At 37.5% G+C, this 44,774-nt stretch carries 40 protein-coding genes and 1 pseudogene; 23 read left to right on the forward strand and 18 right to left on the reverse strand.

From position 1 onward, the window contains the following. Positions 1-98 precede the first annotated feature (98 nt). A complete protein-coding gene (locus tag J7E67_RS18045) occupies positions 99-1,181 on the reverse strand; it encodes a branched-chain amino acid aminotransferase (RefSeq protein ID WP_214717584.1) in 1,083 nt (360 codons plus the stop codon). A gap of 366 nt (positions 1,182-1,547) precedes the next feature. On the opposite strand from J7E67_RS18045, the gene J7E67_RS18050 reads away from it, so the two are divergent. Next, positions 1,548-1,982, forward strand: coding sequence for an SRPBCC family protein (locus tag J7E67_RS18050; RefSeq protein WP_214717582.1), 435 nt, complete (start codon positions 1,548-1,550; stop codon positions 1,980-1,982). 62 nt (positions 1,983-2,044) lie between these two features. Here J7E67_RS18050 and J7E67_RS18055 read toward each other — a convergent pair whose 3' ends face one another. Then, a complete protein-coding gene (locus J7E67_RS18055; protein ID WP_214717580.1) occupies positions 2,045-2,209 on the reverse strand; it encodes a hypothetical protein in 165 nt (54 codons plus the stop codon). A 241-nt stretch (positions 2,210-2,450) separates the two neighbouring features. Here J7E67_RS18055 and J7E67_RS18060 point away from each other — a divergent pair, with 241 nt between their 5' ends. From J7E67_RS18060 to J7E67_RS18070, 3 genes are all read left to right on the forward strand, one after another. Beyond that, positions 2,451-2,831 (forward strand): hypothetical protein, encoded by a 381-nt coding sequence (locus J7E67_RS18060; protein ID WP_214717578.1) that lies wholly within the window; start codon positions 2,451-2,453, stop codon positions 2,829-2,831. Positions 2,832-3,016: 185 nt separating this feature from the next. Further along, entirely contained in the window at positions 3,017-3,376 is a 360-nt protein-coding gene (locus J7E67_RS18065; protein WP_214717576.1) for a P-II family nitrogen regulator, read from the forward strand. A 4-nt stretch (positions 3,377-3,380) separates the two neighbouring features. Next, positions 3,381-4,691: an ammonium transporter gene (locus J7E67_RS18070; protein ID WP_214717574.1), complete on the forward strand. Its 1,311-nt coding sequence runs from the start codon at positions 3,381-3,383 to the stop codon at positions 4,689-4,691. A 248-nt stretch (positions 4,692-4,939) separates the two neighbouring features. Here J7E67_RS18070 and J7E67_RS18075 read toward each other — a convergent pair whose 3' ends face one another. The 4 genes from J7E67_RS18075 to J7E67_RS18090 all read right to left on the reverse strand — a co-directional run bounded on the left by J7E67_RS18075 (position 4,940) and on the right by J7E67_RS18090 (position 8,911). Then, positions 4,940-5,932: a metal-dependent hydrolase gene (locus tag J7E67_RS18075; RefSeq protein WP_214717572.1), complete on the reverse strand. Its 993-nt coding sequence runs from the start codon at positions 5,930-5,932 to the stop codon at positions 4,940-4,942. Positions 5,933-5,989: 57 nt separating this feature from the next. After that, positions 5,990-6,136, reverse strand: coding sequence for a hypothetical protein (locus tag J7E67_RS18080; protein WP_214717570.1), 147 nt, complete (start codon positions 6,134-6,136; stop codon positions 5,990-5,992). Between the two features lie 212 nt (positions 6,137-6,348). Then, positions 6,349-7,959 (reverse strand): ATP-binding protein, encoded by a 1,611-nt coding sequence (locus J7E67_RS18085; RefSeq protein WP_214717569.1) that lies wholly within the window; start codon positions 7,957-7,959, stop codon positions 6,349-6,351. 169 nt (positions 7,960-8,128) lie between these two features. Continuing rightward, a complete protein-coding gene (locus J7E67_RS18090; protein ID WP_214732553.1) occupies positions 8,129-8,911 on the reverse strand; it encodes a GNAT family N-acetyltransferase in 783 nt (260 codons plus the stop codon). Positions 8,912-9,367: 456 nt separating this feature from the next. Here J7E67_RS18090 and J7E67_RS31395 point away from each other — a divergent pair, with 456 nt between their 5' ends. Beyond that, positions 9,368-9,571: an alpha/beta hydrolase family protein gene (locus J7E67_RS31395; protein ID WP_251026844.1), complete on the forward strand. Its 204-nt coding sequence runs from the start codon at positions 9,368-9,370 to the stop codon at positions 9,569-9,571. A gap of 14 nt (positions 9,572-9,585) precedes the next feature. Continuing rightward, positions 9,586-10,239: an alpha/beta hydrolase family protein gene (locus J7E67_RS18095; protein WP_251026845.1), complete on the forward strand. Its 654-nt coding sequence runs from the start codon at positions 9,586-9,588 to the stop codon at positions 10,237-10,239. A gap of 72 nt (positions 10,240-10,311) precedes the next feature. On the opposite strand, the gene J7E67_RS18100 is transcribed toward J7E67_RS18095, so the two are convergent. Beyond that, positions 10,312-12,021, reverse strand: coding sequence for a PucR family transcriptional regulator (locus J7E67_RS18100; protein WP_214717565.1), 1,710 nt, complete (start codon positions 12,019-12,021; stop codon positions 10,312-10,314). Positions 12,022-12,285: 264 nt separating this feature from the next. Here J7E67_RS18100 and J7E67_RS18105 point away from each other — a divergent pair, with 264 nt between their 5' ends. The 9 genes from J7E67_RS18105 (at position 12,286) to J7E67_RS18145 (ending at position 23,594) form a co-directional block, all read left to right on the forward strand. Further along, the gene (locus J7E67_RS18105) at positions 12,286-13,170 is read left to right on the forward strand and encodes an oxamate carbamoyltransferase subunit AllH family protein (protein WP_251026846.1); all 885 of its coding nucleotides are present in this window, start codon (positions 12,286-12,288) and stop codon (positions 13,168-13,170) included. Next, entirely contained in the window at positions 13,167-14,711 is a 1,545-nt protein-coding gene (gene fdrA / locus J7E67_RS18110; RefSeq protein ID WP_214717563.1) for an acyl-CoA synthetase FdrA, read from the forward strand. Before J7E67_RS18105 ends, fdrA begins: the two co-directional genes overlap by 4 nt. Before the next feature lie 3 nt (positions 14,712-14,714). Continuing rightward, positions 14,715-16,142: a YlbE family protein gene (locus J7E67_RS18115; RefSeq protein WP_214717561.1), complete on the forward strand. Its 1,428-nt coding sequence runs from the start codon at positions 14,715-14,717 to the stop codon at positions 16,140-16,142. A gap of 96 nt (positions 16,143-16,238) precedes the next feature. After that, the gene (locus J7E67_RS18120; protein ID WP_214717676.1) at positions 16,239-17,414 is read left to right on the forward strand and encodes an ankyrin repeat domain-containing protein; all 1,176 of its coding nucleotides are present in this window, start codon (positions 16,239-16,241) and stop codon (positions 17,412-17,414) included. An 11-nt stretch (positions 17,415-17,425) separates the two neighbouring features. Further along, positions 17,426-18,400 (forward strand): carbamate kinase, encoded by a 975-nt coding sequence (gene arcC / locus J7E67_RS18125; protein WP_214717560.1) that lies wholly within the window; start codon positions 17,426-17,428, stop codon positions 18,398-18,400. A 39-nt stretch (positions 18,401-18,439) separates the two neighbouring features. Beyond that, positions 18,440-18,859 carry a hypothetical protein gene (locus tag J7E67_RS18130; protein WP_214717559.1) on the forward strand — a complete coding sequence of 140 codons (420 nt, stop codon included), beginning with the start codon at positions 18,440-18,442 and terminating at the stop codon, positions 18,857-18,859. 271 nt (positions 18,860-19,130) lie between these two features. Beyond that, the gene (locus J7E67_RS18135) at positions 19,131-20,600 is read left to right on the forward strand and encodes an amidohydrolase family protein (RefSeq protein WP_214732554.1); all 1,470 of its coding nucleotides are present in this window, start codon (positions 19,131-19,133) and stop codon (positions 20,598-20,600) included. A 126-nt stretch (positions 20,601-20,726) separates the two neighbouring features. Next, the gene (locus tag J7E67_RS18140; protein ID WP_214717555.1) at positions 20,727-22,292 is read left to right on the forward strand and encodes a glutathione ABC transporter substrate-binding protein; all 1,566 of its coding nucleotides are present in this window, start codon (positions 20,727-20,729) and stop codon (positions 22,290-22,292) included. Positions 22,293-22,370: 78 nt separating this feature from the next. Continuing rightward, complete coding sequence (locus J7E67_RS18145) at positions 22,371-23,594, forward strand: amidohydrolase (RefSeq protein WP_214717553.1); 1,224 nt, start codon at positions 22,371-22,373, stop codon at positions 23,592-23,594. 28 nt (positions 23,595-23,622) lie between these two features. Here the strand turns inward: J7E67_RS18145 and J7E67_RS18150 are convergent, their stop codons facing one another. The 8 genes from J7E67_RS18150 to J7E67_RS18185 form a co-directional block, all read right to left on the reverse strand. Further along, the gene (locus J7E67_RS18150; protein WP_214717552.1) at positions 23,623-23,982 is read right to left on the reverse strand and encodes a hypothetical protein; all 360 of its coding nucleotides are present in this window, start codon (positions 23,980-23,982) and stop codon (positions 23,623-23,625) included. Between the two features lie 44 nt (positions 23,983-24,026). Then, positions 24,027-25,334, reverse strand: coding sequence for an SLC5/6 family protein (locus J7E67_RS18155; RefSeq protein ID WP_214717551.1), 1,308 nt, complete (start codon positions 25,332-25,334; stop codon positions 24,027-24,029). Continuing rightward, on the reverse strand, positions 25,331-26,023 hold the full coding sequence (locus J7E67_RS18160; RefSeq protein WP_214717550.1) for a response regulator transcription factor: 693 nt from the start codon (positions 26,021-26,023) through the stop codon (positions 25,331-25,333). The genes J7E67_RS18155 and J7E67_RS18160 overlap by 4 nt, the downstream gene beginning before the upstream one ends. A gap of 13 nt (positions 26,024-26,036) precedes the next feature. Beyond that, positions 26,037-26,777, reverse strand: a complete 741-nt coding sequence (locus J7E67_RS18165; protein ID WP_214717549.1) for a sensor histidine kinase — start codon at positions 26,775-26,777, stop codon at positions 26,037-26,039. A 97-nt stretch (positions 26,778-26,874) separates the two neighbouring features. Continuing rightward, positions 26,875-27,870 carry an ABC transporter ATP-binding protein gene (locus J7E67_RS18170; protein ID WP_251026847.1) on the reverse strand — a complete coding sequence of 332 codons (996 nt, stop codon included), beginning with the start codon at positions 27,868-27,870 and terminating at the stop codon, positions 26,875-26,877. Then, positions 27,870-28,892, reverse strand: a complete 1,023-nt coding sequence (locus tag J7E67_RS18175) for an ABC transporter ATP-binding protein (protein WP_214717548.1) — start codon at positions 28,890-28,892, stop codon at positions 27,870-27,872. Before J7E67_RS18175 ends, J7E67_RS18170 begins: the two co-directional genes overlap by 1 nt. Positions 28,893-28,905: 13 nt before the next feature. After that, the gene (nikB, locus tag J7E67_RS18180; protein ID WP_214732555.1) at positions 28,906-29,826 is read right to left on the reverse strand and encodes a nickel ABC transporter permease; all 921 of its coding nucleotides are present in this window, start codon (positions 29,824-29,826) and stop codon (positions 28,906-28,908) included. 22 nt (positions 29,827-29,848) lie between these two features. Beyond that, the gene (locus tag J7E67_RS18185; RefSeq protein ID WP_214717544.1) at positions 29,849-30,751 is read right to left on the reverse strand and encodes an ABC transporter permease; all 903 of its coding nucleotides are present in this window, start codon (positions 30,749-30,751) and stop codon (positions 29,849-29,851) included. A gap of 294 nt (positions 30,752-31,045) precedes the next feature. On the opposite strand from J7E67_RS18185, the gene J7E67_RS18190 reads away from it, so the two are divergent. From J7E67_RS18190 to fabF, 6 genes and pseudogenes are all read left to right on the forward strand, one after another. Next, positions 31,046-32,623: a glutathione ABC transporter substrate-binding protein gene (locus J7E67_RS18190; protein WP_214717542.1), complete on the forward strand. Its 1,578-nt coding sequence runs from the start codon at positions 31,046-31,048 to the stop codon at positions 32,621-32,623. A 95-nt stretch (positions 32,624-32,718) separates the two neighbouring features. Further along, entirely contained in the window at positions 32,719-33,957 is a 1,239-nt protein-coding gene (locus J7E67_RS18195) for an amidohydrolase family protein (RefSeq protein ID WP_214717540.1), read from the forward strand. 21 nt (positions 33,958-33,978) lie between these two features. Continuing rightward, positions 33,979-35,199: an amidohydrolase gene (locus tag J7E67_RS18200; RefSeq protein WP_214717538.1), complete on the forward strand. Its 1,221-nt coding sequence runs from the start codon at positions 33,979-33,981 to the stop codon at positions 35,197-35,199. A gap of 488 nt (positions 35,200-35,687) precedes the next feature. Next, on the forward strand, positions 35,688-36,881 hold the full coding sequence (locus J7E67_RS18205; RefSeq protein WP_214717536.1) for a nucleoside transporter C-terminal domain-containing protein: 1,194 nt from the start codon (positions 35,688-35,690) through the stop codon (positions 36,879-36,881). Positions 36,882-37,020: 139 nt separating this feature from the next. Next, positions 37,021-37,463 (forward strand): annotated as a pseudogene (locus J7E67_RS32150) (macro domain-containing protein). A 1,208-nt stretch (positions 37,464-38,671) separates the two neighbouring features. Further along, positions 38,672-39,913, forward strand: coding sequence for a beta-ketoacyl-ACP synthase II (gene fabF, locus J7E67_RS18215; RefSeq protein ID WP_214717534.1), 1,242 nt, complete (start codon positions 38,672-38,674; stop codon positions 39,911-39,913). Positions 39,914-40,218: 305 nt separating this feature from the next. On the opposite strand, the gene rlmN is transcribed toward fabF, so the two are convergent. Both rlmN and J7E67_RS18225 read right to left on the reverse strand, forming a co-directional pair. Beyond that, positions 40,219-41,286, reverse strand: coding sequence for a dual-specificity RNA methyltransferase RlmN (gene rlmN, locus J7E67_RS18220; RefSeq protein ID WP_214717532.1), 1,068 nt, complete (start codon positions 41,284-41,286; stop codon positions 40,219-40,221). 72 nt (positions 41,287-41,358) lie between these two features. Continuing rightward, on the reverse strand, positions 41,359-42,309 hold the full coding sequence (locus J7E67_RS18225) for a TRM11 family SAM-dependent methyltransferase (protein ID WP_214717530.1): 951 nt from the start codon (positions 42,307-42,309) through the stop codon (positions 41,359-41,361). A gap of 187 nt (positions 42,310-42,496) precedes the next feature. Between J7E67_RS18225 and J7E67_RS18230 the strand changes: the two genes are divergently transcribed. Beyond that, positions 42,497-42,949: an NUDIX hydrolase gene (locus J7E67_RS18230; RefSeq protein WP_214717528.1), complete on the forward strand. Its 453-nt coding sequence runs from the start codon at positions 42,497-42,499 to the stop codon at positions 42,947-42,949. 85 nt (positions 42,950-43,034) lie between these two features. Here J7E67_RS18230 and J7E67_RS18235 read toward each other — a convergent pair whose 3' ends face one another. After that, a complete protein-coding gene (locus J7E67_RS18235; protein ID WP_214717526.1) occupies positions 43,035-43,430 on the reverse strand; it encodes a hypothetical protein in 396 nt (131 codons plus the stop codon). 342 nt (positions 43,431-43,772) lie between these two features. Here J7E67_RS18235 and J7E67_RS18240 point away from each other — a divergent pair, with 342 nt between their 5' ends. Next, entirely contained in the window at positions 43,773-44,633 is an 861-nt protein-coding gene (locus J7E67_RS18240) for an alpha/beta hydrolase (RefSeq protein ID WP_214717524.1), read from the forward strand. Positions 44,634-44,774: the final 141 nt, after the last annotated feature.

The following is a 44,774-nucleotide window of genomic DNA, read 5'->3' on the forward strand; positions in this document are numbered from 1 at the left end:
AAAAAACGGTGTGGCGGTAACTAGAGGAATCGACTAATGTCCGTGAAGGGGTAAATTCAGTAGACAAAAAAGAACCGGGCTGTGCCCGGTTTTTATTTTTAAACTTCCACCTGGGCAACTTTCACTGTCCAGTTAAATGGATCTTCTTTTTTTCCAAGTTGGATTCCGGTCATTTCATCATAGAGGCGCTGAGAAAGTTCGCCGATTTGACCGTCATTTATTGTAATCGCTTGGTCATTCCAAGTTAATTCGCCAACAGGGGAAATAACAGCAGCTGTTCCTGCACCAAAAACTTCTTCAAGCTCGCCGCGCGCATGTGCTGCAAAAACCTCTTCAATTGAAATTTTCTCTTCGCGTACAGGAATATTCCAATATTTTAGTAATTCAATAACCGAATCACGGGTGACACCTGGTAAAATGCTGCCATTTAATCGTGGTGTTACCACTTCACCATTGATTTTGAAGAAGATATTCATGCTGCCAACTTCTTCGACATATTTCTTCTCTTTTGCATCAAGCCAGAGGATTTGAGCAAAACCATTTTCATCAGCCTTTTCCTGTGCCTTCAAGCTAGCCGCATAATTTCCAGCAGTCTTCACATGGCCTACTCCGCCAATAACCGCCCGAACATACTGTTCTTCCACATAAATCCTCACAGGACTTAATTGGTCACCATAATATGCTCCCGATGGAGAGAGAATGACTAGCAATTTATATTGTTTCGCAGGACGAACACCAAGATAAGGTTCGGTTGAGAAAATAAACGGACGAACGTATAGAGAAGTCCCTTCTCCATTAGGAATCCAATCCTTTTCAGTTAAAATCAATTGTTTAATGGCATTTAATAAGAAATCCTCATCAATTTGGGGAATGCACAGTCTTTCGCATGAATCATTCAATCGCCTCATGTTTTTTTCAGGGCGGAAGAGCTGGATCGTTCCATCTGCTGTCTTATAAGCTTTCATCCCCTCAAAGATTGCTTGTCCATAGTGAAAAACCATCGCAGAAGGATCGAGTGTTAATGGCTCGTATGGAGTAATTCTCGGGTCATACCATCCGGTTTCATGTTGATAATCCATAACAAACATATAATCGCTAAAATACTTACCAAAACCAAGTGAAGCAAAATCAGGCTTTTCTTTTAAAACTTCTCTTTGAACAAATCCAACTTCTTGTTTCATGGTTACACCTCTAGTCGATTCTCTACTTTACATTGTTGAAAAGTAGGCTGTTTTAAATTTTTGAAAGCAAAGTTTTCCAAATGGGGAAGCCGAATTGAAATTAACAGTATTATCTAACTATACCACTTAAGTAGTACAAACTTCCATCCTCTAAGATTATGATGAACAAAATCTTGCGTAATGAAACCTATTTAAAATGGGCACGACTAAAGGGAAAATGATTGTGGTAATATTTAACTATATGTAAACTAGAGGAGAATTAGCTAGCCCATACCGAGGGATGGAAATACTTACTTCGTACGTTGCTTAAAAATTATGTAGAAAAACAACAGTCCTAAATTTTTATAAATAGGGGAGGTCAAACATGTGGTTGATGTTTTTACAGAAATAATTATCGAACGCCCAGTTGGGCAGGTCTCAAAATATGCATCCAATCCTGACAACGCCCCAGAATGGTATGTAAATATTCAATCGGCCGAATGGAAAACTGAAAAACCATTAACATTGGGTTCAAAAGTGGCCTTTAAAGCACGATTTCTTGGAAGAGAGCTTGCTTATATCTATGAAATTACTGAGTTTATTCCAGAAAATAAACTAGTTATGAAAACCGCACAGGGACCTTTTCCAATGGAGACGACCTATACTTGGGAAGCTTTAGATGTTAATCAAACACGAATGACCTTAAGGAACAAAGGAAATCCAAGCGGTTTCTCAAAAGTGTTTGCACCGTTTATGACTCCAATGATGAAGCGAGCAAACATGAAAGATTTAAAAAAGATTAAGGATATTCTGGAATCCTAATAGAGTATTAATGGATGCTAAAAAAGAAAAACGCCACAATTGGGCGTTTAAAAAATTAATAGTTACTGTTCATTGTTTTCAGCTGTATTAGTAAACGCATTGGGGTCGACCGTGTTTGCTCCGTAATCTGGAACATTGCTCGCATGCTCTTTGTGATACTCGGATCCCGAACCTTGTTGATTAGGATTCGATTTCCCTTTTTGCTGGCTATTTTGTTGATTTGGCATGATATTCACCTCCTAAACATAAAAAGTAGTATACGTAGTATCGATTTAATTATTCAAAGTAGAAACAACAATTAAAAGATGATAAAAGAGGAGTGAAGCGATCAAGCATCATTCCCTTTATTGTTTTTACTGGTTTTTCAATCGCTTTTGGTCTAAGCTATTCTTGTTCGCTCCAATATTTATTGAAACTTAATCCGCTTTTTTTCGTATACATAAACAAAGCTTAAAAGGAGATGTTGTAATGTTTCTAGCTGAACTTCAGCCAGAGGAGAGGAAGGCGTTTCTTGAACTTGCTGCTCTGATCGCCAAAATTGATGGAAATATATCTATATTTGAAAATTCCATACTTAATAGATACCAGAAGGAAATGGGGCTTGAGTCTTATAAAATAGAGGGTCTCGGTATTGATGAAATCCTTACAGTATTCAAGAATGAACGCTCTAAAAATATTGTCTTAACAGAACTTTTTCAACTTATTTTTTCGGACGGAGTCTTTCATGATCAAGAAAGCGAAACAGTTCAGCTAATAAAGTCCAACTTCGGCTTCGATTCAAGTGAGTTTGCAAATTTCAAGGATTGGATCGTTAAGATAAAAGAATTATCGGAATCGAAGCGGAAATGAAATAAAAAAATTTATTAATATTGAAAAAGAAGGATGCCGGTAATGTAACCGCATCCTTCTTTTTTATAAACCCGAATCTTTTTAGAATTTTCCGATTTCCATAAATTAATATTGACGAAGAATACTAACTTGTTATATATTTTAACATATTGATGTTAGGAAATATAACATGAGGGGCTGTTTCTTTGAAAAAGATTGAAGCAATCATTCGACCGGAGAGGCTCACAGAGACGATTAAGGGTTTAAAAAAAATAGGAATTACAGGTTTTACTGTTTCTCAGGTGGTTGGAAGAGGGAAACAAAAAGATACGCAAGGTGTGTATCGCGGAAAAAATTATCAAGTAACTCTCCATCCAAAAGTAAAAATGGAAATTGTCCTTTCGGACTATTTGATAGAGTCGACGATCCAGACCATTGTTCATTCTGCCCAGACCGGTGAAGATGGAGATGGTAAAATATATATTTATCCAATTCTGGAAGCTTATAACATTCGAACTGGGACATTTGACTATGATATCGATGATTTAGCAGATGATAAGGGGTGATCTTATGGAGTTAATGTATATAAATACCGTGTGGGTCGTCCTTGCTGCAGCCATGGTTTTGTTTATGGAAGGTGGATTTAGTTTACTGGAAGCTGGATTTGTCCGAACGAAAAATGCGGTTAATGTTACGATGAAAATTTTTGTTGACTTAACGATTGGAGCTTTAGCGTTTTGGATCATTGGATTTGGGGTAATGTTTGGAAAAGATGCCTTTGGTTTCATAGGGACCAGCCTGTTTGGAAGTCCTGAGAAAATTGTACTTTCTATCGAATTGCCAAGTGTTGCTTTTGTTCTTTTTCAAATGGGGTTTGCTGTGGCATGTGTCTCAATTATTTCGGGTGCAGTAGCAGAACGGATGAATTTTAAAGCCTATGTAGTCACTGCTGCGCTCATTTGTATGATTATTTATCCTCTTTCTGGACATTGGATTTGGAACAGCGAAGGATGGCTAGCGAAGTTAGGAATGAAGGATTTTGCTGGTTCAGCCGCTATTCATGCACTTGGTGGGTTTACTGCTTTGGCTATGGCAAAGCTATTGGGACCGAGAAAAGGAAGGTTTAATTCGGATGGCAGCGTTAATGTTTTTGCCCCAAGTAACATTCCTTTAGCATCAGCGGGAGCTTTTATTTTGTGGTTCGGTTGGTTTGCTTTTAATGCAGGAAGTACATTAGATGCTTCTAGCTCAGCGCTAGCGCCTATTGCTATTAATACAATGTTAGCTGGAGCAAGCGGCGGGTCAGCAGCTCTCTTTTTGACGATGCGAAAGTTCGGCAAAGCCGATCCGAGTATGACGATAAATGGTGTATTAGCTGGTTTGGTAGCCATAACGGCTGGATGTGCTTATGTTTCTGAATGGAGCGCAATCCTGATTGGAGCGTTAAGTGGTTTGCTCGTTATTTATGCTACTCTGTTAGTCGATTATTTAAAGGTGGATGATCCAGTGGGGGCTGTGGCTGTTCATGGTTTCGGCGGGGTTTTTGGAACGATTGCTGTTGGATTGCTTGATCGGTCCCAAGGATTTTTAACGACTGGTGATTTCTCTCTATTAAAGGTGCAATTATTGGGTGCGGTAGTGGTCATTGTCTGGGGGCTAATTGCTGGAACTTTTATTGCAAAGGTATGCTCAAAGACAGTTGGTTACCGAGCAACAGAACGGGAAGAAGACGAGGGCTTAGATATGTCATATCATGGTATTCCTGCTTACAATGAATTAGAGCGTTTTACCGATATCCCAACTAGCCTATTTAATTTTGAAGAAACAACAGGTATCACAGTTGCTGCTCCTGCTATTAGGAAGGAAAAGGAAGTAATATAGTTAGCTAGGAATCCCATCACGGAGGGATTCCTTATTTTATGCAACGTTCTTGTTTCGTTGACCTCCGAACCGTTCAGGTACTATTTGTAGTATTGGTTGCTCAAATCGTCTTATAAAGTAGAAACGCTAACTTTAGTATCACATAATCATTAATATTTCTCGGATTGTATCCGGTCTGCTTATCTAACTTATTCAGCTTAATAAAAGATGACCACGGTATTTGAACCGGGGTCATTTTTTATAAACTTTTATTTGATTGATGAAGAGGAATTCATTAAGCTTCGTAACACTTTTTTGTATTGTTTTAAAGAGCTTATCTTGCCTATATAACTATTCTTCCTTTTGAAGTCAGAGGAAATATACATGATGGCAAGGGAAGGGAAGAATTTTTTGGTACGAAAACGAAGGTCCTTCCAATAAACAAAGTAGCCGTTTTTTCTAACAGCAACAAAAGGATAAGCGAACGATGTACCAGCAAGAAAGTCTGAAACGGACTCGTCATTTGTACTATCAGAAACCAATACCGGAAAGTCAATTTTTTTGGGAAGAGTATGTTCTATGTCGAGCCTATTATCTGAATAAACTCCAAATAAAAAATCCTCTCTCGTCTCAATAATAATATCCCATTTAAATAGGGTGATACGCGGGATTAGTTTTATACGGTCAGCTTTTATAAAATGTTGCTGGAGGTGCCTTTTGGTTAATAATGCTGACAGAGTTCGAACAGCCAGGTATAAAAATATGAATACATAAATGATTAAAAAGGTAATCCTTTCCTGGTAGAAAAAGAGTAAACCAAAACCTATAAAATGGAGTGTTAAAATGTAAGGATCCAATAATGGGATAGCGTCAAAGGCAATCCATTTTTGGGAAAAAGGCAACAGGATTTGTGTTCCGTGGACATTGAATAAATCAAAAATGACATGAAGAATCACTGCCAAGAACGTCCATAAAAAGAGATGAAGAAATCCTGAAGCGGGGAAGAATGGGTAAAGTAAGCCTGAAACCAGTAATCCCCATAAAGGAAAAGCTGGCAGGGAATGTGACAGGCCTCTGTGATTTCTGAAATAGCTACCTTTTCCTTTTAATCTATAAATGATATCAAAATCAGGAGCATTTGAACCTATTACCACCCCTATCATGACAGCCTGTGATAGGGTCGGATTAGATGATACGGCAGGATCGATTTGAGCAAGAGCACCAATGCCAAACCCTATGACAATATGCGAAAAAGTATCCACTCTATCACTCCTTTACTTTATTAATATATTGGGAAAAAATCGTACAACCAATCAGGCCTATTTTTGTATCTTTGGTTCATCGATAACGGCTCGATAATGCCAAAGTAAATTGGAAAAGATTTTATCCCAGCTTTGTGTTAGGGCATAATTTCTCCCTTCTAACCCCAATTGCTTTCTCGGGCTATCATTTTCTACTCCCTCCAAATTATAAACTCCCCTTTATTGTATTAAATAAAGGAAACCTTTCTTCTTAAGATTCTGTTAATAAAATGTAAAGATTCTGTATTGTAAAAAAACCAAGGTGATTATTAAGATTTTTACATTTTTGTAAAACTATTGTATAACCTGATTAGTTCTCCCTTTTATATATCAAAAATAAATGCGGTCCCCTATTTTAAGGGGCCGCATTTATTTTCTTAGTTGTAAACAGGAAGTTCTATAAAAAATTCTGTGCCATTTTCATTACTGCTGGCATGCATCGTCCCTCTATGATTTTCCACAATCTTTCGAGATACCGATAACCCTAAACCAGTCCCCGTATCTTTGGTGGAAAAGAACGGCTCAAAAATATGAGCTAGGGTAGTAGCGTCGATTCCTTTTCCATTATCACTAAAAATAAATTGAACATGAGAGTTAACTAATCTAGTGGAAATGTTAATTTTTAAAGGGGAATTCCCTTTAGCTTGGAGCGAATTTTGGAATAAATTAATAAAGACCTGTAATAACTCCCCGCGATTACAAAGGATTGACAGATATTTAGTGGCCGGAAGAATCTCTACATTTAAATCGGCATTGTAAAGTAATGATTCACTTTTTAGGAATTCCCACAGGTAATCAATTAAAAACTTGTGAATTTGGATAACTTCTAACTCTTTATCTGAAGGCTTAGTGATCCTTAAAAAATCAGAAATAATTTTATTTGCACGATCAATTTCTGGTATTAATAAACCAGAAAAGATGTGGGCTATATTATCATCTACGTCACTGCCGAGAATTTGTAAATATCCCCTGACTGTGGTTAAGGGATTTCTAATTTCATGGGCGATTCCAGCTGCAATTTGACCAGCAAGGGCTTGTTTTTCGGACTCTTTTATTTTTTCGTCTAATAAATACCTTTCGGTTATATCCCTGTATTGGCCAAATGTGCCAATCATTTTTTCACCTTCATAGATTGGCTGTGCATCAAATAGACATACCACTAAGTCACCGTTTTTATTTTTAAATTTCAGTTCCACATTTTCCTGTTTTTCTTGATACACTAGTACTCGTTTAAAATAATCTCCAGTCAAAATAGAATGATAGATGGACTTCCCAATAACATAACTTCTACTTTCGTTGAAAATTTGCTGAGCAAAATCATTAAACTCAACTATAATGCCTTTTTCATCTGTGATGATGATTCCATTGTTGGCTCTGCTTAACATGATTTGATTTAAAATATTAAGTGTCCTATTTTGTTTTCTAAGCAGTAGTTCTCTTTCAATAGAATCCACCACCTGAGATAACATCGTTAAAAATAAGGGATTGCAAAAATTGACTGGCATCATGATCGAAACACTACCTAGTAAACTATCTTCATCTGTATAATGAAACGGTGCACCGTAACAAGCGATTTCAGAAAGGAAGGTATGATAATGGTCTTTACCTATCAATTGGACAGGGTGTCGTTGCTGTAAGGTTAAGCTAATTACATTTGTCCCTGTATCTTCCTGGGTAAAAAGACTGCCTAATTTTATGCCAAATTCTTCAACTGTAGATTTGATGGTTTCGTCCCCAACCATATCTAATAAGTACCCTTTAGAGTCAGAGACACTAATCAATATAGGCGTTCCTTTTAATGCATCCAAAAGCTTATTTGAGAAATAACTGACAACTGACAATATCTCGCTGTAAGCTTTTCTTTTCACATCTAGTTCTTGGTTTGTCATAAACCTTTTTGGACTAGCTATTTCATTTGGATCCATGCCGCTTTCTTTACACATTTTCTTTGATTGAGTTATATAAAATGGTTCTCTTTCACTCGTCATTTTGCCACCTCAAGGTTTGTGAAAATAAAACATTGTTATGTTAATAATAATTTACTTGTTGTTCTTGAGGCTATAACAATAATACTTTAATAAGTAATAATTAAGCCAATTGTGTTTGTATTGGTGTCAGGCACTATCTACATACTTCGAAATATTTGAAATGGAAAAATCAGCGATGCATGGTCCACATTCCTATTTCTTTAAAGCCAAGTCGCTTATAAATTCGTCCAGCTTCAGGGTTATCGTAAAATAGACAAAGAGTTTTCCCTTCGTCTAGGACATCCTGAAATAGATTTTGCATGATGGAAGTGGCGAGACCATTACGTCGATATTCCTTCCTGGTGCAAACCCCAACAATCATTGCCGAGATTGAATTTTCCGCTGCGGTTGAAACGCAAGAAGTGAGTACACCATTTTCCTCTGTAAAATAGGTTCTTGATGTATTGGCTTCCAATGACTGTACTAATACGTCCCGGGCGTCACTTCGAACATGAAATTCCTCAATGGTTTGGCGGAGTTGTAAAATTTGATCTACATCCTCAAGACTAGCCTTTTTATATACAACCTCATCGGGAGACAGGCATTCATCCGTCCTGCATTCAGCAAAGTAAGTAACTTGCTTCTTACCAAGCTGAAGATCATCGAAAGCTTCGAATTTCGCTACGATATCGGATTTGCCGGATAGGAGAATGGGCTGGCTGTAGTTTTTCATAATCGATACAAAACCGCTTGTATCGAATTCTCCCTTTGCATAAGGGATAAAGGATTGATGAAACCTTAGGAGAACAGCCTTAATCGTGCTCTGTTCATCAAACTCGGCCCAAATTTCTTGAGACTCAGAAGTGTATCCAAAGGCTTCAATATCCCCTATGATAAATAGATTAATAGACGGTTCCTCACTTAAAAAAGCGAGAACCTGCTCATGATCTTGGTCTGTAAGCTTTCTAATCATATCAGATTCCCCCTTTCTCTCCAAAAGGGTAAACAAATAGTTGGAAAATTTCAAGTGTTTTTACAAATTTATAAGGTTAACATCGAGAGTGATTTGTATAGATTGAATAGGAACTATTCCCCTATTTGAGATAATAGGGAAATAGGGAATCATAGGGGATTTAAATAAATCCCCACAAGCTGTCAAAAAACTTTCGGATAGTTTACCTTTATTACTTCCACATTCTTACTTTGTAGGAAACTCTAATAACTTAATTGTTTACCAATACCAAAAATATAGGGTGTTAATTAGGCATGTTGTACAATTCAATATGTGCAAAATATGTCGTAAATTAGAGTAGGGAATATCCCGATTTAAGTTAATGGCTCCATTTGGTTTTGTTAGACTAGAAAACAATAACTTTATCTACAAATGAACAATTTGAATTTACTTTAATGAAGGACGTGTAGTTTACAAATGAAGAAAACAGTTATTTATAAGAATAATGATTGTTTTTCCATAAAGGCTGATTTTTATGGGAATAGCAATGATAATGCACCGGTTATAATTTATATTCATGGTGGTGGGCTTGTTTGGGGAACAAGAGAAGAAATAAGTGAAGAGATGATAAAACTCTATAATGATAATGGGTTTGCATTGTTTTCTATGACTATAGGCTAGCACCTGAGACAAAATTGCCAGATATTCTAGAAGATGTTCAAGATGCACTCCAGTGGTTAAAATCAGAAGGGCCACAGGAATTTTCCATTGATCCAAAAAGAATAGCTGTTGTAGGTAGTTCTGCAGGTGGTTTTTTGGCGCTTTGTACGGGTTCATTTACTCATAAGCCACGTGCAATTGTCTCTTTTTATGGATATGGAGATATCATTGGTAAATGGGCAACAAATCCAAGCAGTTTCTATTTACAAAAGGATAATGTCCCTAAAGAACTTGCTAGAAGGCTTATCTCCGACCAAGTGATTACAGAGGCATCGATTGAGCAGCGGTTTCTCTATTATGTTTATGCTAGACAGCAAGGGGTATGGATCCAAGAGATTACGGGGATAAATCCAAAAATACAGAAGGATGCACTCTTAAAGTTTTGCCCAAAGAAAAATATCACTAGGGATTATCCACCAACCTTACTGTTACACGGGACAAAGGATGAGGATGTTCCCTATGAACAATCAGTATTTATGAGAGGTGCACTTATAAAAGAAAAGGTTGAAACCAGGTTAATCACAATTCCAAATGGAGAGCATGTGTTTGATAAGGATTTTGATAATCCTGTTATCCAAGGTGCATTTAAACAAGTGATTGAATTCCTTCAATATCATTTATCGGAATAAGGTCTTATGGATTTCTTTCCCCATAAAATAGACGGGTCCCGTGGTTTCATAGAGAACGGGACCCAATCTGATTTAAGAATTGATTGGAAGTTTTTTATTTAAGAGTCTAAATATCTTTAAAGCTAATTGTATTTGCAGCAATTCCTCCGAGTTTTTTAAATCGGTATTTAAGATTTCCTTGATTTTCTCGATTCGATAAATAAGCGTATTTCTGTGTAAAAACATCGCTTTTGCTGTTTCGCTAATATTTAGGTTTTTTAGAAAATAGTTCTCTAACGTAATGATATAACTCGTCCCATGTAAATGGTCATGTTCATAGATTTTCCCAAGGCTTTTCATGAAAAAGTCTTCTAATTCTATGTCTTTAATATTACTGTCCAAGAAGTGATAGATAGAATGATCTTCGTAATGAGATACTCCCCCGCTGGTATTAAATTTCTGCATGAGTCGAATAGATTCATTTGCTTCAGAAAAGCTTTTGTGAAGGGAATGAATGGTTTCGTACTGCCGGCCAATTCCAATTAAAAAGGTAGTGTTATTAATGTCCTTTTCTAATGCATTATAAATTTTATTCCCGTATTGTTTTACCTCATTTACCGATAGAGGAGGCTTATTGTCACTTTGACCAATCATAATAATTATACGATTGTTTCTATGAAAGCAAGTAACCACAGCATTTGAATAATTCGAAAGACTATAGACTAAGTCCACGCATTTTCTGGATTTGTTCTCTAACTGAACCTTCCTAGCTACCATATCATCATAACTGTCATGTTCCTCTGATTCTAAATTAATGACTATACAGTAGTAAATATAACTTGGATTTAATCCATGCATTTCACTAAAGGTGTGGATTGTTTCGACGGATGTTATTTTTCCAGTCAGCAAATCATCAAAGAAGTCTTGCTTAATTTTTAATTTTACCTCCTCGATGTCCTTTGCTTTTATCCGTTCCAGTGCCATGTTAGTTGACGCTTGTTCTAAAATAATAAAGTCAAACTCCGTTAAATCCTGGACAGTCTGCCATACAACAATATATCCATAAATATTACTTGCCACTGCGACAGGAAGGATACGGCATTTTATTTCCATTCCTTCTAAGTAATATATTCGTTGAATGCTCTTTTTCATTTCGCTTACATCTTTCGGAACAGAATTAATAAAATCTTTATTGAAAATAGGTCGATTTTTAACTAGATTAAAGCAGTATGAAAGTGGGACTTTATTGTTCTGGTGTTCCGAATAGTGAAGCAACTTCCAATCCTCGTCTACAAAAATAATCGGATTATTAATAGAACCTGATAACATGGATGAAATCCTTTCTATCCCTCCACCTTCAAGTGTAATTCGGAAAAATAAATTATGCATATCTAAGGTTTTTCTATTTAATAAATCATAACGACCAGATGCTTTCTCATTAATAATAGAAATGACCCTTGATAAGGTATATTCAAAAGGTAACTCAAGTAGTGGAAACCCCATCTTATTTGCATGATCAATCATTCTTTGCGGTAGTTTTTCAAAGTATCGTTTCATTTTGATAACTAGTCCTGCACAATTTATGGCAGAAAGCTCATTAATGATTTTAATTTGCAAATCCTCATTATCTTTAAATATATAACCTGTTGATAATAGAAGTTCATTCGGTGAAAGCCAGTCAAATGCCTCAGGATTTTCAATTATGTTTACAATTGAGATTTCATTATTAATTCCATGTTCTCCAGCAACAATTTTCAAGCCATCAATAGCTTGTATCTCAAATAAATCCTTAACAGTCAACAAATTTACCACTCCTTTGTTGAAAATTTATCACAATTAATTGTATAACATGCACAAATGATATCATTTTTTTTGGTTTGCTTAAACGATGATGTTTTTATGCAATCTATCTAAAATAATCATGTAAGGATCAGAACTTGTCAACTATATTCAAAGTTTTAGCAGGGTTCAATCTACATGATGATAAAAAAGTTAACTTTTACTTACAAATATTCAACTTGAGAGGGGCTGCATGAACAGACGTACCAGTTCAATGAGGTGTCACAGTTGGGGAATGCACTGTCTGGTGATCTTGGGTTTATTGAGAGAATGAATATTTCGAGTTTAACCGGTTTTGTTCATAGCACATTTAGAAAGACAATTAATATTCATTGTTTTGAAAATGGTGAATTATATACGATTGCAAGCACCCAAATTGATAATGGGCCTAACACACTTGTCATTAATCTGGCCAGCTTTGAAGGACTGAATATCCACGTTAATGATCAAGTGTTTGTGAAAAATAATACGCTGTTCATTTCAAATAAACTCGCCATATCAATTGGGGAAATTGAAAGATGGGAAAGTATTTTACCTGAATACCCATCTGATTTACAAAAAGTGAATCGCAATTTGATAATGATGAAGGAATACATTGATTTCCACGGTAAAGCCGGAGGAATGAAAAAGAAATTATTTGCCCAAAGTCCCTATGAAACAGAAATGTCTAGGTTGCTCGAAGAACGAACTAATTTATTAATAAACGAATTGTCAAACAATCGATTGGCGAATGCAGTGTGTCATGCTGTTTCGTTAGTAGGTCTTGGTCCCGGATTGACACCATCGGGAGATGACTTTTTAGTTGGTTTATTTACGATCATGAATTTGAGGAAAAGTCCTTTCTACCTGCAACAATCGTTTAGAGATGAAGTGGTGATGAGAGCAAACAGTTTAACGAATGAAATAAGCTATATGACATTGAAAAAAGCATCTATTGGTAAAGTGAGAGAGTCAATCATTCATTTAGTCCATTCCATACTTAATGGAAAAGAAGATGAATTATATCTCCCTTTAAATAAAGTACTAAACATCGGTTCTTCATCAGGAACAGATATAGCCACAGGGCTCATCTGTGGGTTGGAAGCCAATCTTAGAGTAGGAGGTCAATTATGACTGTAGAAGCTATTGTAAAGCCGAACACATATTTCGATTCTGTTTCATTAATGTCACTTTCAACAAAAGCAAACCAAATTGAAGGTGTAGAACAGGCTATTATCGCAATGGGAACTGAAATGAATAAAGAAGTAATGAGAAATGTTGGATTGATGACTTCAGAAGTGGAAGAGGCAAAATCAAACGATTTAATTATTGTTGTAAATGCAGCGACAGAGGCGCTTTGCGAAAACGCTTTCGTAATGATTGATGAATTATTTACAAAAAAAGATACATCCAAAGGTAAAAGCGAACTCAAATATTCAACAATTGCTTCAGCAGCCCAAAGCATCCCTGAAGCAAATTTAGCAGTAATTGCGGTGAACGGAGCATATGCAACGAGAGAAGCAAAAAAAGCTCTAGAAAATAATCTCCATGTGATGCTATTTAGCGATAATGTCAGCATTGAAGATGAGATTGAATTAAAAACGTTGGCACATGAAAAAGGACTACTAATGATGGGTCCAGATTGTGGAACAGCAATTATTGGTAATGTGGCTTTGTGTTTTGCCAACGCTGTAAGAAAAGGCAGTATTGGGATTGTTGGTGCTTCGGGAACCGGAAGCCAAGAAGTAAGTGTCCGCATTCATGAATTCGGCGGCGGAATTTCACAGATGATTGGAACAGGCGGCAGAGATTTAAAAGAGGAAATAGGAGGAATCATGATGCTTGATGGAATCAAGGCTCTGGAAGATGATGAGGCAACTAAAGTGATAGTCCTTATTTCTAAGCCACCTGCACCAAGTGTTGAAGAGAAAGTGTTAGATCAAATTAAAAGATGTAAAAAACCTGTTGTTGTTTGGTTTGTTGGTGGAAATGAAGAGAAAGTAATTCAAGCAGGCGGTCAATTTGCGAAGATGTCAAAGGAAGCTGCTCTTAAAGCAGTTCTATTGGCAGGTGTTGATGAAAGCAAACTTAATAAACGTGCTTTAAATATTCCACTTATTGAAGAGGTACGCACGAAGTTAACACCAGATCAAAAATATATCCGGGGACTATTTAGTGGCGGGACTCTTTGTGATGAAGCAATGCATGCAGCCATGGAAAAGTTCGATAATGTCTATAGTAATATCCAAAGAGATCCAGAATACCGCTTAAAAGATAGAAATAAAAGTCAGGCACATACATTTATTGATTTTGGTGATGATGAATTCACACAAGGCAAGCCACATCCAATGATTGATCCTTCCACAAGAATATCGAGGTTTATCCAAGAAGCGAAGGATCCATCTGTTGGTGTTATTGTCATGGACTTTGTTTTGGGATATGGCGCACACGAGGATCCTGTTGGAGCAATGCTTCCTGCAATTATAGAAGCAAAACAAGCAGCAGAAGATGAAGGAAGACATCTGGAAATTATCGGATATGTTCTAGGGACAGAGTTAGATCTGCAAAACCTGGAAGAACAAATCGATAAACTACTCGCTGCAGGTGTGACGCATGCTAGCAGTAGTCAGAATGCAGGACTATTGGCAAGAGAATTTGTTGTGAAGGGAGAATAACCCATGAGTAAAATTAATGAACTTTTTAATCAAAAACTTAATGTTATTAACGTCGGAATTGAATCCTTTAAAAATGATTTATTAACTCAAAATGCAGAAGTGATTCATCTAGAGTGGATGCCACCAGGTAGAGGCAATCCTGATCTCATTGCTGCACTTGATAAGCTTGAAGATCCTGTAATTATTGAAAAAATTGAAGCTGCAAATAAGTTAGCGGTTGAGAGAATTATTAACTCACAACCGGTATTAGTTGGTTTTGAAAAAGCAATTGATTGTGTTCCAGGAATGACGAAAACGACGATTTTGCATGCAGGCCCTCCTATTACATGGGATAAGATGAACGGTCCGATGAGGGGTGCGGTCACAGGAGCTATTGTCTTTGAAGGTTTGGCAAAAGATATAGAGGAAGCCTCAAAGCTTGCAGCATCCGGTGAAATTACATTCTCTCCATGTCATGAGAACAACTGTGTTGGCTCCATGGCGGGTGTTACGTCTGCTTCAATGTTTATGCATATTGTTGAGAATAAGACCTATGGAAACATTGCTTATACAAACTTAAGTGAGCAACTATCGAAAATCCTCCGAATGGGCGCAAATGATCAAAGTGTTATTGATCGTTTAAATTGGATGCGTGATGTATTTGGTCCCATCCTGAGTGCAGCGATGAAATTAAATCCGAACGGAATTGACTTGCGTCTAATGCTTGCACAAGCACTTCATATGGGTGATGAGTGTCATAACCGTAATGTTGCGGGTACCACATTACTGATTCAAGCATTGACACCTTATATTATCCAAACAGATTTCACGATTGAACAAAAACGTGAGGTATTTGAGTTTGTTGCAAGCAGTGATTATTTCTCGGGCCCAACTTGGATGGCACTTGCAAAATGTGCTCTTGATGCAGCACATGGCATCGAAAACAGTACTATCGTAACCACCATGGCACGTAATGGTACTGAATTCGGGATCCGTGTAAGTGGAATTGCGGGAAATACATGGTTTACGGGCCCTGCACAAAAAGTAATCGGACCAATGTTTGCAGGATACAAGCCTGAAGACTCAGGGCTAGATATAGGGGATAGTGCAATTACTGAAACGTACGGCATTGGTGGATTTGCAATGGCAACGGCTCCAGCAATTGTCGCCCTTGTAGGTGGGACCATTGAAGACGCGATCGGCTACTCAACAAAAATGAAGGAAATTACCACTATAGAAAATCCAAATGTAACGATTCCGATGCTTAATTTCATGGGTATACCATCTGGAATTGATGTTCGGAAGGTAGTTCAAACGGGAATTATGCCAATCATCAATACGGCAATAGCCCATAAGGAAGCTGGAATTGGAATGATTGGTGCGGGAATTACCCATCCACCAGTTGAAACTTTTGAAAAGGCATTACTTGCTTTAAGTGAAAACATTAACTAAGAGGTTCCGCTCCTAACAAGTTTAGGACCAGAACTATTATTAGCATTTATCTACTTCTTGTTGGAAATATAGCTAAAGGAGAGAATCAAATTGGAAATGAATTCTTTGAACGCAGAACTTATTCATGTAAGTGAACAGGGAGATTTAGCGGCTGTAAATCAGCTTTTAAATAAGGGAGCTAGCATTGATTTTAAAGATGCTGACGGTCGAACCGCCTTAATGGCAGCTACACAAAGAAATCAAATTTCGGTAGTTAAACTGTTATTAGAAGCAGGCAGCGATGTAAATACAAGAGATATTACCCAACTAACACCATTTATCTGTTCAGGAGCAAATGGATTTCATGAAATATTAAGTTTAATGCTCCAGTTTGGAGCAGATTTAAAAAGTGTTAACCGATTTGGTGGTACGGCATTGTTACCTTCTAGTGAGAAAGGCTACCTGAAGACTGTACAAGTCTGTTTAGATGCCGGAGTACCAGTAAACCATGTGAACAATTTAGGCTGGTCCGCACTCCTAGAGTCAGTGATTCTAGGAAATGGCGGTCGCTTATATTCTGATATTATTCATGAACTTGTTGAAGCAGGCGCAGATATGAATCTTCCAGACAGAGACGGGAAGTCGTCTCTTCAGCATGCAAAAGAATTGAAACAACAAAAAGTTGTGAGCATTTTGAACAAAGATTATGTAGAAACAAATGAATGGGTTCAAAAGGCAAAAATGCTAGCAAGAGCTAATAAGTACGAAGAGGCAATCTCAGAAATTGAGAAAGGCCTTGGATATGATAATGAAAACTTAGACTTAATTTATTACAAAGGGTATTTCTTGCAAGAATTAAAAAAATACGATGAAGCGCTTCAGGAGTACAACAAAGCATTAACTCAAAACCCAAGAGATTTAGACTTCTACTTTTATACAGCTAATTGTCTAAGATTAATGAGGAAATCAGATGAAGCGCTATCTAAATATGATAAAGCCTGTTCATTAAACCCGAACGGTACTTTTTATCGTTATCATAAATCAAATTACTTAAGAGAACTAGGCAGACACGAAGAAGCCGTTATCGAAATGGATAAACTGCTTGCTCTGAAGCCAAATCGCTATGACTTTTCCTTTCATAAGGCAAATAGCCTAAGATCTCTTGGTAAACATAGTGAAGCAATTGAAGCAATTGAGAATGCGATTGCGAATGATCTGACGAACCCATTATATCAATTGCATAAGAAACAATCTCTTGAGTTACTTAGCAAGCAAGAAAATAAACAAAACTAGGGGTAAAACTGATGGAAAATTTAGTGATTGTAGCAATTGGAGGAAACTCATTAGTTCGAGAAAAGGGCCGTGACACGGTTCAAGACCAATATGAAGCAGTATGTGAAACGGCAATTAATATCGCCGATATGGTGGAAGAAGGTTTCAACGTTGTTGTCACCCATGGTAATGGCCCTCAAGTAGGTTTTGGTCTACGGAGATCGGAAATTGCGAATGAAGAAGTTGGAATGCCAATAGTTCCACTTGTCAATTGTGGAGCAGACACTCAAGGGGGGATAGGCTACCAAATTCAGCAGGCCTTAACAAATGAATTTTCAAATAGAGGGCTCAACAAGAAGGTTGCTACTGTTATTACACAAGTAGAAGTAAGTATCGATGATCCTAATTTCAAAAATCCAACGAAGCCAGTAGGATCCTTTTTCACGCTAGAACAAGCTGAAGAGATGAAAAAAGAACATCCAGATTGGACTTTTATCGAAGATTCTGGCCGTGGCTATCGAAGAGTAGTCCCTTCACCTAAACCAATAGATATTGTTGAAAAAGAGGCTATTAAAACATTGATTAATGCAGGTTTTGTTGTAATCGCTGTCGGCGGTGGGGGCATTCCAGTAATTAAAAAGGGAAATAACACCTATGAGGGTATCGATGCTGTCATTGATAAGGATTTTGCTACGAGTCTACTAGCAGAACAAGTTAAAGCAGAAACCTTAATTATTACAACAGGAGTTTCTAGAGTTTGTATCAATTTTGGCAGACCAAATCAAAAGGCGCTTGAAAAAATTACAATCGAAGAAACGAAACAATATATCCTTGAAAACCATTTTGCTCTGGGAAGTATGCTTCCTAAAATTGAGGCAAGTTTAAGCTTTTTAGAAAAAAATGGATCAAGGGTTATAATTACCAACCCTGAGAGCTTAAAAGAAGCGATTAATGAACAGGCAGGAACTCATATTGTGAGGGATAATCATAGAGGCATTATTAAATAATCCCCTAAGGAAGGTAAAATAAATTAGAGGTGTAACTAAATGGAACTAAAGTTAAAGTTATGGCAAAAGGGTGACTGGGCTGCATACTTTGGTTTACTTGCTAACAATTTAACAAATCTATTAACAATGATATCATTATTACTTTTTGTAGTTGGTTTTCCTGAAGAAATTGTATATGGAAGAATTGTCCCAGGTTTTGGTCTTGGAATCTTCTTGGCAAGCTGCTGTTACTTTGTCTTTGGATATTTTTTAGCTAAAAAGACAGGTAGAACTGACATAACAGCTTTACCGTCTGGCCCTAGTGCTCCTTCTATATTTACGGTTACTTTTTTAGTAATCGGGTATTATCCATTCAGGTGCAGTCGGATTTGCTTAGCCTGCATTAATGCCATTCTTCTATTCTTATCTCATGGTAGGAGGAGTATTTATCATATAATATATGATGGATTATATGGCTAAAGCAAAAGATGACAATAATACGACAACGGTTGAAGAATCAGCCTAATTTTATTGATTAGAAATAGCTAAAGTTTACACGATACCTAAAAAAATTTCGTCCACGTATAAGTTGGACGAATTTTTTTTACTAATTTTATTTGAGCACTAAGAAGTAGAAATATTATAAAAAGGGGTAATAATTTCGAATATATAAAATAGTAATTTTTTTTATAATAATACTTATGGAAGTCTAAACAAGCTTACTTCTGCCTAATGAAAGGAGTTAATAGAATTGAAAACCAAATTAAAGGGAAGGTACGTTATTGGTTACGATGGAGAAGACCACGTCTTAATTGAAAACGCGGAAGTCGTTTTTGAAAATGATAAGATAATCTTTGTCGGTAAAAATTATCTTGGCGCAGTGAACAAGGTAATCGATATGGGGAACGCCGTCATTAGTCCGGGGTTTATCGATTTAAATGCATTAGGTGATATTGACCACGATATTTTACATTTAGAGGCAAGGACAAACAGACAGAATAACCTGCTTTGGTCTGAACAATATATAAAAAACGGACACCATGAAGTCATGACAGCTAAAGAAGAAAATTTTAAATCCCTTTATGCCTATTCACAACTGATTCTCCATGGGGTTACTACTGCGATGCCAATTACATCGGTACTTTATAAAGAATGGGCAGAAACGTATGAGGAGCTTGCTGCTGCAGCAAACCATGCTGGAAGTTTGGGATTAAGAATCTATCTTGGGCCAAGCTACCAATCTGGAATCAGGGTCGTAAAACCTGATGGTACTATCCAACTGTACTGGGATGAAGAAGCAGGAAAAGCAGGATTAAAAGATGCTGTAAGGTTTGTAGAAGAATTTGACGGAGCTTATGATGGATTAGTTAAGGGGATGCTGGCACCCGAACGAATTGAGTGTCAAACGTCAGAAAGTTTGACACAAACAAAATACTATAGTGATAAATTAGGAGTGCCTATTAAACTTCATGCAGCACAAGGAACCTATGAATATCATACCATCGTTGAAAAGCACGGAGTAACTCCTATTCGCTATTTATATGACCTTGGTTTTTTAGGGTCAAAAACAGGAATTCCGCATGCTCACTTTATTGCTGGATATAGTGAAGCACAATCTGGTGATGGTGATGATATAGCACTTCTGAAAGAAACAAATACAACGGTCATTCATTGTCCTTTAATCATTGGCAGGCATGCTTCGGCATTAGAATCATTTGCTAAATATAAACGGGCGGGTATTAATTTAGCGCTAGGAACAGATACCTTTCCTCAAGATATGTTTCAAAACATTCGAACAGGCAGCATGTTTTCCCGATTCATTGAAAAGGATGTAGAGGGTTCAACATACGCCGATTTCTTCCGGGCGGCCACACTTGGGGCAGCTACATTCCTGGGGAGAAATGACCTTGGCCGTTTAGCTGTTGGGGCGAAAGCAGATATTATTGCAATTGACTTAAATGGATATCATCTAGGAGTTCTCGACGATCCCATCCGAACTATGATTGTGAGCGGAACAGGAAGAGACGTGAAACTATCCATTATCAACGGAAGGATTGTAATGAAGGACCAAAAAATACCTAATTTTGATTTAGAAGAAATGAAAACCAAGGGACAACAATATTTTAACAAAATGAGAAAAGGATATTTAGAAAGAGATTATCAGCAATTGACAGAAAGAGAATTATTTCCTCCGTCTTTCAAAATAGTGGATTCTATCTGAAATTATCAAAAGTAGTAAAGATATTGAAAAATAAAGTAGAAATTTTTGAAATAAAATTATCTGAATATTTTTTATAATTGGATAAACGGAAGTAAAGATTATAAAAATATTCAGGGGGTGGATTCCATGGTGAAAAAGTGGGGGTTAGGAAGATTTTTTCTGATAATGTTGATCGTGTTTGTCATTACAGGCTGCTCGACGAGTAAAGATGTCAGCACAAAAAGCAATGGTAAAAACACAGAATCTAAGGACGGGGGTACATTAGTGATTGCCCGATTGTCGGACGCTGAAAACTTAGATCAGCATTTTATGTCAACAATCAATGCAGCAAGTGTGACCCATCGCAAAATCTATGAGGGTTTAGTTGGTCGTGATAATAATGCTGAAATCCAACCATTGCTGGCGGAAAAGTGGGAGCAACTAGATGATACGACATGGGAGTTTAAATTACGGGAAGGTGTTAAATTTCACGATGGATCAGCTTTTAATGCCAATGCTGTAAAAGCTACATTTGATCGACTGTTAGATCCAAAGGTGGCATCACCCAGAGCTGTTGTTTTTAAAATGGTAAAAGAAGTAAAGATAATAGATGACTACACCGTTCAGTTTATTTTAACTGAGCCGTTTGCTCCATTACTCTCTATTTTGGCTAGTCATGAAGGCGGGATTATTAGTCCAAAAACTATCGAGAAATACGGGAAAAGCATTATTAAAGAACCAAATGGGACAGGTCCATTTGTTTTCAAATCATGGACACCTGGGCAAGAAATTGTATTAACAAAAAACAATAGTTATTGGGGAGATAAGGCGAAGGTCGATAAAGTCGTCTTTAAGGTTGTACCTGAGGAAACAACCAGAATCTCCATGCTAGAAACAGGTGAAGCTCAAATAGCTGAACCCCTTTCTGTACCAATGATGGATACAGTAAAGGCTTCACAAGCAATCGATGTTTACCATAGTGAAGGATATGGAACAGAGTATATCGGCTTTAATGTTCAAAAGAAGCCATTTAATGATGAAAGGGTTCGAAAGGCCATCGCCCATGCGGTTGAAATGGATTCCATTATTAAAGGTGTCTATAATAATGTGGGAAAAAAGGCAAATTCCTTATTAGGCTCAAAGGTTTTCGGTTACCATCCTGATATGGAATCGTATAAATATAACTTAAATGAAGCAAAGAGATTACTAGCTGAAGCAGGTTATCCAAATGGTTTTGAAGTTACACTTAAAACGATGGATAGCAAAGAAAGAGTGAACATGGCAGAAGTACTGCAATCACAGTTAAAAGGGATCGGTGTCAAAATTAAAATACAGGTGTTGGAGTACGGTACGTTTGTTGACCAAGTAAACAAGGGTGACTCTGAGATGTTTATCCTTAGCTGGAGAAATGCTACCGGTGATGCTGATTATAATCAGTATAACCTTTTCCATACAAGCTCACAGGGAGGAGCGGGAAATACCTTCTTTTACAGTAATAAAGAAGTCGATAGTTTAATAGAAGCTGCACGCAGTGAAAAAGACCAAGAAAAACGAAAAGAATTATATGCACAGTCACAAGAAATAGAAATGAAAGAGGCAGTTTATATCCCTGTTCGAGTTATTGAAAATTTAGCGGCTGTTGGAAAAGATGTAAAAGGTTTTTCTATTAGTCCATCAGGCTATTTAGAAATAAATGATGTGTCAATTAAATAAGACACAGCTTAAAAGAGGGATATCCATTTTGGGTAACCTCTTTTATCGTGGTGATTAACAATGAAAGGATGAATAGAAATGAATAGCAAGTATTGGTTAAAGCATGCGCGTATTGAAACAGGGTACAATGAAGAAAATGGAAGAGTTGTAGGAACTATGACTGAGATGTGTAATCTGTTAATAGAGGATGGGAAAATTTCAAAAATAATAAAACCTTCTGAGCCATTTGAAGTTGTGTTACCTCTAATAGATGCAAAAGGAATGCTTTTGCTTCCTTCTTTCATCGAAAAGCATGTTCACCTTGATAAAACCTATATGGGTGATAATTGGCGGGCTTGTATCCCGGCTTCAGGCGTAATTGAACGCTGTGATATTGAAAAGAATATTCTAGCTTCTATTTCATCTAGCACACAAAAACGTGCTGAAGCCTTGCTTGAAGTATTACTATCATACGGATCCACTCATGTCAGAACGCATGTTGATATATATCCTGAGGTGAAATTGCAAAATTTAGAAGGAGTTCAGCACGCTCTAGAATCTTATTCCAATAAAATAAGCTCTGAAATTGTTGCGTTTGCCCAGCATGGCTTGCTCCGTCCAGGAACAGTACAGCTTGTAAGGGAAGCTTTGAGAAATGGGGCAGGGATTGTCGGAGCTGTCGATCCAGCAACGGTCGACAATAATATTGAAGCATCATTGGTACAGTTAATGGATTTAGCAGTTGAAGGTAATGCCGATATTGATTTGCATTTACATGATCCTGGTCACTTAGGTACTTTCACAATGAAACGTCTTGCCTATTTAACGAAGCAAGCAGGCTTGGAAGGGAGAGTAGCAATCAGTCATGCCTTTGGACTTGGAGATGTATCAAGAGAAGAAGCCGTAGAAATGGCAGAGTTATTAAGGGATGCAGGTATTTCGATTGTGACGAGCCTCCCAATTGGTAGAAACATTCCTCCAGTAAGCCTGCTATCAGAATATGGTGTTAATGTGGCCATAGGAAACGATAATATTTTTGATTCGTGGTGGCCGACTGGAAATGGAGACGTTCTTGAAAGGGTTGGCCGACTAATTGAACGGTGTCGTTGGACAGATGAAGTTTCTCTTTCTCGAGCATTAAAATATATTACTGGTGGTTTGACGCCTTTAGACAGAGAAGGCAGAAAGCAATGGCCTAAAGAAGGGGATGCAGCCAATATGATTTTAGTAGAAGCAAGTTGTTCTGCCGAAGTCGTTGCTAGACGTTCAAACCGTAAGGCAGTTTTTTATCAGGGTAACTTGGTTTCAGGCTCCATTAGCTAGATATTAATTTTAAAGGAGGATGAGGACATCATCCTCCTTTTGTTATATTTGCCAAATCCTTATCTGTTCTACTGGCGTGTAACAGGTTGTTCAAATAAATAAATAGTAAATATAGGACGACTGAAACGATTATCCCAGTAAACCATGAAATATTATAAATCGGCTCAAGGATATCAATAAATCTACCAATCAAGCTAGTACACCCAGCGAATAGAGTGGTAAGCAGTGCAGGCCAGTTTACTCCGTTTGAGAAACGGCCCTTACAATTTGGAAAATATAATTCTTGTAAATTGATTTCTCTTTTCTTGATAACATGACTGGCCTTTATTGGTGCTCGAATACCTTGTAACATCAGAAAACGCTTAGTATTTGTGCCACCCATCATCATGGATGACTTGCTTATCTCCCAATGTTGCTTACCTCCAATCTTCCTTAATGCTTTATCCTAATAGATACTGTTTGGAAAATAAAAACCAATAAACAAATCAAACCAGAAATTATGAAGCTGATCCAAATGATCGTTAAGTTATCATTCAGGGGAATAAATATATAGCCCCCCAAGGCACCAATCAATGAGGAAAAGGGGATGATTGCAGGAATCGATTTGTTACTTAGAATAATAAATAACATCGGTACAATGATGGCAGCGTAAATATTCCCAGAGAAAAACAATAATTGTAGCGGAGTAGGTTTAAAAATACTCACGATTATTAGTAAACATATACAAATACTTCCTGAAAAAATATAAGTGAATTTCCATCTTTCATGGTCAGATAAAGGACGAAATATTTCAATAATATTTTTTACAACCAAGGTAGTCGTCGCATGTAGTTCTGCACTAATTGCTGACGAAATCGCACTAAAGCAAAATAAAACAAATAAAACAATTAGCATGGTTGATTGTATTTTATCAACAAGTTCAAACAGCAACGAATAAATATCTTTATAGCTTCTGCCAAACATAATAATCATTAGCAGGGAGGTTAGAGCTAGTGGGATTGTGGCCCATATTACTCCAGCTAGAGTAAAGGTCATTTGAACTTTTTCCTTTTTGATGATAAATAATCTCTGCCATGTTGCTCGATCAATTAAGACCTGTCCAAAGCCAATCAAAATCGCTGTGAAAATAAACCAAATCGAATCTGTATTTTTATAGAATAAAATATAAGGATGAAAAAGTTTAATCCCTTCATAAACAGGATGGACACCTTCCTGAATATAAAAATAAACAGGAATGACTAAAACAGCGCCGAAGATCAATGAGACATTAACACCTGATAACTGGTGCAGCCGCTGCATTCCACCAACACCGCCTACAAAAAAACAAAAGCCTAAAAACAATAGCATTCCTATAAAAACAGGCATAGGGAACAGGATATGAATGAGGATTCCCGCTCCCATTGCTTGGATAAATAAGGAGTGCAGGCTGGTAATGAGAAGAATTGTAATGACATACCAGTAGCCGCTTGGTGATAATTTTTTTCTCAGTACATCTCCAATCGTTTGCTCATCGGGAAATTTTTCTCTAATGACTTTGGCTAAAAATCCAAACAATATGAGTGCTAAAGCCCCCATTAAAGAATAGCCAATTCCACCAGTTAATCCGTATTTAATTAATGTTTCTGGAGAAGAGAGGATCGTATTGCCTGTTATCCACCTCGCTAATAGACTAACAACCCCAAAGCTTATCCCCAATTTAATCGCACCGCTTATATATAATTGATAAGAACTTCTATTCAACGGTATGTCTCCTTTAAGCGATAGTCACTCGGTGATTGTCCAGTCAATTTCCGAAAGATTTGGCTAAAGTAATGCTGGCTATTAAATCCACATCTTTCTGAAATCGTGCTAATGCTTAAATCAGGATTATTAATTAACATTTTTTGAGCTTCCTTTAAACGATAATCATTTAAATATTCAGAGAAGCCCATCCCTACTTCTTCGTGAAATTTTCTGCTTAAATAGGCAGGGTTAATGTGAACCTTTGAAGCTAAATAATTTAATGTTAATTTTTCACTATATTCCTGATGTATAATTTGTAAGGCGTTTACGATTTGTTCCGTATATCGTCCCAATCGCTCATACCTGCTTAATACATTCAAAAGCTCTTCTTCAATGACAGGCTTCGTAATATAATCAACAACCCCAATTCTTATCGAGATTTGAGCATATTCAAAATTCTGAAAAGCCGTAACCATGATAATATCCATTGAATAATTTCGTGTGAGTTCCATCGCTAATTCCAAACCTGATTTACCTGGGAGCTGGATATCAAGAAATGCAAGAAAGATTTCATGTTGTTTGATGATTTGAATGGCTTGTGAAGCATCTAGAGCCTTAAAAAACTTCCAGTTTGGAAACTTTTTTTGAATTAAATATTCGAGCAGTTCTAATTCAAGTGGTTCATCATCTACTAAAAGAATATTCATTTGGATGCACCTCCTATCCTAGTACAAATGGGAAAACAGCTAAAACACTGGTACCATCTTCTGAAGGTATTAATTTTACTGAAGTCTGATCTCCTGGAAAGAGAAGATCAAGCCTTTTTGCAATATTATCTAAACCAAGTCCATCTTTATGAGATTGGACCACCTGTCCTTCTAAGGCATTGTTCCAGACAGTTACATAAACTTCCTTCTCGTTCTTTTCAATGATTATTTTTAAAAAAGCCTCACCAATATGTCTGTCAAATGAATGCTTAAAGGCGTTCTCGACAAGAGTTTGAATTAAAAAAGGGATGATAACAGCCTGTCCTACTGTTGAATCCATGGATATTTCGTAATGAAGTCTGTCTCGGAACCTTATTTTTTGTATTTCCAAATAATAATTAATATAGGATAATTCCTCATTAATTGTTATTAAAGGTGTATTTGTCTTATATTTAAACTTAAGCAATCTTGAAAGGGTTTCAATCGAGTGAATTAATTCTGTTTTTCTCTCTAATCTTGCAAGGCTTAAAATGGAATTTAATGTATTAAAGAGGAAATGTGGTTGGATTTCCTGATTTAATTGATTATAAAGGGCTGTTTGCAGTTCTTTCTCGAGAGCAATTTCCCGTGTTTGCTTTTCTAAAAGATCAATTCGTTTTTCAAATATAAATAAAAACAGCAAAGTAAATGCACCTAGTAAAGGGGCTAAGACACATAGCATAATGTAAATGGAGAAAGCTTCAATATTAAGCATTAAACGAGATTCTCCTTTAGATGTAGAAAAAGGGAGTCTAGAAATACTCCCTTTATTAATATGATATTTTATAAAGTTTTTTATTTCTAATATAACTTTATTGCGAAAGTTGCTCTGCAAAATGGCAGCTGACAAAATGATTCTCAGCTAATTCTCTTAGGGCAGGTTCCTCTAATTTACACTTCTCCGTTGCAAAAGGACAGCGAGTATGGAAACGGCATCCGCTCGGAGGGTTAATAGGGGAAGGGACATCTCCTTTTAAGATGACACGTTCCCTTTTTAGGACTGGATTAGGTACCGGAATTGATGATAACAATGCCTTTGTATATGGATGAAGCGGTGAATCGAATAGATTCTTTTTATCAGCAATCTCAACGATCTTTCCTAAATACATAACCATTACTCGGTCGGAGATATGCCTTACTACACTTAAATCGTGTGAGATGAATAAAAAGGTAAGCTGAAACTGATTTTGTAGTTTTTTTAATAGATTTAGAATTTGGGCTTGGATGGAAACATCCAAAGCAGATACTGCTTCGTCACAAATAATTAATTTAGGATCGACTGCAAGTGCACGGGCAATCCCAATTCGCTGACGCTGCCCTCCACTAAATTCATGGGGATAGCGATCAAGTGCTTCTTGAGGTAGTCCGACATACCCCAGTAATTCTAACATTCTTTCCATCCTTTTCGGTTTTTCAACGACATTTTGAATGGCCATTGCTTCATTTAGAATATGCTTTACCGTTTGACGGGGGTTAAGTGAGGCAAAAGGATCTTGGAAAATTACTTGCAAGTCTCCTCTAAGCTTTCTCATCTCTTTATTATTAAGGCTTAAAATGTCTTTACCAGAGTAATATACATTCCCGTCTGTTGGTTCATCGAGCCGTAAAATCGCTCGTCCTGTAGTTGATTTACCGCAGCCAGATTCCCCAACAATACTTAGTGTTTCTCCTTCGTATAGGTGAAAAGAAATGTCGTCAACTGCTTTTACAAATGCCTTAGGTTTAAAAATGGAATCTGATTTAACAGGGAAATATTGTTTCAAATGGTCCACTTTTAATAATACTTTTTTCTCTGTAGCAGTCACCATTATTTAACAGCCCCCTCTTTTTCCACATGTCTCGTCCATTCGTCAGTGTACATCCAACAACGTACTTTAACACCATCATTTTGTTCAATTAGATCAGGCTTCTGCAAGTGACACAAAGGTTTCTGATGGGGGCACCTTGAAGCAAAACGGCAGCCTGTCGGCAAATTATACGGACTTGGTACACTCCCTTCGATCGTTTGCAATTCTTCTTGGTCCTCATGGATCTTCGGTAAAGAATTTAACAACCCTTGTGTATAGGGGTGCTTTGGATTTGTAAAAATCTTTTCAGTTGGCGCATGTTCAATAATATTGCCGGCATACATAACTGCAACTTTATCACATGTTTCAGAAACAACTCCTAAATCATGTGTAATCATAATAACGCCCATACCTATCTTTTTTTGTAAATCTTTAATTAGCTCTAATATTTGTGCTTGAATGGTTACATCTAAGGCTGTTGTTGGTTCATCGGCAATTAACACTTCTGGAGTACAGGCAAGTGCCATCGCAATCATTACACGCTGGCGCATACCTCCACTTAATTGGAATGGTTCTTGTTTTGCCCTTTTTTCAGGAGAAGGTATTCCCACAAGCTTAAGCATTTCAACTGTCTTAATCCACGCTTCCTTCTTTCTCATACCTTGATGCAATCTTAATGCTTCAGCAATTTGTTCTCCGACAGGAAGTACAGGATTTAATGATGTCATCGGTTCTTGGAAAATCATCGAGATTTCGTTTCCACGGATTTTCCTCATTTCATCCTCTGAGAGTGTGACTAAATCTTTCCCTTTATAAAGAACCTGTCCGCCGGCAACTTTCCCTGGAGGGGAGGGGATTAGTCGTAGTATGGAGAGAGATGTCATACTTTTTCCACAGCCTGATTCTCCGACAATACCTAAAGTCTCTCCCTTTCGAAGGGTAAAATCAATACCGTCAACGGCCTTACTTACACCATGTTTTGTAAAGAAATGTGTTTTTAATCCTTTTACTTCTAAAATTGGATTGTTTTTCTCACTCACCATTATTCACCGCCCGTTAATTTAGTTCAATTCGTTTATTAAAGAACCGATAGAATACGTCCACAAATAAATTCACGATAACAAAGATTAGCGAGGCAGCTAAAACTCCCCCTTGAACCACTGGTAAATCCCGCATTCGGATAGCATCAACAATCATTCTGCCAAGTCCGTTAATCGCAAAGATGGATTCAACTAATACAGTTCCGCCAAGCAGAGCACCAAACTGTAACCCAACAACCGTTATTACTGGAATTAAGGCATTCCGTAATGCGTGCTTATAAATAATGACATGTTCGCGCAGTCCTTTTGCTCGTGCTGTACGGATATAATCTTGCCTGATGACTTCAAGCATACTGGAACGAGTCATCCGGGCAACAATTGCTGCACCTCCTGCTCCTAATGTTAGAGCAGGAAGGATGACGTGAAGGATACTATCCCATCCTGCAACCGGAAGAATTTGCAGTTTTACGGAGAAGAAATACATCATCATTAAACCAAACCAAAAGCTCGGTAAGGAAATTCCAAGTAGGGCAACTAGCATAACACTTGTATCTGTAAGTGAATAAGGTTTAACCGCTGAAATAATTCCCGCTGCCATACCTAAAACGATTGTGATAATGATACTAAAAAATGCTAACTCCATTGTGATCGGTAGTCTAACCATTATTTCATCAAGTACTGGCTGGCTATTCTTAAGTGAATTACCAAAGTCTCCTTGAAATACATTCAAAAGGTAGTCAAAATATTGAACCAGTAATGGCCGGTTTAACCCCAATTGCTCGCGAATGGCATTAACTGTTTCTTTTGATGCCCCTTCACCTGCAAGCAAAACAGCAGGATCACCGGGAACTAGTTGCATGATAAAAAATACGACAAAAGTTACCCCAATTACTACTGGGATCGTTTGGACTAAACGGCGTAAAATAAACATCAACATCGTCTGCTAACCTCCTTAAATTTTACTTTTTCATTCTTGGATCAAAAGCATCGCGTAATCCATCACCAAAGATATTAAAACCTAAAACGAGGATAGAAATCGCTAAACCTGGGAAAATCGCAATGTATGGAGCAGAGAATAAGAAATCCCTTCCATTACTTAGCATCGTTCCCCATTCCGGAGAAGGAGGCTGTGCGCCAAGACCAAGAAACGATAAGCCTGCAGCTGATAAAATCGCCGTCGCAAGACGTAATGTCCCTTGGACAATAATTGGAGAAAGAATATTCGGTAAAATATGTTTGAAAATAATTGTAAAATCATTTGCGCCAAGCGACCGTATGGCGTCGATATACTCGAGACGTTTCACTTCTAATGTAGAACCGCGGACAATTCGTGCAAATAACGGAACGGAAAATGCTCCAACCGCGATCGTAACATTAATAAGACCTGGTCCTAGAGCACTTATGATGGCTAATGCTAGTAGGATTCCAGGAAAGGCGAGCATGACGTCCATCAATCGCATAATGAACGTATCAACCCATTTTCCATAATAGCCAGCAACTAGTCCAAAAATGATTCCGAAGAATGAGCCAAAGGCTACAGCAGCAAAACCGACTCCCATCGAAAGTCTTGAGCCATACAGAATACGACTTAATATATCTCTCCCTTTATCATCAGTTCCCATCCAGTGATCATTCGATGGAGGCAGTAATTTATCTTCTAATATAATTTCATATGGATTGTATGGGGCTAAGAGCGGTGCAAATAATCCGATAAAAATGTAAAAGAGGATAATAATTGCACCGACCATCGCTGCTTTATTAACCATTAAAATAGAAAGGAAGTCTTTTAATTTAGATTGTTTCGGTAGATTAATCGTTTGTGTGATTACAATTGGTTTTTCAGTGTTTGCTTCAACTGACATGTAAAACCCTCCTTATTTTAATTTTTTTGAAAGATAAGGTGTAATTGATCGTTGCGGTGGACCCCCTTCTAAACTTTCAGACTTTTTATTGGGTTATGTACAAATTATCAAAATTAGGTGAAAAGTAAATGTTTTTTAAATAATATGTCAATATAGTTAAAATTTAAGTAAATATTCTGTAAATATTATTATCTATTGTCTTTTATAATGCAGATATGTACTAGCGGAAGGATGGTGGATAACCGATTGAAGGGTCAGAATTTACAAAATAACAAAATAAGGGAGCATAAAAAAATGGAGAAAAAAGGACGCAGTATTAATAAGGGTCTACTATTTGTTCTAATCGGCTTAATGTTGATTTTTGTTCAAGCTTGTTCTACAAAATCAACTTCTTCAACTGATACGGCAAGCAAAAAAGAGGCAACCAAACAAGGCGGTACATTAACAGTTGTAAGGCTTTCTGATGCTACAAAACTTGATCCGCATTTTATCACAGATATTCCTTCTGCGAATATCATTTATCAAAAAGTTTATCAGACACTAATTGCACCAGATAAAGACTTCAAAATTAAACCACTGTTAGCGAAAGAATGGAAAGTCGTAAATGACACAACATGGGAATTTAAATTACAAGAAGGCGTTAAATTCCATGATGGAGCACCATTCAATGCTGAAGCTGTTAAAACAACATTTGATCGTATGTTAGATCCGAAAACAGAATCACCGCAACGCGAGAAGTTCTCAATGATTAAGGAAGTAAAAGTTGTGGATGATTATACAGTTCAATTATTACTTGAATATCCTTATGCTCCACTGCTATCTATTTTGGCCAGCCAAGAAGGTAGTATTATTAGTCCAAAAGCACTTACAGAAAACCCGGATACATTATCACAGCACCCAGTTGGTACAGGTCCATTTGTGTTTGAATCATGGAAGACTGGACAAGAAATTTCATTAAAGAGAAATGAAAACTACTGGGGGAAGAAACCTAATATTGATAGAGTAGTATTCAAAGTCGTTCCTGAAGATGCAACCCGACTAGCTATGATTGAAACAGGTGAGGCGCATATTAATGACCAAGTGCCTGTAACCGAGATTGAGCGCATTGAAGCTTCTGACAAAATGGGACTCTATCGTACAGAAGGACTAGCTGTTGAATATCTTGGATTTAACACAAAGAAAAAACCGTTTGATGATGTAAGAGTTCGTAAGGCAATCAGCCACGGCATTGAAAGAGAAGCAATTATTAAAGGCGTTTATAATAACGTTGGAACCCTTGCCAATGTAGCAATGAGCCCTAAGGTGCTTGGATACAGTGATAAGGTTAAAGCATATGACTATGATTTGAACGAAGCAAAGAAATTGTTAAAAGAAGCTGGCTATGAAAAAGGATTAAATGTCACTTTATTAACAAGTGACCGAAAAGAACGTATTAACATGGCTGAAGTGATGCAATCGCAATTAAAAGGGATTGGAGTAAATGTGAAAATCCAGGTAATGGAATATGGTGCTTATATCGACATGATTGAAAAAGGTGAGCACGATATGGCCATTGGTGGATGGGGAAATGCAACCGGCGACGGAGATTACAACCAGTATAACTTATTCCATTCAGCATCACAGGGAGCTGCAGGGAACCATTTCTACTATAGTAATCCAGATGTAGACAAAATGATTGAATCAGCACGAAAAGAAACAGATGAGCAAAAACGATTAAAGCTATATGAAGATGTAATGCAGAAAGAGATTGACGATGCGGTTTATGTTCCAATCCGAAATTATGAACATTTGGCTGCCTATAGTAAAAATGTAAGTGGTTTTTGGTTAAATGCTGCCAACTATCTAATGATTGATGATGTAGTAATTAAATAAGTGACTTTATGAAGAAATGAATAGTGTTCAAGGAGGAAAAGTACTTTTGTGAAAAAAGTACTTTTCCTAGTTCTATAACTTAGGAGGGAATAGGAATGACAATTTTTTGGTTAACGAATGTCTGCTTAGAAAAAGGTTTCATTTATGAAAATGATCGAATTGTCGCAACCAAGACAGAAATTTGCCACTTGAAAATTGAAGGCGGTAAAATTACTGAAATTACAAATAAAATTCCTAATACAAAGGTTAAGCAGCATGATGCGAATGGTAAGCTATTACTGCCATCCTTAAGAGATATGCATATTCATATCGATAAAACCTATTATGGTGGACCATGGAAAGCATGTACGCCCATCACAAAAGGCATTTTTACCAGATTAGAAGAAGAAAAAGAACTGCTGCCAAAGCTCCTGCCGACAGCCCAAGAGCGTGCTGAGAAAATGATTGAACTATTTATTAAAAACGGCCATACCCATATTCGCACCCATTGTAATGTTGACCCAGTGATTGGACTTAAAAATCTTGAGGTAACCGTCAATGCATTGAAAAAATATGAGGATGTTCTTACCTATGAGATTGTTGCCTTTCCACAGCACGGTTTATTAAAAAGTGACTCAGTTCAGCTCATTCGTGATGCGATGAAGAATGGCGCGACATTAGTTGGAGGCGTCGACCCTGCGACTGTGGATCGGAACATTGAAAAATCTTTAAACACTATTTTTGATATTGCTGTTGAAAACAATAAGGGCGTAGATATTCATTTACATGATCCGAATACATTAGGAGCATTTACATTTGAACGCATGGCTTATTATACGAAGGAATCTGGACTTAAAGGTAGAGCCACGATTAGCCATGGAATTGCATTAGGTGACCTGGATGGTGAGGAACTTAATGAAATCACTGCTATTCTAAAAGAACAAGAGATGGATGTTACCACCACTGTTCCTATAAATCGGGCGACAATTCCGATACCAACTCTTGATAAATTAGGGATTCAAGTATCTGTTGGACATGACAGTATTACAGACCACTGGTCTCCATTTGGAACTGGAAACTCGATCCAAAAGCTGGGGGTTCTTGCTGAAAGATTCCGCATGAGTGACGAATATTCATTATCAACTACCCTAAAATACGGAACTGGCGGTGTAACACCACTGAATGAAAAAGGTGAGCGTGTCTGGCCAAAGGTTGGCGATGATGCAACGATGATGCTAGTAAAGGCCACTTGTTCAGCAGAAGCAGTCGCAAGAAGAGCACCGGTAGAAGCATTGTTCTTCAAAGGAAAAAAGGTTGAAAGTAAACTAGAAGACACAGACCTAGTGCGTGTTTAAACTTATAAAGGAGGAGAAAGAATGACTACCTCATATTGGTTGACAAATGTTCGGTTAGAGACAGGCTATGTACAGGATGAAAAAGGAGTCTATGAAACAAAGACAGAGCTTTTCCATTTGAAAATTCAGGGTGGGAAAATTGTTGAAAAGCAAAAGCTGAGTTTTAACATTCCATCTGGTGAGAAAGCTGTGGACGGAAAATGTTTTTTGGCGTTACCTACCTTTAAAGAAATGCACAACCATTTGGATAAAACCTATCTTTCACTTGATTGGAAGGCTCCTATTCCTGCAAAAAATTTGAAGGACCGATTACGTATGGAAGCAATGGAACTTGAGGAATTGGCGCCAACAACAAAACAGCGTGCTAGTGCCATGATTGACTTACTGCTTTCACAAGGATCCACACATATCCGCACCCATGTAAATATTGACCCTTATATTGGTTTGAAAAATTTAGAAGGCGTAAAAACAGCATTGGAGGATTACACTGATAAGCTAACCTACGAGATTGTTGCCTTCCCTCAGCATGGATTATTAACTGAAAATGTCATTCCACTTATGAAAGAGGCAATGAGATCAGGTGCCCAATTAGTTGGGGGATTAGACCCAGCTGGAATTGACCGCAATATCGAAAAATCACTCTATGAAGTGATGAATCTAGCAACAGAATTTGATGCAGATGTAGATATCCATTTGCATGACAGCGGCCATGTTGGTTTTTATACGGTAGATAAATTGACAGAAATGGTAGAAGCAGCGAAATGGCACAATCGCGTGGCTGTAAGCCATGCATTCAGTCTAGGAGAAGTACCAGTTCCACAACAGGAAGAAATCGCCGATAAATTGAGCAAGTTAGGAATTTCTGTTATGTCTACGATTCCAATTACAAAAACTCTGCCTCCAATTGATTTATTAGATCGAAGGGGAGTAAACGTGTATTTAGGGTGTGATGGTTTCTATGACTCTTGGGGGCCATATGGAACAGGGGATGTTTTAGAAAAGGTAACCCGATATAGTGAGCTGTACCGGAAAAGTGACGAACGTGCATTAGCTCAGACACTAAAGTATGCTACTGGGGGACCTACCCCATTAACGAAAGACGGTGAAGTAACCTGGCCTCTGGTAGGCGATGAAGCAAATTTTGTTCTTGTAAATGCATCATGTTCTGCTGAAGCAGTTGCTAGAACACCAGAGCGCGAAGCAGTTATTTTTAAAGGAAAAGTTGTATTTGGACAACTGTAAACATTGTTTTTAAGAACTTAATAGTTTAGGAAGAGAAGTCTTTCACATTTGGATTATCCGTAACCCAAAAAACATCTATAAAATTAACAGTGCAATTCGCAAATGAATTAGCACTGTTTCTTATTTTTATATAAGATTTAATTTATATTTGTGCTCTAAATGGGTTACTAAAACCTCTTACTGATTCACTTCCGTTATATCCTCAGGTTATGGAAAAAAGTAGTTCCTTTCTCCATAAGCCTTCATCACTATTCATTCCCTACCCCCCAGAATATACTACGTTCCTTCTATTCTTACTAACTTATACTTATAAAAATACCATCAAGAAAAGTTCAGTGTAGCTACAAGAATAATCTAATTTTTCTCCCATTCGTCGTAACATAAATAATATTTCCCCGGCTTTACTCTTCAACAAACCCGTGAAAAGTTGAGGGATTTTTCTATACAAATAAACTTTCTGGGAATATTAAACCAAAGGAGTTGATAACTTGTATTTTTTGTTTAATGTACTTGGAGTAATAGTTATGATCGTTCTTATTTATTTTTGCTCCCCTAATAAAAGAAACGTTAAGTGGAAATCCATTTTGACGTTGTTAGTTGTTGAATTAGCGATCACCTGGTTTATGTTATCGACGAAAATTGGGTCATGGATCATTAATAAGATAGCATCGTTCTTTAATTGGTTAATTGCTTGTGCGAACGAAGGAACTTCATTTGTATTCCCATCCGTGATGGCGAATGAGCAGGTGGATTTCTTTTTTAGTGCGTTAATGCCGATTATTTTCATTATTACGTTCTTTGATATTTTAACGTACTTCGGAATTTTAACATGGATCATTGATAAAGTGGGATGGCTCATTTCAAAAGTATCTGGACTGCCAAAGCTTGAGAGTTTCTTCTCAATCCAGATGATGTTTCTTGGAAATACAGAAGCCCTGGCCGTTATCCGTCAGCAGTTGACAGTGTTAAAGGAACATCGTCTGCTAACGTTTGGAATCATGAGTATGAGCAGCATCAGCGGTTCGATCATTGGGGCCTACTTAACAATGGTTCCAGCGACATATGTATTTGTGGCGATTCCGTTGAATTGCCTGAACGCGCTTTTGATTGCGAATATGCTGAATCCTGTTGAGGTGAGTAAAGAGGAAGATATCGTTTATGTCCCTACAAAAGAAGAGCGAAAAGATTTCTTTTCAACAATCTCAAACAGTATGCTTGTTGGTGTCAAAATGGTTATTGTCATCATGGCAATGGTCATTGGTTATGTTGCCTTAACTGCTGGTATAAATGGAATTTTAGGGTTCATAGTGAAAGGGTTGACCATCCAAAAAATATTCTCCATTATCTTTAGCCCATTCGCCTTCTTGCTTGGATTAGCTGGGGATGATGCCATGTATGTAGCACAATTAATGGGAATAAAGCTAGCGACCAATGAGTTTGTTGCGATGCTTGATCTAAAAGGCAAGATAAGTGGACTTGCTCCGCATACAGTCGCTGTTGCCGTTACGTTCCTAACTTCATTTGCCAACTTTAGTACCGTCGGTATGATTTATGGAACATTTAATTCAATCCTTAGTGAAGAAAAATCAAGTATCATCGGAAAAAATGTCTGGAAGCTGTTGGTCAGTGGAGTAGGAGTATCTTTATTGAGTGCGATGATTGTTGGATTATTTGTTTGGTAAAGGAGTGAAAAGTAATGGTAGAGGAGATTAATGGTAATAAACTGGAACTAGTTGTTGGCGATATTACATTGCAAAGGAAAGATTCTATTGTTACTGCAGCAAATGGTTCCCTTTTAGCGGGGGTGGAGTAGAAGGAGCAATCCACCGAGCTGCAGGAAATGAATTATTACAAGAATGCAAAAGAATTCGGAATGAAGCGCTAAACGGAAATTATTTACCTACTGGTGAAGCGGTAATAACGAAGGGATATAACTTGCCTGCAAAATATGTGGTTCATACGGTAGGTCCTGTTTGGAGTGGAATAACTGGGAACGAGGAAGTGCTCTTAGCAAACTGTTACAAAACTCACTACAACTTGCTGCGGAAAAAGGTCTTAAAAGTATTGTATTTCCGTCTATCTCTACAGGTATATTTAGATTCCCGATAGAGTTAGCATCAAACATTGCACTCAAAACTATAATAGACTTTTTGAAAACTAATCCATTCGGTGATGTTGCGATGGTTTTATTCTCTCAAGATGATTATCGAGTATATCAAACCTCCTTAGACCATATTTTAACAAAAGATGTTATCAGTAAATAATTCATAGAAACATTTGATAGATAATTAGAGCTATTGGCTACAAAAATCAGAGAAAAGTAGTTGAAAATGCATCCAATGAGGGCTATTGGCTACAAAAATTAGAGAAAAGAAGTTGAAAATGCATCCAATGAGGGCTATTGGCTACAAAAATCAGAGAAAAGAAGTTGAAAATGCATCCAATGAGGGCTATTGGCTACAAAAATCAGAGAAAAGAAGTTGAAAATGCATCCAATGAGGGCTATTGGCTACAAAAATCAGAGAAAAGAAGTTGAAAATGCATCCAATGACGTACGGTCTCTATAGCCAAAAAGGCCCCAGTCCTAATGTTTGTCTAGAGGACTGGGACCTTTTTTATTTTCATAATATAGTCAGTACTTAAAAAAATCATTCCTCTTCTGTATATGCTTCGGTGGTCGTATCCATGCACTCCCAACATTCACTTCTATTCCTTTCAAACTTGGACAATTCACTCCCACAAGAAATGCAAACATCCATAGTATAGATTCCCCTTTCATGTGAAAATTTTTAATAAAACCTATAAGCCGTAAAAACCTATTATGTTTAATGTATTCCACGATAGCTTGTTAGAGAACCTTGAAACTTCATAGCTAAAACAAAATCAATCGTGAGTTCCACTTTTTAAAATCAGACAGGTACTGGGGTCAGGTTTTCTTTTAGAAAACATGTCTAATCAGGTTTTATATTTTTCCATATTAATATAGTAATAAACTTCTAGGAGGTGTAAATGATTGAAACGTAGAAAAAAGAGCCTGCTGCCTCTTTGTATTTTTCCAGGTTATCGATGGTGTGGGCCAGGATGCAGCGGGCCGGGTAGTCCAATTAATGATGTAGATGGCTGCTGCTACCAGCATGACCGCTGTCTGAGCCGAGGGAATTCCCCGTGTTACTGTGATAAGCAATTTATGGAATGCCTCAGCTCAAAAATTAATCCTCATACGCAAAAAGGAAGAAATGCCCGCCTAATGTACGGCTTTATGAAACTGAAAACAACATTCACCTGTCCCAAATAGGTGATGTGTAGTTAAACTTTGATATGCTTAAGTGACATCCATTTGCTTACACAAAATAAACTTAAATCTAAAGATAGTTCGATATCAATTTGTCCAACCACTCTAAATTAGTTAAACTATAAAGGATGATAATTCGTCGGTAAATTACTTTGAATAATGGGTGGGAGAGAGCATTAAATGAATAAAAGAGTAGTGATTACAGGTATTGGAGCAGTCACTCCTTTGGGGAATGATGCTCATTCAACATGGGAACAGATTAAACGTGGTGTCTCAGGTATTGGACCAGCAACGATATTTGATGTAGAAAAAGTGGATATCAAAATCGCCGCGGAAGTAAAGGGCTTTGCACCAGAAGAATTTATGGATAAAAAAGAAGCGAGAAGAATGGGGCGTTATAGCCAGTTCGCAGTTGCTGCAAGTCAAATGGCTGTCAATGATGCAGGAATCCGAATCGGTGAGAATATTCAACCTGAGCGAGTGGGCGTTTGGATTGGATCAGGAATTGGCGGGCTAGCTGAATTCGAGGAACAACATCGGAAATTTATTGAAAAAGGTCAAAGAAGAGTCAACCCGTTTATTATTCCCATGTTTATCCCTGACATGGCGGCTGGACAAGTTTCTATTGCACTTGGAGCAAAAGGAATCAACAATTGTTCGGTTACAGCATGTGCGTCAGGCGCCAATTCAATCGGTGATGCATTCCGCGTTATTCAAAAGGGGAATGTGGATATGATAATTGCTGGCGGAACAGAAGCAACGATTACAGAGATGACCGTTGCCGGATTTTCTAATATGACAGCCCTTTCAAAAAATCCAGATCCGAACACAGCAAGCCGGCCTTTTGATAAGAATCGTGATGGATTTGTCATCGGGGAAGGCGCAGGAATTGTGGTGCTAGAAGAATTAGAGCATGCTTTAGCGCGTGGTGCGAATATATATGGGGAATTGATAGGATATGGAGCTACGGGTGATGCCCATCATATTACTACACCTGCACCAGACGGAGATGGACCAGGGAGAGCAATGAAATTAGCATTAGATGATGCTGGGATTTCCCCTGAACAAGTCGACTATATCAATGCACATGGGACCTCGACTTATTATAATGATTTGTATGAAACGTTAGCCATTAAAGAGGTTTTCAAGGAACATGCCTATACTTTATCTGTCAGTTCCACGAAATCGATGACGGGCCACTTGTTGGGAGCTACAGGAGCAATTGAGGCCATTTTTTCTCTATTAGCCATCAAGGAAGGAATCATTCCTCCAACCATTAACTATCAAACACCTGATGAACAACTTGATTTAGATTATGTCCCCAATGTGGCAAAGGAGAAGGATGTTCAAGTAGTGCTATCCAACTCATTAGGATTTGGCGGTCATAATGCCACATTGATTTTTAAAAAGTTTACTGAGTAACTAAAATGAAGGTGTCTAAATATCATTTAGATACCTTTTTTGTATGTTGTTTTTCCACTATTAAAATAAAAAACAAGTCGATAAAAGGACTTTTATCGGTAATAAATCACACTTTGACAGGTTTCCCGATAATTCCTTCCTAACCAAACGTTTGATTAATAACAAGAAAACCCCTTGAATTAAAAAGGATTTTTCCCGGGAAATGGAGAAAAGAATGTCGAAATCGGCACAGACATAAAATGCGGATAAAACTAAAAAGGTTATGTTAAACCAAACACCTTGTTTAACATAACCTTTTAATGAAATTACTGTACTTCAGCTTTTTTGATTTGTTTGCTTCGTAACTGGCCGCACGCCGCATCAATATCTGTTCCGTGTTCTTGGCGGATTTTACAATTAATCCCGCCCTTTTTCAACGTATCATAAAATGCCAGGACTGATTCCTGTTCACTTCTTTGATATTGACTATGTTCATCGACCGGATTATATGGAATTAAGTTTACATAGACTTGCTGTCCGAGAGGGCGAAGAAGTTCGGCCAGTTGCTCGGCTTCTTGCTTATGATCATTTACATCACGCAACAGAATATATTCAATGGTAATCCGACGGTTTGTCTTTTCTACGTAATACTCCATCGCCTGCATTAATCTTTCAATCGGAATCGCACGGTTTATTTTCATAATACGTGTACGAAGCTCATTATTTGGCGCATGCAAGGAAACAGCAAGATTTACCTGCAGCCCCATATCCGTGAACTCAATAAGCTTGTCCGCGAGACCGCTGGTTGACACGGTGATCCGTCTAGCCGCAATCGCAAGCCCTTTATCATCTTTAATCACCCTGATAAAGTCTATTAGGTTTATAAAATTATCAAATGGTTCACCAATCCCCATCACGACTACGTGACTGACCGTTTCACCTTGTCCTTTGTTGTCCAGATGCAATTGAACGTTCATAATTTGCTCGACAATTTCCCCACTCGATAAATCCCGGCTTTTTGCTAATAAACCACTCGCACAAAAACTGCAGCCGATGTTACAGCCTACTTGCGTTGTCACACAAACGGAAAGGCCATATTTCTGGCGCATTAAAACCGTTTCAATCAAGTTGCCATCCTGAAGTTTAAACAAGAACTTAATTGTTCCATCGGCGGATTCTTGCTTAATATGCTCCTGTAAGGTTTGGATCACGAAGTTGTCTGACAGTAATTGAACACACGCTTGATTTACTTCTGTCATTTCCAAGAAATTTGTGACACGCTTTCGATAAAGATATTCCCATACTTTTTGTGCTCTCGACTTCTTCTCACCGTGCTCGGTAAGCCAGGATGCCAATTGATCTATCGTTAATCCATAGATGGACTCTTTATTCATAAGTTCCCCTCATTTCGTTACAGTAATAATTCTTTTTTTACACAGATTCCGATATATCTTAAAAGAGCCCTATCAATTACATACAATCACTTCTCGTATAAATAACCCTTTTTTAGCAACCGCTCGATCAATAATCGAAAAACCTGCTTTAATAAGGATTTCATCGATCGGTTCAACGGTGACCACGACCACTCTGTTTGCGATACGACGTGCACTTTGGAGCATCTCAAGCTGTTCTTCCGGGGTTATCACCGAACACAAATTATAAGGCAAATCAATAATTGCTACATCATAATGATTGGTGATCTCGCGAATATCAGCTAAAATTATTTCTCCGCTAAGACCAAAGTGTATCATGTTTTCTCGTGCCCCAGGAAGGATCAACTGATTGCGATCACTTCCGACAATATCAATTCCCATCGACCTAGCTTCAACTAGGACGGTTCCAATTCCACAGCAAGGATCGATGGCCTTAATTCCGTTTGGATTGGGGATGGCGATATTTACCACTGCTCTAGCCACACGTGTGTTGAGCGCTGTGGAATAACTGTTTGGCTTCTTTTGATGCCGAAACCAAACCGACTCACTTTTTACATACTCACCGAAGACCCAACTTCCGTCTATATTCATGACGCTAAACAATCGATCAGGATGACGAAGATCTGCTTGACCATTGATGTGTAAGCCAAGCTCTCGTTCAATGGCACGTCGGTTTTCGAATCCTTCTTGTTCACTTTTTGCCTGACCACTATTTTTTACATAGGTGACTTTAAACGTTGCTCCGCTTAGTTGTAAAGTTTCTACCTGTATAAAAAGATCCTCAAGGCTTTCCACCTCATATAACACCGTGATTCTTTCTTTAATAAACGGGCTTCGACTTGGGTCGATTTTTACGAAACTTTCCAAGACATTAGATTGAGACACCTCACCGAATAATGAGCGCATTTCCAAAGCACACAAAGAGCGTTCATCCTCAGCATAGGCGTAAGTATATATATAGGTCGTACCTTTTTGGAGAGTCATATCCAAATCGTTATCATACTTTAATTTATTTATTTCATCTTCACCTCAAGTTTATCTGAAAAACATAATCTATTATACCAAGAAAAGACGCATTTTTAAAAATTTCCTTTAATTGGGTGTCGAAATGAGTGTCGGGCACCAATTCGCTAGATTATAATTATAATGAGGCAATTTATGGAGGTTAATGATGGGCTATATTGAAGATTTACGAAAAATAGTCGGGAACCGGCCACTTATTTTAGTAGGTGCTATGGTGTGCGTAATTGATGATAAAGGAAAAATTCTTTTACAAAAAAGACCTGAAGGCATTTGGGGACTTCCAGGCGGGCTATTAGAATTAGGGGAGTCTGTCGAGGAGGCCGGAAGAAGAGAAGTGTTTGAAGAAACCGGCGTTGAAATTGGCCAACTTCAGTTAGTAGAGATATTTTCAGGTAAGCAGTATTTTCGAAAGCTGCCAAATGGCGATGAATTCTATCCAGTCACGATTGCCTATGTATCAAAAGATATTAAAAAGAATACGATCAAAATTGATGGGAAAGAGTCGATTGATGCTGGATTTTTCCCGTTACACGAGTTACCGGAACAAACCAGTCCGTTAGTCATGAAAATGATTCAACAATATCCTAATATGCTCAAATAGACCTTTCATAAGAAGGTCTATTTGCAGGTATAGTCAATGGTGTAATATAGTATTTGTCTCCATGGACATCATATAGACAGAATAATTACATTTTCTCATTCGCAGCAAGAGCTGGTAATTTTTTTAGATTTGATATCCACTCGTTGTAGTGGCCTTCACATAGCCCTCTAAGAAAGTGGTAATTTGAACAATTTTTAACTCCACATAATTTTATTACTTTTGGCATATGTGGGTAGCCTAATTTATTGTAAATGTAGTTATGATGTTCACAGTATCCATTTGCAAAATAAGGTTTGGAACAGTCTACAGCCAGACAATGGTCAATTGAGCAAGCTTCTACCCTAATAGTGTCTATTTTTCCGGACCTTCTCATTCTTACATAATGCTTATTACATAACTGTCGTGCTTTTATTTGTTCATCGCATCCCTCTACCGTACATATACCCTTTGTTGAATACCGCTTATTTTCAAGGATTTCCATCTTACTCACCTCCCGTACATGCTGTCGAATTTTTATAGACATTTTTTCCTATCAAATTGCTGCTTATATTTTTGTCGAAATTTCTTTAATTTTTATATTATTGAAATAATAATACAATTTCTTAGGTTTGTATATATACTTTAAAATATTCAAAGTATTAAGATTTGTAAGCGATTTTTTGGACAAACATATTGAAGGTGCCGGAGTATATAGCTGTGGTTTCCAAAGGCCAAGTTTTTTTGCGGTTATTTTTGCATTGTTTTATAATAAAAGGAACTTAAAATGCTTTCTAAACTACAATGACTTGATTTAATAAGGTTTTCAACAGGAGGATTACTTGGAATGACAACAGAAGGGACATTTAATGGTGTCGATGGAACAGAACTATTTTTTCAAGTGACCGAGCCATTAACGGCTCCAAAAGCGGCAGTTATTTTAGTTCACGGTCATGGCGACCATAGCGGAGGGCTCCAGAATCTTAGCGAAAGTTTGGTTAAAAAAGAATATATTGTTTATGCCTTTGATTTGCGCGGTCATGGAAAAAGTACTGGTAAAAGGGGATTTATCCGGTCTTGGGATGAATTTAGAGGGGATTTACACGAGTTTCGAAAGCTCGTATCTCTAGATCAGCCCGAATTGCCATTGTATATTGTGGGACATAGCATTGGCGGCCTGATTACCCTCGACTATGCTTTAGATCATAGCGCAGGTATCTCAGGCATTATTGCGATTTCACCTGCCATCTCTTACGAAGTGACACCGATAGAGCAGTTAGGGATTAGCTTAATGGGGAAGGTTAAACCAGACTATAGTATCAATAAATCTCGAAATTTTCGATTGCTGAGGAAAAATTCAGCCGTGCGTGCTAAATATTATTCCGACCGTTTACGTCACAATATCGTTACACCTGGTTTGGGACATAGCTTAATCCAAGCGACTTCACGCGTTGTAAATAAAGCAACTTCGATTAGTCTTCCGTTTTTATTGCAATACGGACTTGACGATAGAATTACACCACCAGCAAAGCTGAGCCAATTTTTTCAACAAGTTGCTTCAAAGGATAAACAGCTATATGAGTACTCTTTAGTCAAGCATCGCCCCTTTGATGGAGTGGGAAGAGAGAAGTTTTTAGGAGATTTGGTTGGCTGGTTAGACAAACAGATGGATAAAAAACAAAAGGTGCTATATATAGAGATCATTTAAAGTCCATTTCCCGCTATTTTATGAAGAGCTGGACTTTAGTTGAAAATAAGATATTTTCTTACTACAGTACATAATGCTGTGGTATTTTTCGTATATGAAGACATAATCGGTCCAGCGGTAACATAGGAAGGGTATGATGCC

This window comes from Bacillus sp. ISL-46 (genome assembly GCF_018613205.1).

Coding starts and splice junctions, on each gene's coding strand:
- J7E67_RS18045 (WP_214717584.1), bottom strand. CDS start 1,181: ATGAAACAAGAAGTTGGATTTGTTCAAAGAGAAGTTTTAAAAGAAAAG.
- J7E67_RS18055 (WP_214717580.1), bottom strand. CDS start 2,209: ATGCCAAATCAACAAAATAGCCAGCAAAAAGGGAAATCGAATCCTAAT.
- J7E67_RS18060 (WP_214717578.1), top strand. CDS start 2,451: ATGTTTCTAGCTGAACTTCAGCCAGAGGAGAGGAAGGCGTTTCTTGAA.
- J7E67_RS18070 (WP_214717574.1), top strand. CDS start 3,381: ATGGAGTTAATGTATATAAATACCGTGTGGGTCGTCCTTGCTGCAGCC.
- J7E67_RS18085 (WP_214717569.1), bottom strand. CDS start 7,959: ATGACGAGTGAAAGAGAACCATTTTATATAACTCAATCAAAGAAAATG.
- J7E67_RS18090 (WP_214732553.1), bottom strand. CDS start 8,911: ATGATTAGAAAGCTTACAGACCAAGATCATGAGCAGGTTCTCGCTTTT.
- J7E67_RS31395 (WP_251026844.1), top strand. CDS start 9,368: ATGAAGAAAACAGTTATTTATAAGAATAATGATTGTTTTTCCATAAAG.
- fdrA (WP_214717563.1), top strand. CDS start 13,167: ATGACTGTAGAAGCTATTGTAAAGCCGAACACATATTTCGATTCTGTT.
- J7E67_RS18115 (WP_214717561.1), top strand. CDS start 14,715: ATGAGTAAAATTAATGAACTTTTTAATCAAAAACTTAATGTTATTAAC.
- J7E67_RS18120 (WP_214717676.1), top strand. CDS start 16,239: ATGAATTCTTTGAACGCAGAACTTATTCATGTAAGTGAACAGGGAGAT.
- arcC (WP_214717560.1), top strand. CDS start 17,426: ATGGAAAATTTAGTGATTGTAGCAATTGGAGGAAACTCATTAGTTCGA.
- J7E67_RS18130 (WP_214717559.1), top strand. CDS start 18,440: ATGGAACTAAAGTTAAAGTTATGGCAAAAGGGTGACTGGGCTGCATAC.
- J7E67_RS18140 (WP_214717555.1), top strand. CDS start 20,727: ATGGTGAAAAAGTGGGGGTTAGGAAGATTTTTTCTGATAATGTTGATC.
- J7E67_RS18145 (WP_214717553.1), top strand. CDS start 22,371: ATGAATAGCAAGTATTGGTTAAAGCATGCGCGTATTGAAACAGGGTAC.
- J7E67_RS18150 (WP_214717552.1), bottom strand. CDS start 23,982: ATGATGATGGGTGGCACAAATACTAAGCGTTTTCTGATGTTACAAGGT.
- J7E67_RS18160 (WP_214717550.1), bottom strand. CDS start 26,023: ATGAATATTCTTTTAGTAGATGATGAACCACTTGAATTAGAACTGCTC.
- J7E67_RS18165 (WP_214717549.1), bottom strand. CDS start 26,777: ATGCTTAATATTGAAGCTTTCTCCATTTACATTATGCTATGTGTCTTA.
- J7E67_RS18170 (WP_251026847.1), bottom strand. CDS start 27,870: ATGGTGACTGCTACAGAGAAAAAAGTATTATTAAAAGTGGACCATTTG.
- J7E67_RS18175 (WP_214717548.1), bottom strand. CDS start 28,892: ATGGTGAGTGAGAAAAACAATCCAATTTTAGAAGTAAAAGGATTAAAA.
- nikB (WP_214732555.1), bottom strand. CDS start 29,826: ATGTTGATGTTTATTTTACGCCGTTTAGTCCAAACGATCCCAGTAGTA.
- J7E67_RS18185 (WP_214717544.1), bottom strand. CDS start 30,751: ATGTCAGTTGAAGCAAACACTGAAAAACCAATTGTAATCACACAAACG.
- J7E67_RS18190 (WP_214717542.1), top strand. CDS start 31,046: ATGGAGAAAAAAGGACGCAGTATTAATAAGGGTCTACTATTTGTTCTA.
- J7E67_RS18195 (WP_214717540.1), top strand. CDS start 32,719: ATGACAATTTTTTGGTTAACGAATGTCTGCTTAGAAAAAGGTTTCATT.
- J7E67_RS18200 (WP_214717538.1), top strand. CDS start 33,979: ATGACTACCTCATATTGGTTGACAAATGTTCGGTTAGAGACAGGCTAT.
- fabF (WP_214717534.1), top strand. CDS start 38,672: ATGAATAAAAGAGTAGTGATTACAGGTATTGGAGCAGTCACTCCTTTG.
- rlmN (WP_214717532.1), bottom strand. CDS start 41,286: ATGAATAAAGAGTCCATCTATGGATTAACGATAGATCAATTGGCATCC.
- J7E67_RS18225 (WP_214717530.1), bottom strand. CDS start 42,309: ATGACTCTCCAAAAAGGTACGACCTATATATATACTTACGCCTATGCT.
- J7E67_RS18230 (WP_214717528.1), top strand. CDS start 42,497: ATGGGCTATATTGAAGATTTACGAAAAATAGTCGGGAACCGGCCACTT.
- J7E67_RS18235 (WP_214717526.1), bottom strand. CDS start 43,430: ATGGAAATCCTTGAAAATAAGCGGTATTCAACAAAGGGTATATGTACG.
- J7E67_RS18240 (WP_214717524.1), top strand. CDS start 43,773: ATGACAACAGAAGGGACATTTAATGGTGTCGATGGAACAGAACTATTT.